This is a genomic window from Pseudoalteromonas sp. SG41-5 (assembly GCF_014164495.1).
Classification (GTDB): domain Bacteria; phylum Pseudomonadota; class Gammaproteobacteria; order Enterobacterales; family Alteromonadaceae; genus Pseudoalteromonas; species Pseudoalteromonas rhizosphaerae.
Genome location: NZ_JACJFH010000033.1, coordinates 1 through 47506 on the forward strand (window position 1 = coordinate 1; position 47506 = coordinate 47506).

At 39.5% G+C, this 47506-nt stretch carries 45 protein-coding genes and 1 pseudogene; 24 read left to right on the plus strand and 22 right to left on the minus strand.

The features are described 5' to 3' along the window. From H5232_RS10550 to H5232_RS10595, 10 genes and pseudogenes are all read left to right on the plus strand, one after another. Positions 1-217: pseudogene (locus tag H5232_RS10550) on the plus strand (hypothetical protein); the annotation flags it as partial. Next, complete coding sequence (locus H5232_RS10555) at positions 207-329, plus strand: hypothetical protein (protein WP_259398545.1); 123 nt, start codon at positions 207-209, stop codon at positions 327-329. The pseudogene H5232_RS10550 and the gene H5232_RS10555, both read left to right, overlap by 11 nt. Beyond that, positions 319-1794 carry a restriction endonuclease subunit S gene (locus H5232_RS10560; protein ID WP_182830843.1) on the plus strand — a complete coding sequence of 492 codons (1476 nt, stop codon included), beginning with the start codon at positions 319-321 and terminating at the stop codon, positions 1792-1794. The genes H5232_RS10555 and H5232_RS10560 overlap by 11 nt, the downstream gene beginning before the upstream one ends. Before the next feature lie 51 nt (positions 1795-1845). Continuing rightward, a complete protein-coding gene (locus H5232_RS10565) occupies positions 1846-5166 on the plus strand; it encodes a type I restriction endonuclease subunit R (RefSeq protein ID WP_182830844.1) in 3321 nt (1106 codons plus the stop codon). A gap of 99 nt (positions 5167-5265) precedes the next feature. Then, positions 5266-6525, plus strand: coding sequence for a hypothetical protein (locus H5232_RS10570; RefSeq protein ID WP_182784685.1), 1260 nt, complete (start codon positions 5266-5268; stop codon positions 6523-6525). After that, the gene (locus H5232_RS10575; protein WP_182830845.1) at positions 6518-8485 is read left to right on the plus strand and encodes a hypothetical protein; all 1968 of its coding nucleotides are present in this window, start codon (positions 6518-6520) and stop codon (positions 8483-8485) included. The genes H5232_RS10570 and H5232_RS10575 overlap by 8 nt, the downstream gene beginning before the upstream one ends. Beyond that, the gene (locus H5232_RS10580; protein ID WP_182830846.1) at positions 8478-11048 is read left to right on the plus strand and encodes a DEAD/DEAH box helicase family protein; all 2571 of its coding nucleotides are present in this window, start codon (positions 8478-8480) and stop codon (positions 11046-11048) included. Before H5232_RS10575 ends, H5232_RS10580 begins: the two co-directional genes overlap by 8 nt. A 15-nt stretch (positions 11049-11063) precedes the next feature. Continuing rightward, on the plus strand, positions 11064-12038 hold the full coding sequence (locus H5232_RS10585) for a YafY family protein (protein WP_182830847.1): 975 nt from the start codon (positions 11064-11066) through the stop codon (positions 12036-12038). Between the two features lie 78 nt (positions 12039-12116). Beyond that, complete coding sequence (locus H5232_RS10590) at positions 12117-13214, plus strand: cell division protein FtsZ (protein WP_182830848.1); 1098 nt, start codon at positions 12117-12119, stop codon at positions 13212-13214. Positions 13215-13294: 80 nt separating this feature from the next. Further along, positions 13295-13621 carry a cyclic-phosphate processing receiver domain-containing protein gene (locus H5232_RS10595; protein ID WP_182784692.1) on the plus strand — a complete coding sequence of 109 codons (327 nt, stop codon included), beginning with the start codon at positions 13295-13297 and terminating at the stop codon, positions 13619-13621. A 95-nt stretch (positions 13622-13716) separates the two neighbouring features. Here H5232_RS10595 and H5232_RS10600 read toward each other — a convergent pair whose 3' ends face one another. From H5232_RS10600 to H5232_RS10610, 3 genes are all read right to left on the minus strand, one after another. Further along, positions 13717-14493: an alpha-ketoglutarate-dependent dioxygenase AlkB gene (locus H5232_RS10600; protein WP_182830849.1), complete on the minus strand. Its 777-nt coding sequence runs from the start codon at positions 14491-14493 to the stop codon at positions 13717-13719. Then, on the minus strand, positions 14490-15719 hold the full coding sequence (locus tag H5232_RS10605) for a hypothetical protein (RefSeq protein ID WP_182768086.1): 1230 nt from the start codon (positions 15717-15719) through the stop codon (positions 14490-14492). The genes H5232_RS10600 and H5232_RS10605 overlap by 4 nt, the downstream gene beginning before the upstream one ends. Before the next feature lie 290 nt (positions 15720-16009). Beyond that, complete coding sequence (locus H5232_RS10610; RefSeq protein WP_182830850.1) at positions 16010-16897, minus strand: LysR family transcriptional regulator; 888 nt, start codon at positions 16895-16897, stop codon at positions 16010-16012. Between the two features lie 103 nt (positions 16898-17000). Here H5232_RS10610 and H5232_RS10615 point away from each other — a divergent pair, with 103 nt between their 5' ends. Together H5232_RS10615 and H5232_RS10620 are read left to right on the plus strand one after the other, a co-directional pair. Next, entirely contained in the window at positions 17001-18116 is a 1116-nt protein-coding gene (locus H5232_RS10615) for an FAD-dependent monooxygenase (RefSeq protein ID WP_182830851.1), read from the plus strand. A gap of 161 nt (positions 18117-18277) precedes the next feature. Then, a complete protein-coding gene (locus tag H5232_RS10620; RefSeq protein ID WP_182830852.1) occupies positions 18278-21199 on the plus strand; it encodes a TonB-dependent receptor in 2922 nt (973 codons plus the stop codon). Between the two features lie 38 nt (positions 21200-21237). Here the strand turns inward: H5232_RS10620 and dld are convergent, their stop codons facing one another. From dld to H5232_RS10640, 4 genes are all read right to left on the minus strand, one after another. After that, entirely contained in the window at positions 21238-22926 is a 1689-nt protein-coding gene (dld, locus tag H5232_RS10625) for a D-lactate dehydrogenase (RefSeq protein ID WP_182830853.1), read from the minus strand. A gap of 7 nt (positions 22927-22933) precedes the next feature. Then, positions 22934-23332 (minus strand): ribbon-helix-helix domain-containing protein, encoded by a 399-nt coding sequence (locus H5232_RS10630; RefSeq protein ID WP_149981898.1) that lies wholly within the window; start codon positions 23330-23332, stop codon positions 22934-22936. A 30-nt stretch (positions 23333-23362) separates the two neighbouring features. Beyond that, positions 23363-23920 (minus strand): DJ-1/PfpI family protein, encoded by a 558-nt coding sequence (locus H5232_RS10635; RefSeq protein WP_149981897.1) that lies wholly within the window; start codon positions 23918-23920, stop codon positions 23363-23365. 129 nt (positions 23921-24049) lie between these two features. Beyond that, positions 24050-24934, minus strand: a complete 885-nt coding sequence (locus tag H5232_RS10640; protein WP_149981896.1) for a LysR family transcriptional regulator — start codon at positions 24932-24934, stop codon at positions 24050-24052. A gap of 114 nt (positions 24935-25048) precedes the next feature. Here H5232_RS10640 and H5232_RS10645 point away from each other — a divergent pair, with 114 nt between their 5' ends. From H5232_RS10645 to H5232_RS10660, 4 genes are all read left to right on the plus strand, one after another. Next, a complete protein-coding gene (locus tag H5232_RS10645; protein WP_182784700.1) occupies positions 25049-25678 on the plus strand; it encodes an NAD(P)-dependent oxidoreductase in 630 nt (209 codons plus the stop codon). Positions 25679-26152: 474 nt separating this feature from the next. Beyond that, positions 26153-27079, plus strand: coding sequence for a GGDEF domain-containing protein (locus H5232_RS10650; protein ID WP_182798054.1), 927 nt, complete (start codon positions 26153-26155; stop codon positions 27077-27079). Between the two features lie 17 nt (positions 27080-27096). Next, positions 27097-27813, plus strand: coding sequence for a Sir2 family NAD-dependent protein deacetylase (locus H5232_RS10655; RefSeq protein WP_182830854.1), 717 nt, complete (start codon positions 27097-27099; stop codon positions 27811-27813). Between the two features lie 25 nt (positions 27814-27838). Then, positions 27839-28636 (plus strand): response regulator, encoded by a 798-nt coding sequence (locus H5232_RS10660; protein ID WP_182761786.1) that lies wholly within the window; start codon positions 27839-27841, stop codon positions 28634-28636. Between the two features lie 44 nt (positions 28637-28680). On the opposite strand, the gene H5232_RS10665 is transcribed toward H5232_RS10660, so the two are convergent. Further along, a complete protein-coding gene (locus tag H5232_RS10665; protein WP_310736875.1) occupies positions 28681-29934 on the minus strand; it encodes a carboxylesterase family protein in 1254 nt (417 codons plus the stop codon). A gap of 2 nt (positions 29935-29936) precedes the next feature. Further along, positions 29937-30272, minus strand: coding sequence for a carboxylesterase family protein (locus tag H5232_RS23930; protein ID WP_220496068.1), 336 nt, complete (start codon positions 30270-30272; stop codon positions 29937-29939). Positions 30273-30551: 279 nt separating this feature from the next. Here H5232_RS23930 and H5232_RS10670 point away from each other — a divergent pair, with 279 nt between their 5' ends. The 3 genes from H5232_RS10670 (at position 30552) to H5232_RS10680 (ending at position 31802) form a co-directional block, all read left to right on the plus strand. Further along, on the plus strand, positions 30552-30968 hold the full coding sequence (locus H5232_RS10670) for a hypothetical protein (protein ID WP_182740471.1): 417 nt from the start codon (positions 30552-30554) through the stop codon (positions 30966-30968). Positions 30969-31097: 129 nt separating this feature from the next. Further along, positions 31098-31634, plus strand: a complete 537-nt coding sequence (locus tag H5232_RS10675; protein WP_182740470.1) for a hypothetical protein — start codon at positions 31098-31100, stop codon at positions 31632-31634. Further along, complete coding sequence (locus H5232_RS10680) at positions 31635-31802, plus strand: hypothetical protein (RefSeq protein WP_182768094.1); 168 nt, start codon at positions 31635-31637, stop codon at positions 31800-31802. A 58-nt stretch (positions 31803-31860) separates the two neighbouring features. Here the strand turns inward: H5232_RS10680 and H5232_RS10685 are convergent, their stop codons facing one another. Next, complete coding sequence (locus tag H5232_RS10685; RefSeq protein WP_182761788.1) at positions 31861-32541, minus strand: SDR family oxidoreductase; 681 nt, start codon at positions 32539-32541, stop codon at positions 31861-31863. A 346-nt stretch (positions 32542-32887) separates the two neighbouring features. Between H5232_RS10685 and H5232_RS10690 the strand changes: the two genes are divergently transcribed. After that, positions 32888-33742, plus strand: coding sequence for a mechanosensitive ion channel family protein (locus H5232_RS10690; RefSeq protein WP_182830855.1), 855 nt, complete (start codon positions 32888-32890; stop codon positions 33740-33742). A gap of 253 nt (positions 33743-33995) precedes the next feature. Here the strand turns inward: H5232_RS10690 and H5232_RS10695 are convergent, their stop codons facing one another. From H5232_RS10695 to H5232_RS10715, 5 genes are all read right to left on the minus strand, one after another. After that, positions 33996-34529, minus strand: coding sequence for a GNAT family N-acetyltransferase (locus H5232_RS10695; RefSeq protein WP_182830856.1), 534 nt, complete (start codon positions 34527-34529; stop codon positions 33996-33998). Positions 34530-34532: 3 nt separating this feature from the next. Then, entirely contained in the window at positions 34533-35879 is a 1347-nt protein-coding gene (astB, locus tag H5232_RS10700) for an N-succinylarginine dihydrolase (RefSeq protein WP_149981885.1), read from the minus strand. 64 nt (positions 35880-35943) lie between these two features. Continuing rightward, positions 35944-36174, minus strand: a complete 231-nt coding sequence (locus H5232_RS10705) for a helix-turn-helix domain-containing protein (RefSeq protein WP_182830857.1) — start codon at positions 36172-36174, stop codon at positions 35944-35946. A 362-nt stretch (positions 36175-36536) separates the two neighbouring features. Further along, the gene (locus H5232_RS10710; protein WP_182830858.1) at positions 36537-37547 is read right to left on the minus strand and encodes a zinc-binding alcohol dehydrogenase family protein; all 1011 of its coding nucleotides are present in this window, start codon (positions 37545-37547) and stop codon (positions 36537-36539) included. 104 nt (positions 37548-37651) lie between these two features. Further along, the gene (locus H5232_RS10715) at positions 37652-38083 is read right to left on the minus strand and encodes a MarR family winged helix-turn-helix transcriptional regulator (protein ID WP_149981882.1); all 432 of its coding nucleotides are present in this window, start codon (positions 38081-38083) and stop codon (positions 37652-37654) included. Positions 38084-38208: 125 nt separating this feature from the next. Between H5232_RS10715 and H5232_RS10720 the strand changes: the two genes are divergently transcribed. Both H5232_RS10720 and H5232_RS10725 read left to right on the plus strand, forming a co-directional pair. Continuing rightward, positions 38209-38637 (plus strand): organic hydroperoxide resistance protein, encoded by a 429-nt coding sequence (locus tag H5232_RS10720; protein WP_145242020.1) that lies wholly within the window; start codon positions 38209-38211, stop codon positions 38635-38637. Positions 38638-39069: 432 nt separating this feature from the next. Further along, positions 39070-41190, plus strand: a complete 2121-nt coding sequence (locus tag H5232_RS10725) for a methyl-accepting chemotaxis protein (protein WP_182830859.1) — start codon at positions 39070-39072, stop codon at positions 41188-41190. Between the two features lie 269 nt (positions 41191-41459). Here H5232_RS10725 and H5232_RS10730 read toward each other — a convergent pair whose 3' ends face one another. Continuing rightward, positions 41460-41987, minus strand: a complete 528-nt coding sequence (locus H5232_RS10730) for a hypothetical protein (RefSeq protein ID WP_182719058.1) — start codon at positions 41985-41987, stop codon at positions 41460-41462. A gap of 52 nt (positions 41988-42039) precedes the next feature. Between H5232_RS10730 and H5232_RS10735 the strand changes: the two genes are divergently transcribed. Both H5232_RS10735 and H5232_RS10740 read left to right on the plus strand, forming a co-directional pair. Then, complete coding sequence (locus H5232_RS10735; RefSeq protein WP_182830860.1) at positions 42040-42399, plus strand: DUF1294 domain-containing protein; 360 nt, start codon at positions 42040-42042, stop codon at positions 42397-42399. Positions 42400-42445: 46 nt separating this feature from the next. Continuing rightward, on the plus strand, positions 42446-43642 hold the full coding sequence (locus H5232_RS10740) for an iron-containing alcohol dehydrogenase (protein ID WP_182830861.1): 1197 nt from the start codon (positions 42446-42448) through the stop codon (positions 43640-43642). 52 nt (positions 43643-43694) lie between these two features. Here the strand turns inward: H5232_RS10740 and H5232_RS10745 are convergent, their stop codons facing one another. The 6 genes from H5232_RS10745 to H5232_RS10770 all read right to left on the minus strand — a co-directional run bounded on the left by H5232_RS10745 (position 43695) and on the right by H5232_RS10770 (position 47335). Beyond that, the gene (locus H5232_RS10745) at positions 43695-44780 is read right to left on the minus strand and encodes a rhomboid family intramembrane serine protease (RefSeq protein WP_182830862.1); all 1086 of its coding nucleotides are present in this window, start codon (positions 44778-44780) and stop codon (positions 43695-43697) included. After that, positions 44770-45390, minus strand: coding sequence for a hypothetical protein (locus H5232_RS10750; protein WP_259399263.1), 621 nt, complete (start codon positions 45388-45390; stop codon positions 44770-44772). The genes H5232_RS10745 and H5232_RS10750 overlap by 11 nt, the downstream gene beginning before the upstream one ends. A gap of 156 nt (positions 45391-45546) precedes the next feature. After that, positions 45547-45891, minus strand: coding sequence for a PEGA domain-containing protein (locus tag H5232_RS10755; protein ID WP_182719054.1), 345 nt, complete (start codon positions 45889-45891; stop codon positions 45547-45549). A 264-nt stretch (positions 45892-46155) separates the two neighbouring features. After that, positions 46156-46398, minus strand: a complete 243-nt coding sequence (locus tag H5232_RS10760; protein WP_182740460.1) for a hypothetical protein — start codon at positions 46396-46398, stop codon at positions 46156-46158. Positions 46399-46446: 48 nt separating this feature from the next. Next, on the minus strand, positions 46447-46791 hold the full coding sequence (locus H5232_RS10765) for a DUF600 domain-containing protein (RefSeq protein WP_182794347.1): 345 nt from the start codon (positions 46789-46791) through the stop codon (positions 46447-46449). Between the two features lie 67 nt (positions 46792-46858). Further along, positions 46859-47335 carry an SMI1/KNR4 family protein gene (locus tag H5232_RS10770; protein ID WP_182830863.1) on the minus strand — a complete coding sequence of 159 codons (477 nt, stop codon included), beginning with the start codon at positions 47333-47335 and terminating at the stop codon, positions 46859-46861. Positions 47336-47506: the final 171 nt, after the last annotated feature.

Sequence of the window (47506 nt, forward strand, 5' to 3'; positions counted from 1 at the left end):
AATAAATCATCAAACTGCTATTCCAAAAAATATTCAACCATTGTTAACGTGTATTAAGCAAGCGCCTTCATTGTCTACAAAGGTATTCGCTAAAAAGCTTGATTTAGGTACGGCAACGGTTGAACGTCATATTAAATGGTTAAAAGATCATAAAGTAATAAAGCGGATCGGATCAAAAAAAGACGGATATTGGCAGGTGTTAAACAATGAAAAATAATAAATATAAACAACTCGCATTTAGCCAAACGCTTTATAGCCAAATGAAGCACAGCGATGAGCTTGATAAAGCCATTCGTAAAAATTTGGAGGCGCTGGGTTATGGGGAGTAAATATCTGATGAAGATAAGAGATATAGCTGAAGTTTTTGATGGCCCACATGCTACGCCAAAGAAAATTGATGTAGGTCCTTATTTTTTAAGTATATCAAGCCTCGTAAATGGTCAATTAGATCTTTCTAAATCTGCCCATCTTAGCGAGGAGCAATTCAAAAAGTGGACTAAAAGGGTAACGCCCCAAGTAGGAGATGTACTCTTTTCATACGAAACTAGGCTTGGTGAAGCCGCATTAATGCCTGCTGGTGTAACTGCTTGTTTAGGAAGGCGAATGGGGTTGCTAAGGCCGGATCAATCGAAAGTTCTCCCAGAGTATTTACTATATGCTTACCTGTCACCTGTTTTCCAACAAGAAATAAAAAAACGTACAATTCATGGGGCAACAGTTGAACGAATTTCATTAAGAGAGTTACCAGACTTCGATATCCACATTCCTGAAATAAAAACGCAACGAAAAGTTATTAATACTTTAAATGCTATTAATAACAAGATAAGCCTAAACAAAAAAGCTAACCAAACCCTTGAACAAATGGCGCAGGCGCTATTTAAAAGTTGGTTTGTTGATTTTGATCCGGTGTTCGACAATCTCCTTGCCAGCGTTGATTTTAACGTAGACAACCTCGACACTAGTTTGCCTGACGAGTTAATACAAAAAGCACAGCGCCGCTTAGCGGCACTGAACAGTTTAAAAAATGTGGCACAATACAAAGCGTCACTCAGTGCGATCCCTCACGAATTACAAGCACAGCTACCAACAAAAGAAGCAACACACGCAGCAGTGCAAGTATCAGAAAAAGCAGCTGAAACACCCATTAAACCAAACGTTAACGCTAACCCTAACATATTAACCCAACACGCCAACACCCACGCCCACTTCCCCAATGAGTTCGAACACAACGAACAACTAGGCTGGATACCAAAGGGTTGGAAGCAAAAATATCTAAGTGATTTACTTGAAGTTAAATATGGTAAAGATCACAAAAAATTAGATGATGGAAAGTATCCTGTTTACGGCTCGGGCGGACTTATGCGTTATGCAGAAAGTTTTTTGTATGAGGGGGAGTCTGTACTTATCCCTAGGAAAGGCACTTTGAGTAATATTATGCATATAAATGGCTCATTTTGGACTGTTGATACTATGTTTTACACGATCCCTAAAGTACCAAAGGTTGCAAAGTTTATGTTTTATCACTTGAAAGCTTTAGACTTTGCAGCAATGAATGTAGGGTCAGCTGTACCAAGCATGACAACTAAAGTACTTAATAGCTTAGAGCTACTTTTTCCTTCAGTAGAAGTTCTTTATAGGTTTGACAGAGTAATCGAGGATTATTTTAACAAGATAGATTTCAACAAATTAAATATCAACCAACTTGAAAGTTTACGAAATACTTTACTACCCAAACTCATCTCTGGCGAACTGCAAATACCCGATGTCGCCATTGATGAAGAAATAGTCAATTAATAACCTGAGCTGTGCGTTTAAAAGCCAAAATAATAACAATAAGGATGTTTGATGAAATTTACTGAAGCCAAATTAGAACACGCGGTGGTTGAGCTATTAGGCGAGCAAGGCTACCCGCATTTATTGGGTGGTGAGCTGAGCCGTAATAATAGTGAGGTATTAATTAAAGACGACTTACGGGCTTTTTTAACCAAACGTTATGCTAACAATAATATTACCACCGGTGAAGTTGACTCAATTATTGCACAGCTTGAAAAGCTGCCTGCCAGTGATTTATACGAGAGCAATAAAACCTTTTGTAAGTGGCTCAGTGATGGATTCTTACTTAAACGGGAAGTATTGACACGTGAGCGTGGCAGGGTAGCAGGCAGTGCAGCGCAAAAAGATTTGTATATTCAGCTGCTTGATTACGACAACGTTGCGCAAGGTATTAAAAGTAGCCTAGTAGCAGGCAGTGCTATGGCGGCTTTAGATAAAGTAAGTGAGGCAAGCGTTACCTACCAACAAGACGACAATATTTACCGCTTTGTTACCCAGTTAGAAATACAAAGCCCCACAACGTACGACAACATAGAACTGCGTATTCCCGATGGCATTTTATATGTAAATGGTTTACCGCTGGTGGTGTTTGAATTTAAAAGCGCAATACGCGAACAAGCCCCAATATTTGAAGCGTATGAGCAGTTAACGGTGCGCTACCGCCGCGCTATTCCGCAGTTATTTGTGTTTAATACTTTGTGCGTGATAAGCGATGGCGTAAACAATAAAATGGGTAACGTATTTGCGCCGTATCAGTTTTTTTACTCGTGGGGTAAGGTAACGGGGCAAGAGCTGACCGCGCAAGAGGGCATTAACTCGTTACATACCTTATTGCAGGGCTTGTTTGATAAAGCGCGATTGCGGGATGTAATGCGTAATTTTGTATTCTTCCCTGATTCTGATAATAAAAGCGCTGGCAAAAAAGAAATAAAAATTGTGCCGCGTTACCCGCAATATTATGCGGCTAATAAGCTGTTCGAAAACATAAAACAGCATTTAAAGCCACAAGGCGATGGTAAAGGCGGTACGTACTTTGGCGCAACGGGTTGCGGTAAAAGTTACACCATGCAATTTTTAACACGCTTGTTGATGAAAAGCGTTGAACTTAAAAGCCCCACCATTATTTTAATTACCGACCGAACCGATTTAGACGACCAGCTTTCGCAGCAGTTTGGTAATGCTAAAACCTACATTGGCGATGACACGGTAAAAACTGTTACCAGCCGTACTCACTTACGTGAGTTATTAGAGGGCCGTAACAGTGGCGGTGTATTTTTAACGACTATTCATAAGTTTACCGAAGACACCCAGCTTTTAACTGACCGCACTAACGTTATTTGTATTTCTGATGAGGCACATCGCAGCCAAGTTAATCTTGATCAAAAGGTTACCATTACTGAAAAGGGTGTAAAAAAGACCTTTGGTTTTGCAAAATACCTGCACGACTCACTGCCCAATGCTACTTATGTTGGTTTTACTGGCACCCCAGTGGACGCGACTTTAGATGTGTTTGGTGAAGTGGTTGACTCGTACACCATGACTGAGTCGGTTAAAGATGAAATTACTGTACGCATTGTGTACGAAGGCCGCGCTGCCAAGGTGTGCTTAAACAACAGCAAGCTGGCAGAAATTGAAGCCTATTACAAAGAATGCGCCGATGCAGGCAGTAACGAGCTGCAAATAGAAGACAGTAAAAAAGCTACCGCTAACATGAATAGCATTTTAGGCGATCCTGACCGCATACGTGTATTAGCAAGGGACTTTGTTGAACATTACGAAAAACGTATTGAAGAGTGCTCTACGGTCGCAGGAAAGGCGATGTTTGTGTGTAGCTCGCGTGGGATTGCCTATCAGCTTTATCAAGAATTAGAAGAACTCCGCCCACATTGGTTTGATGTAATTGATACTGAAGATGCGCAAACACTATCCGATACCGAGCGAAAGCGCGCTATTAGCGAAGGCCGTATTGCTGCTCCTTCTGAAAAAGTAAAAATGGTGATGACGCGTGGCAAAGACGACGTTGAACGCTTATATAATTTACTTGGCAGTAAAGATGCGCGTAAAGAGCTTGATAAGCAATTTAAAAACAAAAATTCAAACTTTAAAATTGCCATAGTGGTAGACATGTGGCTAACCGGTTTTGATGTGCCATTTTTAGATACCATGTACATAGATAAGCCGCTGCAAAAGCACAGCTTAATACAAACTATTTCGCGGGTTAACCGCCAGTTTGAAGGCAAAGACAAAGGCCTTGTGGTTGACTACATTGGTATTAAATCGCAAATGAATAAAGCGTTAGCGCAGTATTCAAAAACTGACGAAACCAACTTTGAAGACATTACTGCCTCGGTTATTGAAGTAAAAAACCACTTAGCGCTACTTGCCCAGTTATTTCATAACTTTGACAGCAGCCCATACTTTAGCGGTGAAGCCGTAGCCCAACTAAACTGTTTAAACCACGCCGCCGAGTTTGCACTAATTACCGAAAAGCGCCAAAAGCGTTTTATGGATTTAGTTAAGCGGTTAAAAGCCGCTTACGATGTATGTTGTGGTAGTGAAAAAATTAACGAAAACGAGCGTAACCACATTCACTTTTACCTCGCTATTCGCTCGATTATTTACAAGCTAACCAAAGGTGAAGCGCCAGATACCGCGCAAATGAACTCCAAAGTACGTGAAATGATAGCCGAGGCCCTGCAAAGCGACGGCGTTGAGGAAGTATTTAAACTCGGCAATGAAGACGGCGGCGAGATTGATATTTTTAATGATGACTACATCGCCAAAATAGAAAAAATAAAACTCCCCAATACCAAAATAAAAATACTGCAACAAATGCTAGCTAAAGCCATTGGCGAGCTTAAAAAAGTAAACCAAACCCAAGGTATCGACTTTACTAAACGCTTTGAATCGCTAGTACAGCGCTACAACGAGCGAAGAGAAGATGACGTACTGGTAAGTAGCGTACTTGATGACTTTTCAGAAAGCATGGTTGATATGATTTACAGCGTACGCGACGAAATGAACGCCGGCGACGAGCTAGGCATTGATATTGAAGAAAAAGGCTTTTACGACGCCCTAAAAATGTTAGCGGTTAAGTACGACTTTGACTACCCCGAAGATAAACTAATAGAGCTCGCCCAAGCAGTAAAAGTTATCGTAGACGACAAGGTAAAATTTGTAGATTGGAATAACCGTGACGACATTAAATCATCGCTCAAAGTAGAGCTAATTTTAATACTCGCTAAATTTAAATACCCACCAATCAGCCGCGATGAAGTGTACAAAGAAATATTTGAGCAAGCGCAAAATGTGAAAGCAAAGAAAGAGGCTTAAAACAGCCGATAACTCGTTTATTTTGCTGACTGAGTTTGCAATATTTCGGTTGAGTGCTTTTTATTTACTTTAATAAAATAACGGCCTAAGAAGGTTTACATGACAATAATAAACTGGGGTCTACTTGGCCCTGATAAACTTGAATCTGAACGACGCACTCGCACCTTGGGTCTTGCAGTTGCTGTACGTGCATTTAATGACTTGGCAGTACCTAATTTAGGTGGGGTAAAATTTAGTAAAAATGTTTTTTTAGCCTGTTTGGGCATTCATGTGGCTGAAAAAGTAAGATTAGAGGGTAAGCAGGTAAGTAACATACAAGTTGCAAATGCAATTGAAGCGCTCGGCTGTATTTTGTCGTTTGAAAAAAATAATTGGCAGTCTGATGAAAGGTTAAGGGGAAACTCCAAGTTAGCAGGTGCAAAAGATTTATCATATAAAGTAGTTGGCGCTAACAATTATTATGTAACACAGCCTATGCGTATGGCTACTGTGCAATTATTACCAGGGCTTGGGTTAGTTGAATCACAAGGAGAGCGATTTAATAGCTATAGTTTGAATGACAACGGATTGAAGTTAGTTATTGCCGGCTGCGCTAATCTTAAATGCCATAACAGTAGTATTGTTAATTTTTTAGTTAAGTGGGTGCTAGGCAATCATAGAAATCCTAGAGTGAGTGGTTTAATACAGGCGCTAGCGCCAATTTATAGTTTAGCGGCAGACGCTACAGCTATTTTAAAAGACCGTTTGGTTTCTGGTAATGATGAGTCTGCACTTCGAAGAAGAAATGCATTAACGTGGGTTAGTAATATAAATACAAACCCATGTATTAATTGGCGAAAACCATCAGAATTAACAGACTTACATTTTAAAGACATAAAAAGCGGAGCTTACTTTTTCATACTCAGAGATAGTGTGATGATGTTATTAGACGCTATTGAAACCGCAGTTGCTAATGAAAAGTCGGGGAGTTTAGATTTACGTAAAGGCACTCCTTTAGATTTACAAAACGCATTAACCAGAGTGAAGTCGGCAGCAACTAGTTTTGTTAATTTAAGCCATGATCCTACACCTGATAAATTAGCGCTGAGTTTTGCACGTGAATGCTTACAAAGTCAGGATGAATTAATTATTTTAAGTGTTGTTGAAAGAGATAATTTAGTACTTAAAGTAAGAGATAAAGCTGTTATTAAAGGATCTGCTTTTGGTGGAGTCCAGCAAGATGCTAGCGACGCTGGCGAAACAGAAAGCTTATTTCCAAAAGGCGTTTCATTTCGTTTTAGGAACTTGTATCTACTGAATATTGACTTTAATGTGCAGCCCAATATGTGGCTAAATAAAAAGGAGAAAGCTGATGAGTAATCCATTACCACTTTCTTTATCGGCTTATTTTGTGCCACCGACAGATTGTATTGGTGAGTTTGGCTTGTTGACTGGATATTCTGCAGATACTCACTTTTTTAATGATGCACTTGATAAGTTTACGCAAACAATTAAATCACAAAGAGCCTATGAAGGAAGTGGTTATTTAGCCATGATGTTAGACCCAAGCCATCACCAGATATCTGCGGTTGACTGCCCTGGGTTGGTTCATTTAGCAGCTAAATCTAATACAGAAAAAAAGTTTAGATTATTACATGCAAAAGTAGCGTTATTACTATTTAAAAATAAGCTAACAGAGCAAAAAATTATTAGGGTTATTGTGTCTACGGGGAATTGGACACGCCAAACAATAGAAGACAGTTTAGATATGGTTTGGTCGATTGATTATGAAGTAGCCTATAGTGATGATCATCAAGTGCAAACTGATATTGCCAAGGTAAATGATTTTATCAATCACACTTTAACTTTTTTTAATATCGATATATTAAATAGCGTAAGAATAGAAAATAAAGCAACAGCAACAGCGTTAAGGTTTAAACACTATCAACATGTTTTAGATGAAATTAAGCCAGTAAAAAATGTACAACCTCGCTTTTTTGATAATACAAAGCAAGCACTCATCACACAGTTACCACATTTAATAAAAACACATAGTAATAATACAAAGTGCAATTATTTAGCCCTTGGTTCTGGTTTTTATGAAGGTGGAGATAATAAGAGCAAAGTGCCAAAAGTGATTTCTGAGATTGAAAAAGTATTACAGCAGGCTGGTCTCTTAACTAAAACAGCTGAAAAAGATGTTTATGTCAACCCTGATAATTGTCAACTAGTCGCTCAAACTTTAGATATATTAAATACAAATGATTGGTCAGTTAGGCCTGCTTACGATGCTGTTTATCAAAGTAAAAATTATCAAAGATCATTGCATGCAAAGTTTATTTTTTCAGCCAAAAATGGAAATGACGATATCTGCAAAAGATCATGGTTGTATTTAGGGTCAGGAAATTTAACAACGCCTGGCTTTTTAAGTAAAGCAAGTTTGCATGGCGGTAACCTAGAAGCGGGAGTTGTGTTTTCTCCAAAAGAATTGAGTTGGTATGGCGAAGATGACTCAGCTAATTGCATTAGTGATAAATTGCCTATTAATTGGGATGAAGAAACGATTATTACAGATGCTACGCAGTTGTGCTCAGGGAAAGGGATGCCAGAACTCGAAGGTGAATTTGTAGCTGCACCGATAAGTTATTTTACTATTTGTAGCTTAACTAAGACAGGTTGCTTATTACGACCTAATACTGATGATATAAAAGGCTATCAAGTTTGGTACGCTGAAAATTACGCGTGTGAGTGTAAAGGTGAAAATATAATTTGGCCCGATAATACTCCGAGGCAAGTGAAAGTTACGTGGAATATCAAAGATGAGACGCACAGCATTTATATACCTGTATTCGATGAGTTTGGACGAATGGCAGCAACCGCTTTGCCTGAGTTAGAGATAGATGACGCATGGAACTTACTAGGCGCATTCCCTACTTTGCCCGCAGAGGACGGTTTCGATGGCGAGGTGCTAGATGAAAGTCATTCAGTGGCATTAAATTGTCAGCATGAGACATCAGGTTCTAATTATCATATAAATAAAATGATGTTATTGATTGAACATATAGCACAAAAACAAACAGAACTAGATCCATTCAACTGGGAACAGTGGTGTTATCGTTTAGAGCAAATATTTTGTCAAATGAGTAAATCAGCAGCAATTTCTTACTTTAAAGAAATTAATATTAATCCATTATCCCCTTTATGGGCAGCCCCTTTTAGACCTCATTTTGCAGAAGATTCAAGTACTGAACAAGGTCGTTTATATGAGTCATTATTAAGAAAAATTGAACATAGTTTGGAATTGAATCAGTTAATAACGTTTGGAGGCAAAGGTGAGTAGTTTTTTAGGTTGGAAAAAGGTTGCTGAAATAATAAAACATACTCTCGCATTTAATGAGCGTTTGAACTCAACCCAAAAAGAAAGTGTAAATGCGATATTAAATAGGATAGCTGACACGGGAGTAATTATTGCTGATGAAGTCGGCATGGGTAAAACACGAATAGCAGTTGAGCTTATCCATGCTGTTAAACAAGCAGGTGGTCGTACAGCCATTATTGTGCCCACAACATTAGGATATCAATGGCAAAAAGAGCTTAATGAACGCGAAGCAGATTTAGCGCCACAGTTCACAGTAAATAGTCTCTGGCGTTTTATGTCTGCTTGGGCTGATGGTGATAAGCAAGAGCATTGGGATAAACAGTCGGTTATTTTATTATCTCAAAATTTTGCGAATTGGCGCATTGGTGGTAATTCTCATTCAAGTCGTTGGGCACTGTTACCAGAAGTGTATGCACAGTGGCGAAAAGCTAAAAATAACAGGTTACCTAATGGTTACAATAGCCATGAAGACCTAAAATATATGGATGCTGAATATTGCGCACGTAGAATTGTTGAACAAACATATTACCTATCGAATAATGATCCTAGAAAGAAAATTTTAAATTGCATCATTGAAAACTTTGAATGGGGTGTAAATTCATTTGGTGGGGATAATTTTTCTGCTGGAAGTGAATATCGAGATTTGTTAGAAAAAACGGTAGGTTTAGGACTCGGTTCATTTGACTTAGTTGTTATAGATGAAGCACATAAAAGCCGAGGTGAAAGCAGCAGCTTAAGCCGAATTTTGAATGAAATTATTATTCAAAATGATAATGGTCGCCGGTTAGCTATGACGGCTACACCTGTTGAGTTAAATGTTGAGCAATGGCAACAAATGCTCAATAGAATTGAGTTATCCGAATCTGATCAGCAGCCTATTTTAAAGAGTGTTGATAACTATGCTAAAGCTGTCGCTAAACTCAAGTTATATTGGAAGGTTGATGAGCAATCTAGGTTGAGTTTTCAGCGGGCGGCTAGAGCGTTTGAAAATTCGTTAAAACCTTATTTATTAAGAAGAGATAAGCGACAAGACCCAACAATTCAACAATTTCACTCTGTTTCAAATTTACCAATTAATGCATATAGGAAGCATACCCAGGTTGAAATCAAAGTAGAAGAACTATCAGGGCAGTGGAAGCAAATAGTGTGCTCTGTTGAGGGACTATCTGCTGCTTCAATTATGCAAGATGCGACTTCAAAAAGAGCACGACTTACACTAGCTAATGGTCACGGGATTGCTGGAATTATTGAAAACTCAGCTTATTCATCCCCTGACGATGACGAGCTAGAAAATGATTTGAACAATGATGATAGTAAAAAGCTTCAACGAGCTCACTGGTGGAAAAAACAGATCACTGAAGTATATGCAAGTGGAGATGAATCGTTATATCAACATCCTGCATTATTAAAAGTTATTTCAGAAATTGAAAATAATTTAATGTTGGGTCAAAAAGCATTAGTGTTTGGTAAGTTGACCAAGCCTATGAGGATATTAGTTAATTTATTAAATGCAAGAGAAATGCTACGCAGGCTAGATAAAAACGAGTTTTGGCCTCAAACTAAAGTTCATATCAGTGATAAAGAAAATGATGACTCTGAAGTGCATGCGGCCAAATTTGCGTCAAAGCAACTTGGTTTAAATTGGGGTATTGATGAAATAAATGAGCGTTTAAAACGTCAATATGAAAAACATGCAAACCAAGTCGACCAAACTAAACAGCATCTAATTGAAAATATAGAGCGCTCTATCTCTTTATTGGATACACGTTGTGAACAGCTCTTCAAAGCATTTAAAAAATCTGTTGAACAAGCCTGCTCAGAGGAACATTCTGTTCTTACCTTTATGACTCGTGCTATTTATGAGCTATCAGATTCAAGCGATTTTAATTTAACATCTGAAGAAGTTGCTCAGGGTTTTAAAGATCTAATGGGGGCAGTCACAGCAGAAAATGAAGGTGATGCCGATGGTGATGGTCAATTAGATGAAAAAGAAGCAAGCAAGCTTTGGCCCTGTATAGAAGCAAGGGTAAAAGAAGAGTATGAACATGTTAGAGGTGGCATGGCGCGTTTAATGTATGGGAATACGTCAGCGGCAAGTCGTCGTATGTTACAGCTGGGTTTTAATCGTAAGAACAGTTTTCCTAATGTGTTAGTTGCACAGTCAGTAGTTGGAAGAGAAGGGTTAAATTTACATCAAGCTTGTCGGTTCGTATATTTATTACACCCAGAGTGGAATCCTGGCGTTGTTGAGCAACAAATAGGTCGTGTTGATAGGCTCGGATCTCGTTGGGAGAAAGAGTTTTATGAGCAACAAGACCAAGGGGGAGAGCTTCCATTTATTGAAATTAAGCAGGTTATATTTAAGGGAACTTATGACGAATATAATTGGCAGGTATTGCATGCACGCTGGGATCAACTTCGCTCACAATTACATGGAGTTGTCATCCCTATAAGTGAACGAGATGATGCGTTTTCACATTATTATGATGAATTATGCTCAGCTGCACCGGATTTTACTCCTTGATACAAAAGTTTATTAATGAATTCACATCGTCATTTATTTATTCTCGAGCTTGTGCCAATGGGGCCAAGCTTTATCTCGACACAACAATTACAACAGCAATTAATTGAACGTGGCTTTGACCTTTCAACCCGCATGCTCCAGCGAGACCTCCAATCACTTTACGAGCAAGGTTGCTTTGGGCTTGAAAAAGACACGCGGAGTAAACCGTATGGCTGGTCTATCAATGCGCAGTGGCGAGGTGGTAGCGCTAAAATAATGAGCAGTGAAGTCGCTGAACATTATTTGCTGCTAGAGCAGCTACTACCGCAATCTGTACCGAGCGATGTGAAACGCTCTGTGCATACTAAAGCAGAGCAGGCTCTTAAGCGTTTTAATGGCCATGTACCTGACTGGCTTGCAACCCTTCCAAAATCGTCGTTAAAGGTGAATATTGATACTCATTTAGTTGCGCAAATTGAGCATGCGATTGAGCATAAACGTGCAGTGAGTGCTGAGCTTTATAGAGTACTTTACAATGAGGCACATTGGCTTAAGTTTACTGAATTGAGTTTTTATAACTTAGTTGAGCAAGGCGGTGTTTTAATGGTGCAGTTTATGGTGGGGCAACTTCACGATAAATGCTACCAAATGCCGGTTTACCGTATTCGTAATGTACAGGTACTACAAAAAACACGACGTGGGCCAACTGCTGAGCAATTAAAATCGTTACGCAGTGCTATTAATAAAGGCATGAAGCAATCAGCTATTGAGTTAATTGTTAAAGTGCCCAGCCATTCGGCGGTTAATCAAGGTTTTATTGAACTTGGCGAGCTGATTGACAAGCAACATATTGACGATAAAAACGTATTACTCACCTACCAAACCATTGATACAGAGCAGTTAACTGATGAGTTGCTTAAATGTGCTCATTGGCTTGAGGTTATTAAACCTGAAAAGCTGCGGCAAAGAATTATTTCTAAGCTTAAAGCTGCTACTACAAACTACCTCTAATGACCTTAGCTAGTCTGGGTGCGTCAATTCTTGACGCACCTGTTTGCTATGCTTCTTTTAAAGATGAAAGGAGTGGTTATGTTTCAATTAATTGAGCAGCAAGATGGTTTATCTATTGGTGTATTTGGTATTGGTGGCTGCGGCTGTAATACGTTAAATAGTATTTATGAGCAGCGAGAGAGTAAGCAGGCTAAGTTATTTAGTGTTAATACCGATAAAGTGGTGCTCGAACATACACAAAGTGATGATGCCGTGCTTATCGGTGCTGAGTTAACTCATGGTTATGGCGCTGGGGCCGATCCTGAGGTTGGCCTACAGGCTGCTCAAGAGAGTAAAGAGCAACTGTTAGTATTAATAAATAGCTGCGATATTTTATTGTGTGCAACAGGGCTTGGTGGTGGCACCGGCACTGGCGCAAGCCCATTTATAGCGCAGCTTGCGCGTGAGCAAAATAAGCCAGTGATATTTGTAGCGACATTGCCTTTTAGCAGTGAAGGGCAGTTTAGAAGCAACATAGCGCAAGCAGGGCTGAATACCTTAAAAGAGTATGCTAATGCGGTGATCACGTTACCTAATGATCAACTTATTGAAGTGTTAGGTAATGATGTTGGCTTGTTTGATGCATTTAAACACAGCAACCAAATATTGCATTCATTAATAAAATCGTTAATCGATATGCTGTGTTATCAAGGTTTGATTAACGTTGATTTAAACGACTTTGCTAAAATTATGGATTGCCAAGGCGATGCCGTATTAGGTGTAGGCAAGTGCGATCTTGAAGATGAACTTTCAAACGCACTTGATAGTGCACTTAACAATCCGCTGGTTAATCAAGTTGATATGTCATCAAGTACCGGCGTTATTATACAAGTAAACTGTAAAGATGAGATTTCACTGGGTAGTTATAATCTCATCACCGACACGGTTCGCCAGCAAGTTAGCCCTAATGCGTTAGTGATCTGTGGTGTGTCTAAAATTGAGAGCTTAGCAACTAATTACGAACTGTTGATCATAGCAACGGGCGCAAGCGCGAAGATGCTTGTTGAACCTAATGATAAAGCGCCTAATAGTGAACTAAAAAAGCCAGATGCTGTAATCTATAAACCTCAAGCTTCAGATATTTTTGATATACCCGCATTTATTCGTAATCAAGCCCCGCCGCCCTCCGGGAAATAACGGTTATTCACTATTTGTACTTAAAGGGTTGTTAGCTGTTGTTTTCAGAGTCTGAATACTTTTTTAAGTGGTATAAATCTATGAACGTATATTTAGATGATGAGAGGGAAACTCCAGCCGGTTGGTTACGAGCCTATTGGCCCGATGAAGTGATTAAACTTTTGAAGACCGGTAAAGTAAAGCAGCTCAGCCTCGATCATGATTTAGGAAATGATAATAAAGGCACTGGCTATGATGTTTTACTTTGGATTGAGCGGGCAGTGTTTATTGATGGCTTTGTACCACCAGCAATAGCCGTTCACTCAGCTAATAGCTCAGCACGCATAAAAATGGAGCGCGCAATTACACAAATTAACTTACTGGCTAGAAATCAACAGGGTTCTAAACGCTGCAATAACGAGTCGTAAATCTTACAATTAAACAGGATTATTTATGACGATATTATATATCACTGGCGCAGGTGTAAGTGCAGCCAGTGGCATACCGACTTTCAATAATATATTTAAGGCTCAAGTAAATCGGCAGCACTTAATGTGTAATTGATTGGTGGATAGTTAAACTCAAGGCTTTTGTTTTCTTCTCCTCTGAGCTTATAGTATTGTTTTTGTTCAGATTCTGTTGCGAAAGTAAGCCGCTGGCCGTTGTTTAAATAGGGTTGGCCGTTTTTAAATTTGATAAAGGTTTTTGACTCTCTAAATGTTAGGCCAAACCATTTATTATCTATTTCACCCTTTTTAAAACTAGGTGTTTTTTGCAATATAATTTTATGATGATACTGCTCATTGGTATCGGTTGAAAATAACACCACACTGTTATGTGTGAGCGGTATATCAAATTGCTCGTCACTATTTTTATGTTTAACGCGCAGAGTTCTAATATGCTTATCAGTTAATAAATCGGGTTTTTCGTAACACGAAAATAGCGCAATACATGAAGGTTTTTTAATGTCTAAGCACTGATCACTGTGATATTTCATGGTGCTGTAGCTGGCATCATACACTTCGACCAACGCATTGTTAAAGTCAGTCTCTGGTAATGCATGTTGTTTAAGCGCTTTATTTATATGCTCAACAATTTGCTGGTGGCAGGTTAAAAACGCTTGAGCTGGATTTTGATATTGGCTGGTGGTTCTAACAAGGGGAATACCCGCACTGGTTTTTTTAATCAGCGTGTTACCTAGCCGACCTTTCGTTATATTTTCTAATTGGGTATGCGCTTGTAAATGAGCAAATAAGTGCTCATCACAAGGGAGGGTTATTTTATAAAACGGGAAGGTCATAATATCGGCTTTTTATAATCGCCAGAGTTCATACTAAAATGCACTGTGCCGTAATCAACGTGGCTTTGGTATTTGTTTTCTTTGTAGTAAGCATCTCTTAAATCAAGCATGTTTTCGTCATTGATATTTTTCATTTCAATGAGTTCATCATTTTCTTTTATGAAGGTTTTATCGTTTGTATAAACCGCTTCTAAATTAGAGCAGCGTATTACATAGCCCATTCTAATAGGAATTTTATCGATGTTTAATACCGAAGGGCGTATTTCATGGGTATATAAGCGATTAGTTGACAGCGGAATAATAAACACCGAGTTAGGGTATAAAGTCACGGTAAATTCTTTTACTAATGATTCATCAGTTACCGTGGGTTTAAGCTTAAAGATTAAACGAGTTAGGGCGCTTGATTTTTTATAACACCAATCGAATGTGTCGGTTTTTGATGGTGTTAGCTCAGCAAATTTACTGTTTTCGTAAAATGTACAAAAAGCAATTAGCCCCGCTTTTGGCATATCTTTGGTTTTATCTGAGTGGGCTTTTATTTTTGCTTTAACATCTTTTGGGTTATTTTCATCTTTAGCTTTATTTTCATAAATCTGCGCCAATACATGATTAAGGTCGGTAGGCTGTGTAAAGTCATATTTAGCTGCCTCATTTACCAAATTAACAACGTGATGGTCGGTTTCACGCAGGTTGTCGGTAGCCCCGGTTAAATTGCTAGAGCAGCGTAGTAAATGAAAATGCAGTTGCTCGTCTTTAGCGTTAGTTTGCGTTACTTTGCTGATGTATATGCCTTTACGCAGCGCGGTTGATGGTTTGTTAGACTCTGTTAATTGTTGAAAGTCATGCTCGGCTTTTATTTTTGAAAAATAGTCACATTCATCACTAAACAGTTTACGATAATAAACCCCCGCACCGTGAATATTTAATGGCACTTGCCCATGGCTAATGGTTGTTAGTGTCGCATTACTTATAGGCTCAATATTAAGAGAAAATTCTTTAATAACTAACAGCTCAACATGCTCATTAAAACAGCTATCAAGTTTTGCAAGATCGCCAATAACATATATTCTTTGCGGATCATTAACGCAGGTAATATCAGCTGCGCAGGTTATTGTTGTGCCACAAAAGTGTGTTAATAGGTAATTTAAATTAGCATCGCTACTATTTTGATCAGTAAGATTAATGAGTATATTTTTACTGTTAGAAAGTGAATTTTCGGCGTGCATATACATCCTTTGTTACTAGCGGCTGATGAATTATTAAATCATTATAGTATTGATATATGGTTACTTTTATAATATTTACAAGTAGATGAATAAAACTTTTATAGAATATATTTAACCATTATCACGAGCGGTTATTAATACCTCTAATCACAGGGGAAAGCATGACTTTAAGGTGTTTTTGGCTCATTACACCGGCGATTGTGTCATATCGAGGGATACCTTGTATATGAGGGCTTATACTTTCCTTCTTCTAGCTTACTTGTACATCTAATTCTAACTGCATTGATATCTTAGGTAAGCTCAATGCATTTAGACTTTAAGAATTCTAAAAATACTTTTACCTTTTCTAGCGGGTATTTTCTGCCTGCATAAAATGCGTATAACACCAGATCTTCTGGTTCATGGTCGAGTTTAATATTGATCAATGAGCCGTTGTCTATATCTTCTTGGCATGCATGAATGGGTAAAATGGCATAGCCGAGCCCTTTTAGTGCAGCGGCTTTGGCCATGTTGCCACTGTTTACTTTAAAATTAGATTTTACTTGCACTGCTTGTTGCTGTTTAAAACGCCAAGGCATACCTTGCAGTACTGATAAGCTAGTAATACAAGGAACTTTACTTAACTCATCTAGCGAGCGAGGCGGTGGCGCATTGTTGATCAGTTGTGGCGCGCCAACAATGCAACTGGGCCAGCGCAGCAGTTCTTTAGCAACCCAACCTGAATCGTCCAATGGACCACGGCCAAAGCGTAGCACCAAATCAAATCCCTCTAACAAGCCTTCGGTTGGATTTAGTTGCGTATCGCAACTTAGCTGTATTTGTGGGTGCACAGAGCAAAACTCTGCGCTTATTTCGGCTAAAAAAGGCAGATCAGGCATGATGATTTTAAGATGCCCGGCAAGAGAATCACCATACACAGACACCTCTTCTAGCGAGTCATTCATTGCTTGTATCAGTGGGGTGATAGATTGATAAAGTTGTTTACCTGCAGCCGTTGCAATCATTTTTCGGGTGGTACGTTGTAATAACCTTAAATTAAGTTGCTTCTCTAATAACGCGACATGGCGGCTAACATTAGATGTAGGCAATTGCAGTTGTTCGGCTGCGAGTTTAAAGCTCAGTTGTTCATATACGCACTGAAAGCTGAGTAACCACTGAAGTTCGATTTTATCAATCATTAATTAACTCAAAATATGGGATTAATAACGCAATTATTACTAATTTATCTTAAAAAATGACTTTGTGATAATGGTTATTCAGTTAATTATTGAGGTAAAGAATATGAACAGCAAGCGAATTGCCATTGTGGGTGCGGGCATGGGGGGGATAGCGCTGGCCATTCTTGCAGCACGAAAAGGTTATCAGGTGAACATATTTGAGCGCGATAGTGAGATTTCCTCTATTGGTGCCGGGGTAACGTTATGGCCGAATGCAATGTTTGTGTTACAGCAAATGGGCTTGGATAAACAGATCCAAGCGCTGGGCGGTATGCCTTTGTTTATGCGTCAGTGTGATCAGCATGGCACGGTGCAAAGTGAATTTGATATTGCAAAAGTAAATACACTCAGTGGTTTTTCTAGTATCAGTATATTGCGCCGTGATCTTATGAGTGTGTTGGGCCGCACATTAGCTGATTTAGGGGGAAACATACATTTTAACAGCGCAATAACCGTATCAGAGATTGCTCAACTAAAACAAGATTTTGATTTAGTTGTGGGCGCTGATGGGCGGATGAACTCGGTGGTAAGGCAATTCTTATATGCTGAAAAAATCACTCCTCAGTATCAGGGGTTTATTAATATTATTGCTATTAGCCAGTTAAAACCGGGCACTTTAGATAATGTGATCCATGATTTTCGCGGCCGTGGCGAGCGCTTTGGTATTGTGCCTGTTAAAGCAGACCTTTGTTATTGGGCTGCCGGGTGGAGTGCAAATATTGATAAAGCGCGGCCGCTATCTGCTTGGTATGAAGAAATGCACCAACGCTTTTTAACTTGGCCAGATGCGGTACAGCAGGTGCTTAAGTCTTATGATGAAAACTCACTGAAGCGAATATTTGTGCACGATATTGACCGTTTGCCATATTGGCATCAAGGTAACGTACTGATTATGGGAGATGCGGCTCATGCTCCTTTACCAACTTCGGGGCAGGGGGCATGTCAGGCGCTAGAAGATGCTTGGCATCTTGTACGGGTGTTAGAAAAGTATGATGATTTAGAGCACGCCTTAACGGCTTTTTATCAACAACGCATAGATAAAGCCTCAGCCTCTCAACTTGTTGGTCGGCAAGTCGCGCAGAAAATTTTCACTACAGCAGCTGATACCAATGAGACACCAGCGCTAGGTATCTCTGCTCAGCAGTTAGTAACCTTATGGATGCAAGGCTTGAGTAATTAACCTATCGAGCTCTGTTATTTAGGTGCGAGCAAGGCTTTTATGAGGTGGTTATTTGCTCGCTTATTCAGTTACTTGTAAGTTGTGGTTAACAATCCATTAAGTCTGGCTGTGTACAATTGCCGCCTTTACAATTGTTAACCAGTAATGGACTCGTACATTCAATGTCAACCTCAACGTGTTACTCGCCTTTAGCAGCATCGCTGCGTTTTTCAGTTATTAGTTTATCGGTTTTTAGTGCTATGAATGCGGCGGCTGCCGAGCAATTAACAGGCACTCAAACAGAAAAAGATATGGAAGTGATTGAGGTGCGAGGTATTCGCTCTAGCATGGCTGAAAACTTAGCGGTGAAGCGTTTATCGAGTTCTGTGGTTGATGCCATTACCGCTGAAGACATTGGTAAATTCCCGGATAAAAACGTGGCTGATTCATTAGCCCGTGTGCCGGGTGTAGTGATTGAACGTGAAGGCGGTGAAGGATCAACGGTGAGTATTCGTGGTTTATCGTCTGATCTTACTTACACGCAGTTAAATGGTAATTTTATTGCCTCCTCACCAGGAGAGCCATCTCGTTCATTTGATTATGCTTTACTCCCATCAGCGATGATCGCAAGCGTTGAAGTATTCAAATCACCTGAAGCGCGACTAGATGAAGGTGGCGTCGGTGGTACAGTGTTAATGCATAGCCGCAAACCACTGGATATGGATGCTAATTCGGGCGTTTTTAATGTTGAAAGTACTTATGCAGATGTAACAGAAGATTATGAACCTCAGTTTACTGGTTTGTATTCATGGAAAAACGATAGCGATAGCTTTGGTTTTTTACTTGGCTATACCCGTCAAGAGCGCACCAACCGTACGCTCTCTGGTTGCACAGATGCCAATGTTTGGCGTTACACAGGTCAGCAAGCTGTTGATATAAATGGTAACGAGGTTAATAACAGTAATGACTGGGGCGCAGTGACTGATGCCAACGGGCAACGTTATGAGAATATGTGGTTTCCGCAGGTGGTGCGCAGCTCTGTTGTGAATGAAAAACGTGAACGTGAAGGCGTGCAGTTTTCGACTCAGTGGCGACCAACTAATCGCATTGAACTAGGTTTTAATTACTTTGGCTTTAGTTTAAAGCAACAACGCAGCGACTCGGTTGTTGATATGCCGGAATGGGCGTTAAATCCTGACTTTTTAACCGGTATTACACTTGATGAAAGTGGCACAATTGTCAATGGCATGGACTATAGTGCCATGGCCAGTGGCGTTGAAAAAGATATGCAATTGCCGTGGTTGCGCGGCAGTTATGTGGATGAAGAGTCAACCTCTGATACTTTTGATTTTAACTTAAGCTACGAAGGCGACAACTTTACAGCACGCTTTGTCGTTGGTAAAACTAAAGCTAAAGGCGGGCCAAAAGAAAGTTGGCAAGCAGCGTATAAAAGCTCAAACGCGGGTGAGGGGCAAAGTAATATTGAGAACGCCTCGCAAAGTGCCGCTTGGTCAATCAGTGATGACCGTATTTCGATGCTGATAGACCCAAATACACTCAATAACTTACTCGCAGGTGTTGGCGGAGGTCGTGATGCAGGCTCATCGAACTCAAGTTTTGTACGTAGCACCTTAGCAGAAAAGTACTACCAAGGCGACGTTGATTTTTATGTTGATTGGGGCATATTGACCACCATTCGCACTGGTGCAAAATACCGTGATGCATCACTGCATCGCGAAACGGGCAACAACTTTTTCCTTGATCCAAGTTTTGATATTGCCGCAGGCGAGGCAAGCGCAGGGGGTATCACGCAATTTGATAGCTATCAATGGAATAATGGTATGCCACAGGCACAAGATGTGTTTAATGTGGAAGGTGAAAGCAATATTGCTGGTGGCTTTAATATCAATTTAATGCCAACTATTAATTGGCATAAATATCGCGATTATATTTACAGTAACTATGTGCCGTATACTCGAATTGAAGATAACTTTGTCTATGATATTGCCGAGCAGATCAGTGCGTTTTATTTACAAGGTGATTTTGAGTACAGAGATATACGCGGTAATTTTGGTGTGCGCGTTGTACAAACCAAGACTAGCAGTGCTTCAACCGATCTCTATACCTTTTTATTGGATGAAACCGATGACGAAACGGGCGAGCAAATCACCGGTGATGATCGTTTAGTTGAGCAATACCAGTTGATCACGCAGCAAACAGCAGACACCCACGTATTGCCGAGTTTAAATATTGCGTGGGATGCCAGTGATGATGTGGTGATCCGTGGTGCGCTTGCTAAAGTGATGTCGCGCCCCGATTACGGCGATTTGGGTAGTCAACAGCGTATTACTTATGTGTCGGACGAATGGGCAGATGATCGCGCCGCTTTTAATGAACAACCCGGTTTTAGTGGTAGTGGTGGTAATAAAAATTTAAAAGCGTTTGAGTCAGTACAAGCCGATTTATCTCTTGAGTATTACTACGCGCCAGGCTCTGCATTAGGTGTTGCGTTATTTCATAAACAGGTCGATAACTTTATCGTGCCACTGGTGATTGATTCACAGCGTGAATTTGCAGGGCAAGCAGGTCTTGTTGATGCTGGTACTATTAGTATTTCCCCGTATAGCACCGTAGGTAATGGTACTGATGCGGTATCAAAAGGGGTGGAAGTGTTTATTCAACACGCCTTTGATAGTGGCTTTGGTATTTACGCAAACTACACGTATAACAACACCAATCAGGCCGATGTAACAGTTGCAGGTGAAAAGTTAGCAGAGTCGCCATTAATAGGCAGTGCTGACTATCAATATAACACCTCCGTTTATTATGAAGGGGATAGTTTTAACATTCGCGCTTCGTACAATAAACGAGGTGAAACGGTGCTCGGTATTAACAGTGGTTTAAATGTCTACCAAGATCCATACCAGCAAGTAGATGTAAATGCAGCATATAACGTTACCGATAACTTAAGCTTTACCGCAGCGGTAATTAACTTAACGCAATCGGAGTCGGTAACACGTTTGGGTAAAGATACCGATGCGCGGCTACTTAATACTAGTTATTCAGGCCGCCGTTATTATGCTGGGATTAATTACAGCTTTTAAGTGTGCTAACAGCGCGATGTAAAATCGCGCTTATTAGCTTACTTAGCATAATCGCGCTTTTTAGACATGCCGCCAATGCCCGCATTAAAGCTATTGGTTGGATCTAAATTGCGATAGTTATCAGCAAGGGCTGGTTTTGCATCATAATGATGTCCTACATTATGCTCTGCGGGGTATTGCGCGCCGCGTTGCTCTAATAACTCAAGTAAGGCTGCTTTAATTGCTTTGCCGTCTTCACCTTTACGCACTAAGTAATCTTGGTGAAATACGTGACATAAAAAGTGCCCGTAATACAGTTTCCCTACTAATTTATTGCAGATGCTTGGCGGTAATTTTTCAAACCATTCGTTGTCGTTACGTTTTAAAGCGATATCCAGCGCGAGAATATCTTCGACTTCTTGATGATTTATTTTGGCATATTGCACAGCAGCACCTGCGGCAGCAAAACGTAGTAAGTATGCCGATTTAGCTTCTTGCTCACTACACTGAAAAAAATCAATTTGGTAGTCTTTTTGAACGTGTTCAAGCAATGCAAGAGTTTGTTGATGCGCCTCGCCTTTAACTGTCAAAATGAGCTGATGTTGATATTGACTATTCCATTGCTTGAGCTTATTGGGTGTTTGACTTGGGAACAGTTTTGCGAAGCAATAAACTAGTTTATCAATAGCATTTTTGGGTATAAAAGGCAGTTTTTGACAGACGGAATCGAGCTGGCGCTTAATATTAAAAAAAGTAGGCAACCAATTGGTGCCAAGATGTTTAATTAATAATACTGTATCTCGACCATAATTATCAGCAAGCTCAAAAATATCACGGTGTAAATATTCGGCGTAAACAGGCAAGCTGGTGGCTTGCTCTAATAACGTTTTTCGTACCGCTTGCAACGCAGTGGAGGAATTAGTACCGAGGTAAAACGTCAGTTCTTGTTGATTTTTTGCGAAGGTATCTACTCGTACGGCAAATACAGCTAGTTTTCCCGCACAGCCGCTGGCTTGATGTAAACGCCGAGGATCGGCATTAAATCGTGCCGGGGTATCATCATTTGTTTTACGAACCCAATCGGCATATTCGCGATCGGATGCTTTCTTAGCTGTCGTTTTAACATCTTGGGTGCGGTATTTTTTATTTTGTAAATTAGTGAGTATTTGCTCTGGTGTATCGCCAAGTTCAATATCTAAATTATTAATTAAACTGAGGCTACCATTGCTATTTACTTGGGCGTATAAGGCAAGTTCAGTATATGCTGGGCCTCGCTCAACTAAAGCGCCACCTGAGTTATTACATACCCCACCGACAATCGATGCGCCAATACATGATGAGCCAATAACTGAATGTGGTACTCGGCCGTATGGGGCGAGGGCTTTTTCTAATGAGAACAAACTCGCCCCAGGGAACGCGACAATTTGTTGTTGCTCAGCTAATACTTGAATGTCGTTAAGGCGCGAGGTGTTGATGATCACCGTATTGCGATCGCAACCTTGTGTCGGTGTTGAGCCGCCCGTTAAACCGGTATTTGCGGCTTGCATAATAACGATGACCTTTGCACTTACACAGGCTTGTAAAATATGCCATTGTTGTAATAGTGTTGCCGGTTTTACTACTGCTAGTGCCGGACCGTGACCTTCTCTAAAGCCTTTACGGTAAGGAGCAGTTGCACGATCGCTCGTTAATACATAACGTGCGCCAACAATCTTTTTAAAAGATCGAACTAAGGAGGATTGTGACATGAAAACTCTAGTTAAGTGAAGACTTTAACGATGTATCTATATACTGGCTTTTGCGCACACTGGTACGCAATTTTTCTTGTTCTAAAACTTGTGTCGCGTCGATATCATTTAAAGGTATCGCATCTTCGCGGGTTAAGTTGCCATCGGCCACCAGCGATAAATAACGCGAACAACAGACACGTAAAAATGAAGTGAAATTACCAATGTCGTGATCAGCATCAAGAGATTCAAGGTACAGCTTAGTGATCATTTGATTAACGGTCATTTGATCACGAAATGCCACTTCTTCTAAAATATCCCAAAAAAACTCTTCTAAACGAATCGACGTAACAACGCCGTCAATCCGCAGTGATTTGGTACGACAGGTCCATAACCGACTGTCGGCATTAATAAAAAGTTGGCACATGATTAACCTCTTGATGCTGCTGAACTGCGATTATAGCAAGGCTACAAACTGTTTTAACATGGCAGGGTGTGCAGGCCATGCTGGTGCTGTTACTAGTTTGCCATCGGTAATGGCGCCATCCATTGGTAATTCAACGTACTCGGCACCCGCCATTTTCACTTCAGGTTGGCAAGCAGGGTAAGCGGATACTTTTTTACCTTCAATAACTCCTGCTGCTGTGAGCAATTGCGGGCCGTGACAAATAGAGGCAATGGGTTTATCCGCTGTAGCAAAATGCTGAATTATTTCAATTACTTTCGCGTTTAAGCGTAAATACTCAGGGGCACGGCCACCGGGTAAATACAGGGCATCGTAATCAGCGGCATTAATATTGGCAAATGTCGCGTTTAGCGCAAAGTTATGACCGCGCTTTTCAGTATAGGTTTGGTCACCTTCAAAATCATGAATTGAGGTGGCGATAGTATCACCTGCTTTTTTATCAGGACATACAGCATCAACTTGGTGACCCATCGCCAATAATGCTTGAAAAGGCACCATGTTTTCATAGTCTTCTACAAAGTCACCGGTGATCATAAGTACTTTAGCCATGTTCTGCTCCAGATATTAATTGTGCGTAAACGTATCAGAGTGGAGATTAAGTGCACTCTAATACAATGAGCTCCTAGTAAAACATACACTAATCAGTAATGGGTAATATTCTAATACTACACAGTCATTTTATAGGATATCTTGTTGCCATCGCAGCGCTAAAAAATCAATAAACGCTCTGACCACATTTTGTTGATAATGACGAGATAAATACACAGCCCATAAATGCTGGCCAGGTGATGAAAAAGATGGATTCACTTTAACCAGTTTACCTTGCTCTAAATAGCGATTTGCCAAGTCACACGGCAAATTTGCGATCCCCATTCCTTTGATTGCTGCTTTTAGTAGCACAGACATATCATTAGCATTAATACTGCCTTTTACGGTGACTTTTTCATCCTCGTTATCACTAATAATATGCCATGTTGAACTACCGCTATGCACTAAACAATTGTGTTGCAATAAATCTTGCGGTTTAGTGATTGGACTGTTGTTCGCCAAATAAGTTGGGGAGGCGCAAATAGCCGTATTGATATACATAAGCTTACGCGCAATTAATTGCTCATCAGGCTCATGAGTATAGCGCAGTGCTATATCTACTCGCTCATCAACCAGTTGTGATAACCGATCTGAGAGTACTAGCTGAAAATGAGTATTTGGGTGTATAGCAACAAATTCTTCAATTGCATCAAACAACAGATTTTGGCCAAGTCCAATAGGGGCTGCGACTCTAATGGTACCAACCAGCTCGTTATTATGGTTATGTGCTCTACTTTGTAAATCCAATACGGTGCTGAGTATTTGCTTACAGTAGGCAAGCGCTTCTTCGCCCTGATTGGTTAAGCTGACTTTACGGGTGGTGCGGTGAAATAATCGCAAGCTCAGCCACTGCTCAATGTCTTGTACGTGGCGGGTGACTTGTAAGCGGCTGAGCTCTAAGTGAGCAGCTGCTTTTGTAAAGCTGCCACTGCGGGCGACTTCAACAAAGCTTTGGATTGCAGTTATCTTATCCATTAGCATCCTAAGGTGAACTAATGTGTATCTATAAGGTTTATTTATCATCAATTAATGAGCAAGTAAACTGATTACATCAACTCAGATGATTAATACTTTTTTAAGGATACAGACATGAATATTACTATTTTAGGCGCAACAGGTTGGATTGGTAGCCACATCATGGCGCAGGCAAAAGCTAATGGTCACAATGTGACGGCGGTTGTTCGTGATGCGGATAAGGTGACTGACGGTACAGCGGTAGAAGAGTTTGACTTACAATCTCAAAATGACATTGCAGAAGTATTAACGAACGCTGATGTGGTGATTGCCTCAATCGGTGGACGTGCAGCGGGTAACCATGAATTAGTTGCGCAAACGGCCAAGCGTTTATTAACTGCACTGTCAGGTAGCAGTACTCGTTTACTGTGGGTTGGTGGTGCAGGTAGTTTAGAAGTTGCGTCTGGTGTTACGTTAGTGTCATCGCCGGACTTTCCTGCTGAATATAAAGATGAAGCGTTGGCGCAAGGTGAGGCTCTCAGTGTATTTAAAGCAACAAACACAACCACACAATGGACGTTTGTAAGCCCTGCCGCGGTTATTTACCCTGGCGCAAGTGAAGGTCCGTATCGTATTGGTGGCGATGCGTTTTTTACTAATGAACAAGGTGAAAGCAAAATATCAGTGACTGATTACGCGATTGCTATGCTGGATGAAGTGCAAAATGCCGCGCATATTAATCAACGTATGAGCGTCGCTTATTAAGGGTTTTTCGCAGGGCTTACAAATAAAGTATGATTATTTAATGATACTTTTGAACCCACTTTTATCCTTTGCATTAACCAGCTTTAACCAGCTTTACCTGAGCCTTTTGCAACTTAGGTAAAGCTAAATCTAAAGGTTATTGCTAATGAGCAGCCGATTTTTTGAAGCAATGATATGGCAAAACCTATTTGCTCAGCTTAGTAATACCAGGATGTTATTCGCGTGTAAGCTTACTTTTAGCAACTATTTATTACTTTCACTTTTACAATGATCTCATGTCTAGACTATATTTGAACTGGTAACTGATTAATTATTTTAATTTTAGTGCAATCTTACAATCAGTTTTTGCATGCAAAGATTGCCTTTACTATTGATAAGTGATGCATTGTATTGATGATTAGCTATTCTGATATGGCCGAACGAAAACTTATTATTAGGTTCTTTTCCGTAATAGGTACGTTGACAACGCTTTGTATGGCAATAATCGCTTTGTTTAATAATCAATCTACTTTGGTTTACCCTCTATTAGGCTCATCAATTTTACTTGCTTCCCCTTTTTGCCTTGGTGATAGAGTCGAGATTTCCTCTTTAATTGTTTTGTATACTTTATATGCTTTAATGATTTATTTAGTACTTACAGGAGGGAGCCATGGTACTGGGCCTATTTGGATTTTTATTGTATCTCCGGTAACCTTTTTTGTGCGTGGTTTTAAACGGGGAATCATTGATTTAATTATTTTTGTAATTTGCGTAACTGGCGCCTTTTATTTATCGAGCTACTTTAAATTTTACAGCGGTTACTCGGTTTATTTTCCAATTCGTATTATTGCTTCTTTTATAATTGTTGCGTTATTGAGTGGCTTTTATGAATATTTTCGGCAAATGTATAGCCACCGTTTGATTGAACTTGTACATAAAAATGAGTATTTAGCGACTCGCGACCCTTTAACAAACTTGCCTAATCGACGTTATGCTATGGCGGAACTCGAGCAATTTGATGCCCAGCTGCAAACTGGGAGTATTATCATTGCGGATGTAGATAATTTTAAGGATATTAATGATCAATATGGTCACTCAGTTGGCGATGAAGTACTAAAGCACCTTGCTGATTTATTTGTTGCTCAGTTAAGTGAAAATGATATGGTGGCGCGCTGGGGCGGTGAAGAGTTTTTATTTTTTCTACGCCATAAAAATAAACAACAAGCGACACAATTTGCCAACGATATTCATTATGCTTTATCACAAAATCGTTTAGATATTGGTGTAAACCAGCTGGCTGTTACAGTGAGCATGGGGATCAGTAAACTAACTGCGGATGTGCCGATTGATAAAGCGATGCACAAAGCGGATGAATTGCTTTATCAAGCAAAGAAGCAAGGCAAAAATCAAACGTGTGTTTAGCGCTTATTGGGAACGCTATGAATACATTATATATAACCGGAGCCGGTGTGAGTGCCGCCAGCGGCATTCCTACCTTTCGAGGTGAAGATGGGTTTTGGACTATTGGCAGTAAAAACTATACGCCAATGGAAATGGCTACGCGTGCTATGTATGAAAACAACCCACGGGAGTTTTTAGCTTGGTATTATCATCGCTTTGCTACTTATCGCAACCACGGTCCTAACGAAGTTCATCAGTGGTTGAGCGATAAAAACCTGATCACACAAAATATTGACGGGCTAGATGGCAAAGCAGGCAATAAAAACTATATCGCCATTCATGGCCGGCTTGATCAAATGACTTTGTTTCATCATCAAGGCGATGATGTGAAAGCGCATACGACACCGTGGGATAATGTAGACGAAAGCTGCTTACATGAGTCACTGCTTGAGCTGTTTAACATTGAAAACCAGCAGCCAGTGGTGGATCAATCTTTAAAGCCTTTTGTGTTGTTATTTGATGAATACTACACTGAACTTTATCGTATTAGCGAAGCACAACAGCGGATGCTTGATGCCGATAAAATCGTTTTTATTGGCACTTCGTTTAGCGTTAATATTACCCAAATGGCGCTAGAAGTGGCACGCAATTACGATATCCCAATCGAAATCGTTGATCCAGAACCTGCGCATGTTATGTATAGTAATGTGAGTTATCATAAAATGACTGCATTAGACTATATTCAACGTAACTAAACATAGCAACACTGAAGAGATTTAAATGAAAGATTTAACAGCAATAGCCAATTTATCAATATTATTAGTAGAGCCTTCAGATGTTCAGCAAAAGCTTATTATAAAGTCACTTACTCAATGCGGTGTGTCACAAATTGAAACTGCCACTTCTCAAGCGAAAACGTTAACAATGCTGGAGAATTATCAGCCGGATTTGGTTATTAGCAGCATGTATTTTTCTGACGGTAGCGCTGACTCTTTATTGCAAAAAATCAGAGTAACCCCTGGTATTGAGCATCAAGCTTTTATGCTGGTATCAACAGAGCGCAATAAAACCTATCTTGAACAGTTAAGGCAGTCAGGGGTATTAGCTATTTTACCAAAGCCATTTAGCGCTGAGGCAATTACGCGTGCGTTAAAGGCAACCTTAGATATCATCACTGAAGAAGAAGTTGAGTTAGAGCATTTTGATGTAACGCTATTGCGTGTACTTGTGGTTGATGACAGTCGTTTTGCACGCAAGCATATTATTAGGGTATTGGCTGGAATGGGAATACCGACGCCTGTAGAAGCAGAAAATGGCAAACAAGCGATTGAACACCTTAACACCCAATCATTTGATTTAATTGTTACTGATTACAATATGCCAGAAATGGATGGCAAAGAGCTAACGGAGACCGTAAGAAGCTCGAATGCTTACTCGCATATTCCTATTTTGATGGTGAGTTCTGAGGCAAACGACACTCATTTAGCTAATATTGCTCAAGCTGGTGTAGATGCCATATGTGACAAGCCATTTGAACCTGCCACAGTAAGAGAGCTGCTATTTAAAATAATGTCTTAGATATTCACCTAAATGACTTAATAGCAAGCTGAGTTACTTCAACACTATTTTATTGAGGCTTTAGCTTGTGTTACATCAAGACGAGCTTCAAGAGGATCTGGTGAAAAAGTCGCAGTACCTTGTTTATTCAGTTGTAGGATATAGCGCTCATCTTCTTTAAATGCGCGCCAAGCAGATAACCCCGGCCCATTGGGTGTGCCGTATTTAATAAAATTAGTAACGTAACGATGCATTGTTTTAGCCGTTTGTTTGTCTTGCTCGGTGGTAATATGGCCATACTTAGTTGTTACTGTATTGAAAAAGTAAGGTATTTCAGTCGCGTGCGCTGCGCCTTGTGCAGTAACTGTTTGTGCTACATAGCCAAATCGGTAAATAAACGCGGGCTGTGAAAATTTACTCACTTGTTGAGCAACAAAACGAGCAGGTTCTTGCATTAAGAGGTCTTGACCAGTTTCATAATTAAGTATTGCGAGATCTGTGTTGCCTTTACTGTCATAAGCTTGTTGGGCTTGCTCAGCGCGTGAGCCAAAACTTTTAAATAATGCTTCCTTTGTGCTGTAAATTGCAAAGCCAATATCTTTATCTGTGGTGCCAACCATAGTGGGAACATGGCTAAAGTTACCTTCGTTGAATGCTTCTTCGGTCGATGAACTAACTAATATACCGTCTAAAATGGGCCCGCCTACATAGGTGGGCGCTTCTGGGGAAGGGGTCATATTTGCTAAGTTAAGGCCATCAACAAGCTGCTCGGCGCTTAGCGCACGCAGTGCGTTTAATGCTGCTTTATTATCGCCTGTTATACCGTGCTGAGCTGCAAAGTTAACTCCCACTTGCTCAGCTGATAGGATATTTTTATTATCACTGGTTAGTGGCAGTTGATTAAAAAGCTCTCTACCACCACCAGACATAATAATAGCTTTATTGAATAATCCTTGTGCAGCAGAGGTTTGCATCATTGCATGCACCGACTTACCGCCCGCAGATTCGCCCATCAGTGTGACTTGCTGAGGATCACCACCAAATTGGCTGATGTTACTTTTGATCCAGTTTAATGCTGCAATTTGATCCATGAAGGCATAATTGCCAAGAGCATCATTTTCAAAGCTACTCAGTGCTGGATGAGCAAAAAAACCAAACCGGCCAAGTCGATAATTAAAGCTGACAAACACCACACCTTGCTTTGCAAAACTTTCACCGGAATACACACCAGGAGATGAACCGCTATTGACAAAGCCACCCCCATAAATCCACACCACTACTGGGTAAGGCTGTTTACTCTGTTTTGCAGGCTTAAACACATTCAAATATAAACAATCTTCAGCTGGTGGGTTCCCAGTGGTGCAGCATCGCCAGCAAATGGTTTTTGCATGCAATCTGCTGCGAATTCGGTAGTACTTTTTACACCTTGCCAGTGAGTTACTGGTTGCGGTGCGCACCAGCGCTTATCATTTATCGGCGGAGCAGCAAAAGGGATCCCTTTAAAAGAAATCACTTTACCCGAATCAGTACCTTGAATTTTGCCGCCAGTTACATCAGCAATGGTATTTTGGGATGGCTCGGAGCAAGCTTGTACAATAAAAATAGTAGCGATCAGTGATGGAATAAAAAGCAGAGATTTAAGAGAACGCAATACCATTTTTAAGCCCTGTAATGGTTGTTTTAATGTCTATAGTTATCAGATAGTAGCATCTAGACTCGTATAATAAAAAGTGGCTATACAGAGAATAATCAAATGCTATACCGAGAGACTCGTTGTATTTATTAGATTATTAATTCATCAATGCTAGACTTATTGCTACATAAAAATACTTTCGTTACTCAAGCAAATAACTTACCCAAATGTGGGTTATAAAAATGCTAGCATTGCAGTGCTGCCAATAGCTAGATCCAAGTGTATGTAAAGGAATACGTTGATATGCAATACATTGAGTATATTACAATACTTGCTGTGATATCTATCAGTGGTTGCAGTGATATTAAAATAGAGAAGCAGTGCTTTGAGCCCATTCATTATCAAGCAAATAAATTATTTCAAAGTAGTGAAATTCGTGTCGAACCTATATGGGTTGGCCATCCTCGAAACGACTACTTAAAAGATCACAACGTAGAGGGTCATCTCAGCCCTTACGGCGGGTTTGAAAAGATATCAGCCTCTAGTCAGCTTACTCTTACCGGAAATATATATAAGATAACGCCAAATATAGGTGAGCGTTATATTGGCAGAAATTCAGAGTATCTTTTATTTGAAGTCACAGTTGATGCAAAAAAGTATGTGATCTCTGATCAGATCCCTGAGCATATCCAGCTACCTTTACGGTGTTTTTTTAATTAATGGCGTGTCTATATAGATAATGTTATTTCGTTGGCTGCTAGTGGTGCTTATCTTGTCACCTACTTGCATAGTTAAAAACATGGAAAGTCGTTGTTCAAAAATTTAATTTAAATAAGGAAATGTTTAACAATGAAGTATTTTAAAACCCCTGAATTTTTGCATGAAGTGTTTGGCGAAAAACAATCGATTTTAGAGATCACCGGTACTATTTTGTTTGCTTTAGTCGGCAGTTGGGTTATTTATTCGGTTGCGGAGATTAAACTCGATAATTGGCGAGCAATCTTAGCTTTTATATTAATTGCTGACGTATTAGCAGGATGTATTGCTAATTTCACTCTTGGTACCAATGAGTTTTACACAAAGCGTCCTAAAAATAGGCTGATTTTTATTGCCATTCACGTTCATATAATAGTGATTGCGTGGTTACTTTCACAGCCACTAGATACTGCACTGCTTATATGGGCATATACGATAGTGGCAGCATCTGTTGTTAATGCGTTACATGGTAAATTAATACAGGGTTTTATTGCTGCAAACTTAATGTGTTATGGCATCTTTTTGTTGATTTACTTATCGCTGCCAACGTGGTTTTTGATGGTGAGTCTATTTTTTATGATCAAAGTTTTATTTAGTTTTGCTGTTGATCACTATCGGCAATCAGCCTAGATGAATCCACTTAGGTATAAAAACCAGTACAGCTTAATTGTTGATGCTCTGCAAAATAAAGATGCGTTAAGTGAGTCGCAAGTTATCGAGATTAATCATGGTACGATTGCGCAAGTTATCGCATCAATTAACCGATTAAAACAGGCGCGTTTAAGTTGCAGTAATTAATTTACTGCTTGGATCAAATTAAATGCCCTGTTAAGGGCATTTATTACTGTCGAGTCCGTTAATTACTCGGCATCAAAAATAACTCTCGTACATTGCAACGTGGGTTTGCCTCTATAGCAAATAGTACCGCCTCAGCTACATCATTTGGGTCGAGTTTGTCGGGTTTTGCTTCATCAAAAAAAGGCGTATTGACCATGCCTGGGGCAATAGTGGTGCAGCGTCCTTGCCATGGCTTCATTTCTTCAGCTAAGTTTTGCCCAAAACCGTAAGCAAACCATTTTGTTGCGCCATAAACAGAGCCTTTAAGGGCAATCCGTCCTGCGGCTGAGCTGGTTAAAATAAAGTGTCCTGTGGTTTTTCTTAGGTGTGGCAGAGTGAGTTTTGCGGTGTAAAGCAGTGCATTGATATTAATATCAATCATTGTTTGCCATTGCTCAGGATCGCCCTCTTCAACACCTGGCGTTTGAACACCCATACCGGCATTGGCAAATGCAACATCAAGGCGGCCAAAGTGTTTTATACCTGCATTAACTACGTTTTCAAGCGATGAAAAATCAGTGGCATCTGCGCAAACTGCTAATGCGTTATCAGCCCCTAACTCTTCAACCAGCGCATTAAGTTTGTCTTCACTGCGAGCGGTCAAAATTACTTTATGACCGTTTGCGACTAAGGTTTTTGCTGTTGCTTCACCAATACCACTGGAAGCGCCTGTAATAAGTACAACTTTCTCTTTACTCATGACTTGCTCCTCGATTAAATCTGAGACTAGGTTTGATACTCTTAGTGGTGATGGTAACAGTGAAGGATTAACCTCCATTGAATGCTTATTACACCAACTTGCTGGCTTGATTTAACTATATGATTTTTAATTGTTTTTAAAGATTAAAATAAAAAGTTAGGTTTATATTTATTATGCTATATAATCGCGCGGTTTCGCTTTAAGGCCAGCTTATTTTTTAGCAGGCTACAAATCGCAAATGGTTATAGCAGCTTACACTTATTGGCTTATAACAATGTGGTTTTAACCTTGTGTAAGCTATGTTAAACCTTGCTCAATTGCAGCAATTACTTAGTGGAAATAAACAGTGAAAGATAAGTTATTAGTGTTTTGGCAAAATCATTCAGAAACCATAATGACTCTAGGTTATAAACTGATTCTAGCGTTGGCTATTGTTATAGCTGGTGCTCTAATTGCGCGCTCTGTTAAAAGAGCGATCCAAAACTCTAAGTCGCCTCTTAAGAAAATGGATAAAACCTTACTACCAATTTTATCGAGTGTGCTGGGCTACTTGGTGTATATCATTGCAGGGTTGTTTATTTTAGATATTTTTGGTGTTAATACAGCCAGTTTAATAGCACTTATGGGGGCGGCTGGCCTTGCGATTGGCCTTGCGTTAAAGAATACCCTCAGTAATATTGCCGCAGGTATTATGTTATTAATACTTAGGCCATTTAAAGTTGGTGACTTTGTTGATGCCAGTGGCACAACGGGTACTGTGAGTGAAATTAACCTCTTTACAACTATTTTTAAAACCAATGATGGCCTATATATCGCTTCGCCAAATGGCAAAGTGTGGGGTGGTAATATTAAAAATTTCACTCGCAATGGTAAAAGACGCATGGATATTGTAGTAGGTATTTCGTTTGCTGACTCAATAGATGATGGCTTAAATGTACTTAAAGAAATAGCCGCATCAGAAAGCCGATTATTAGCGGATCCAGCACCTAAGGTGATGGTGACATCGATAGCTGAAAGCTCAGTGAATATTCAATTACGTGCGTGGACAGTTAACGGTGATTATTGGCAAACAGTCTGGGATCTTAATAAACGTGTAAAAGAGTCTATTGAGCAAGCAGGGCTGATAATTCCATTTCCGCAGCGTACGTTACATATATCGGAGTCGATGGCATCGGCAATAACCGTTAACAAGGATGTGTAAATAACAGATAGTGATTTAATATATTAAATAGCAATCTGTCAGCTTAACGCCAGTTAATTAATATTGACTGGCGTTTTCTTTTTGTGCTCATTGAAAACATGCTCATAAGTTCGTCTACTTGATCCCATTTTATCTGTTCTGTCAACGTATTAGCAGCGATTTAAACGTTATAGTAAATGCCTTTATGGTAGGTTACAAAAGCGAAGTGACTGCTGATAACATTATAAGGTTGTAAGCGATTGACGAATTTAACTCACTTAAGTAATTTATAAAACAGCACAGTACTTTGTAATTCGCCCGATGAACTAAGGGCAAACTGTGGTATTTCACCGGCTTCTATATAGCCTAATTTTTCATATAAAAGTGAGGCAATATCGCCTAAGCGGGTATCCAGTACCAGTAGCTTTAATTGTTGCTGCAGCGCACTTTTTTCAAGGGTATGCATAAGTTGTTTTGCAAATCCTTGGCCTTGGTATTGGCTATGTACCATTAGCTTTTCAACCTCACCGCGGTGAACGCCATTAGCTTTTTGACACAGCGATAATTGCACTGCACCAATTACCTCAGATCCTTCGGTGATAACAAATAATTCGCGGCTATCATTTAATAAATCGCATTCAATACTGTGCCAGTAGTGATCTGCTTGTGCGCGCGTCAATGGCGCGATAAAACCAATCGATGCACCATTGTTAACGCTATCAACCAGTAAATGATTTAGCGATTGCTGATATCCCGCTAGTGAACTGATTTTATGTATTTGCGTATCTACAACGCTTGTATCTTGCATGGTTTATCCTTCTAATTGAAATGGATACACAGAGCCTAGGTGCAGATGTTGAGTTAATTCATCCAGCGCTTGCCAGCTTTCACGTAACAAGTTTGGATCTGCAAAATCATCATTACTAAGTTTGTCACGATAGTGCTTATTTGCCCAATCACATAGTTGTTGGTACTTACTATCGTTTAAAATAACCGCAGGATTGACTGCCGCGAGTTCTTGCTGATTTAGCGCTACACGTAAACGTAAGCAAGCAGGGCCACCACCATTTTGCATGCTTTGTTTTAAATCAAAAAATTGCACTTGATCAATTGGATTGTCTGCAAGGATCATTTCTTCAATATAACTGTTAACTGCCTGATTGTTTTTACATTCTTGTGGAGCAACTAGTAACATTTTGCCATTGTTTAAACTAACCAGTTGGCTATTAAATAAATAGCTAGTTACAGCATCTTGCACGCTTACTTTGGCTGTTGGCACCTCAATAATATGCAGTGTTTTGTCGCCAATATATGCATCTTTTATTTGTTGTAGGGCGAGAGGCTGATTTAAGAAAGCTTGCTCGTGACAGAGTAATACATTGGCGTTACCCACCGCGATTACGTCATTATGGAACACCCCTTGATCAATCACCTCAGGGTTTTGTTGAATCATTAATTGGCTAGATGGTTTTAGCTGATGTAGTCGGCATATTGCTTGGGATGCTTCAAGTGTCTGCCTTGCAGGAAATTTAACTGGCTTAGGCAGTGCGCTGTTAAATGCGCTGGCACCATATACAAACAGCTCCAAACCTTGAACACCATGCTCGTCGCCTAAGCGAGTATGGTTAGCCGCGCCCTCATCACCAAAAAAACCTTGATCTGGCAAATGGGTATGATGACTAAAGTAGCCTTCGTTATTAAACATGGCTTTAAGTAATCGTGTTGTTGTTTGAGGCTCAAGGGAGCGATGAAATTTGTTATTCAAATTAGCAGCAGTAAAGTGAACTTTGCCATCAAGTGTGTCGGCTGATGGTGATACAGTGCCGGCATTGGCAGTCCACATTGATGATGCTGAATAACATGCGCGAACTAAAACAGGATCAGCTTTAAACGCTTTACTGATCACTTGTTCAGCAGTGCCTGTAAATCCTAAACGACGCAATACATTTATATCAGGGCGAGCATGTGGGGCAAATACTCCTTGAGTTAGCCCCAAGTCATGCATAGCTTTCATTTTCGCTAAGCCTTGCAGTACCGCCTCTTTTGGATTGGAGTAACTGGCCGCATTATTTAATGATGCTACGTTACCGTATGATAATCCCGCGTAGTTATGAGTCGGGCCTACAAGGCCATCAAAATTAACTTCTACAGCTGTCATAGTTATCCTGCAATTTTACTAATTTTAGTGTATTTAAACTATACAGAAAATAATCTGTAGTAGGTTAATTAAAATTAGCTAATTCTAGTTCTACGCTCTGTAAGTTTTGTTGCAAACGTTTTTGTGCTGCGAGTAGATAGCTTTTTTGCTGTGCTATTTTTGCTTGTTGTTGACGCAGTGCTTTATAGATCACTCGTTTGGGTAAATCATAGTGCTCAGAGGCTTGGCTAATTGTTAAATGATGCACCGACAACTTTTTAAGCGCTTCATCTAAGTGCGGGTAGTTACTTAACATATTCACGCTCCTTTTCTGCGGTGGTGTGTGGATCATTGGCATGGTGAATATGCCAAATGCTTATATCTAAGCGCCATAATAAATACAACATATGATAAATGTTAGTCATAGCTCGCTCCCTGTAGACGAGGTAAATGAAGGTAAAACTCAGATTAGTGAGTTACTCTTTTGTAAGGAAGATCTATGCCAGTCTGAATAATTATTTTTAGTTAAAATAAATCAATAGCTTAAGGTTTTTTCGTTGTTGTATGATTGAGTATAAGCACTAATGTAGTGAAAAATAATGATGGCTTTGCACTTTGCTGGAGCAGAAGGGGAATTATTTGCGCGTTCAGATGAGCGCGCAATAATATTAAGTAAGTTTAAAACCCTTCAAGTACCAGCTTACCGCGAGATTGATGAGATTCTAATATTGCGTGCACTTTGAGCAGGTTTTCTATATTAATTTTTCCTAAATGTTGGCCTAAGGTAGTTTTAATGATGCCGTTATCAACTAGCTCTGCTAATTCAGTAAGTAACTGATGTTGCGCTATCATATCGTCAGTTTGGAACATTGAACGAGTATACATAAACTCCCAATGTAGCGAGATACTTTTGCGCTTGAGTTTTAAAATATCAAAACTTGCTGGGTCGTCTATTAAAGCTAATTTACCTTGTGGTTTGATCACTTTAATAATTTCATCAAGATGTTGATCGGTATGAGTGAGGCTAACGACATAATCAAATTCGGCAAGATTATGCTCTGTTCGTTGTGTATCTAAGCTTTGTGAGTGATCAAGCACTTGATCAACACCTAGCGCATTTAACCAGCTAACACTATCTACGCGTGATGCTGTGCCTATCACCGTTAAGTTGGTTAGCTGTTTAGCCAACTGCACTAAAATTGAGCCAACACCGCCTGCGGCACCAATAACTAATAATGAAGCTGGTTTTGCATTGTTGGAACGTGATATTTGCAAACGATCAAACAGTAATTCCCAGGCTGTAATACTGGTTAGCGGTAACGCAGCAGCTTGGGCATCGTTCAAGGTAATAGGCGCACGGCCAACAATACGTTCATCAACTAGTTGAAATTCAGCATTACTGCCTGAGCGCGTTAAATCACCGGCGTAATAAACCCGATCGCCCAGATTAAATAAACTTACTTTATCACCAACAGCTTTTACGATCCCAACAGCGTCCCAACCAATGACTTTATGACCTTGTTCAGGGCTAACATTTGCGCGGATTTTCGCATCGACAGGATTAACTGAAATTGCTTTTACTTCGACCAATAAATCGTGACCGGATGCTGTTGGAATAGGTAACTCGATGGCTTCGAAAGAATGATTACTAAGTGTTTTGGTTGCTGTTTGGTATCCAATGGCTTTCATGAGTTGCTCCGTTAAATTGTTTTGCTGCACCCACTATAACGCAGTTTTATAATAGAAAAAGAGTGGGGTATGTATACACGAATCTCTCTCAAAATTTTTGATAATTAACTTAAGTCAGTATTGAGTTTATCAAGTAAAGTAATTAGTTGTGTGGCTTCTTGCTGTGTAATAGATGGAAAACGGCAACGAATTTGCTCAGGGATGTTCGCTGCTTGTTGTTGCAGCTGTATGCCATGTTTGTGTAACTTTACGACTCGCTTACGTTTGTCTGTTTCATTTTTAACCACGGCTAATAAGCTTTTATCGGTCATTTTTTTCAAAATTTGTGTCATGGCGCCGCCATCTATTGCGGTTTTTTCCAGCAGCTGTGCAATACTGATCTCATCTTCTTCCCAGAGCGCCATCATCACCACATACTGTGGATAGGTCAGCTCAAGTTCGTTTAGTGCATCTCGATAGGCACGTACCACTGAATTGGAGGCCATATACAGACGATGACAAATTTGATTATCTAATTTCAATTGTGGATATTTCATAGTAGCTCTCGAATGATGACACTGCATTTTAATTTGCATGCAAAATATTTGCAACGCTCAATAAACTACTTTATTATTTTGCATGCAAAATAAATTTAGTCCCAACCTTAAATAAGGAAAACATTATGAAAGAATTACTACAAGTCGCTTACACAGCTAAAGCAACTGCAACGGGTGGCCGCGAGGGCACTGCAAAATCAGACGATGGCCGTTTAGATGTGGCACTTTCAACTCCAAAAGGGTTAGGTGGCGATGATGGTCAAGGTACTAACCCTGAGCAGTTGTTTGCAGCGGGTTATGCAGCGTGTTTTATTGGTGCATTAAAATTAGTCGCAGGCCAAGCTAAAGTTAAGTTACCTGCTGATACCCGCATTGATTCAGAAGTATCGATTGGTCCAATCGAAGGTGGTTTCGGTATCGCTGTAAAATTAGCTGTTTTTGTCGGTGATGTAGATAAAGACACCGCAGAAGCGTTAGTGGCTAAAGCACACGAAGTTTGCCCATATTCAAATGCTACTCGTGGTAATATCGCAATTGAATTGTCGGTTATCTAACTTATTGTAAATTTGAATAATTTATATTTTTAAAGGCGCATTTTTATTTTAAATGCGCCTTTTTTGTGGCTCATAGTTTATAACTATGAGCTTTTTAGAACACCATTTATAACCAAGACACGTTATTGTGATAATTCGTACTTAATATTCAATCCTCAGTTTGTGCTACCCGACAACCAACATCCCCCATTTTTATTTTGCCATATTAAGACTATTTATAGAGTGCAAAGTCATTGCCAAGCGTTTACACCAATAGTTCAGCAATGATCAACTCGATGTCTAAATTGGTTTTGTTATCGCGAAAACTTTTTAGCTACTGGTAAAATTAAATAGTATTAGCGCAGCGTTAGTATGTTTTTTTCAACAAAATAGATTAACTTATGAATAATTGAACTAGAATGTAAACGTAGTTTTAATTAAAGGATAAGTGGAATGCGGCAATTAGCGTTGGCGAAAAAGTTACTATGGCTTACTTTAGGTAGTATTTTTATCACCGTTGTAGTGCTATCGAGTGTGCTTTGGTGGCAATTATCAAGCAGCAATAAAGTGTTATCAGCACAAGCTGAAAAATTGATAGTTACTGAGGTAGAAGAAAAGCTCACCAGCAATGCTGCTGTGTACGGTGAAAAAATCGCAGGATTTATCAACGAAGCGTATCGAGTGCCTTTTTCACTCGCAGCAATACTTGGTAATGAATCAGCTAAAGATGCTTTAACGCGTGATTCAGTGGTACAGCTTAATAGCTCTATTATAGAAGGTAATTCAATACTTTCTTCAATCTACTCGCAATTTGAAGCTAATGGTTTTGATGGTAACGATCAACAGTATAAAAATGGCTATGATCATTCAGTCGCAGGCCAAGGCACCTTAGAGATTTACTTCACTCGCAGCCGTGAAGGTGTGATTGAACAGCAAGTTGTTGAAGATGCAGCAGAAAAATACGTTACGACCTTAAACGAATTTGGCCAACGTGAAGCTGAGTGGTACTTATGTGCTAAAGACACTAAAAAGCCGTGCATAATGGAACCCTATCTGTACGAAATATCTCCCGGCAATTCTGAAATGATGACTTCTTTGACTGTGCCAATACTTCGCGACGGTAAGTTTATTGGCCTCAGTGGTGTTGATATTACACTGCCAGTTTTTCAAACCATGACCGAGCAGTTATCAAAAGAATTATATAATGGTCAGGCGCGAGTTACCCTATTAAGTTCGATGGATTTAATTGTGGGTAGTAGTCATAACAAAGACAAACTTGGCCGTCCGCTAAAAGAAGCCGTCTCAGCCTCGGTGTTAAAAAATTATACTAGTTTGAAAGAACGCTCTGGAGTACAAAAGGGTGAAAATGAATACTTAGTCAATTACCCAATAGATATTAAACTTGCTGGTCGCCAGTGGACTTTATTAGTTGAAGTACCAGCAGAGCTTGCACTGCAAGGGCCACAGCAGCTCAGCGCGAGTATGCAAGAAAATGCCAATACACTAGGTGGGCTAATTTTAATATCAGGCTTAGTGATTGCTGGCGCTGCCTTTATTATTATGACTTTAGTTGTCAAAAGCATCGTTGCACCGCTGCAACAAATTCAGCTACGGGTTGATAATTTAGCCAGCGCGGATGGGGATTTAACACAAACGTTAACGGTTGACACTCATGCTGAGTTAATAGCGCTCGCTGTTGGGTTTAATGCATTTTTGGAAAAATTACGTGATTTAATTGCGCAACTTAAAGATGTATCAGGGCAGACTAAAGAGCAGGCGCAAATTGCCGCACATGTAGCCGTTGATACTAAGCAAAATGTGCAAGCTCAGTTTCAAGAAATTGAAAGTGTAGTAACGGCAATGAATGAAATGAGTGCCACCGCCCTTGAAGTTGCCCGTGCTTCAGAGCAATCAGCGCAACAGGCAGATGAAATCAATTCATTAGTGGTCAGTAGCGAAGCGAGTTTATCGTCTGCGGTATCACAAGTGAAAACGATGTCTGAAGAAATAAAGCAAGCCAATCAAGCCGTAGCCAAGGTGGCGGCGCGTAGTAACGATATTACACAAATTTTAGATGTGATCCGCACTATTTCAGAGCAAACTAATTTACTCGCACTTAATGCTGCGATTGAGGCAGCTCGCGCTGGTGAACAGGGGCGAGGCTTTGCTGTCGTAGCCGATGAAGTACGTGCTCTGGCATCTAAAACTCGTGCGTCAACAGATGACATTAGTGGCTTAATTGATAACCTACAGCTTGAAGTGGGTAATGCCTCAACAGTGATTGAAAAAGGAGTTGTGCGAGCACAAACCGCGGTTGATGAAACCACCGTTGCCTTTGATGCTTTACACAGTGTGGTAACTAAAGTGGAAGAGATCACTAATCAGATCACCCAAATAGCGACGGCTGCAGAGGAGCAAAGTTCTGTAACTGAAGAAATTAATCGTAATTTAACGCGGATATCCGATGCCGCATCACAACTTGCTGATTTATCAACTCAAGCCGGCGATGGTAGTCAAATGCTCAATCAGCTCGTTGCACAGCAAGACGATGAACTGAATAAATTGAAAACATAATACCTTCAATACGATTAAATTGGTTTTGTATAAAATCGGTATAACTTAACCGTTCGCTCAAACTAGCAACGCCACTTCGGCGTGGTTAGTTTGAGTTACATTATCAATTCTAAACTAGATCAACTCTAATCTAGCTGTAGAAAATAATACAAAACCAAACAGCGGCAAAAGCATTTCAACGCGCTACCTCTTTTAAATTAGTTATGTCTTTTTATATGGTAAGTCATCAGTCCAGCCAATTGATTCACTCGATTACTGTTATGCCTTTACTATTTAAAAATAACCTGTTTGTTACTGCGAATGTAAATACGTTTTTCAGGTTTTGTCCATTCGCCTTTTTTTAAATAAGAGGTAGAGACAACAAACTGCTCATCTTTAAAATTACTGGTTGATTTTACTTTTGTGATGCCTTCTTTTGAACCTGTTACGGTTTCGTATGCTACAAATTGCGTAGGGCTCAATACTTTCATGGTGCCTTGTGTGTAAAACCCTGCGGTGGTGAAATAATAAAAAACTAATGACTGCTTTTTGCTATCCCAAAATATCATTGATTCGCCGCCATATTCACCTTCATTAATGGAATGAAGGGTACGAATTGCTTTCCCATTGAGGGCTCGCTCCCAGCGACCTACATCCTGAATCTTTGGCTTATTATCGGCAACATTGAAATCAGCTTGCCATGTGCCGAGGTAAGGTTTAAATACTTCAAGCTCTGGTGCTAAGTCAATCGTTTGTGCACTAATAGCACCAGCGTAGATAAAGCAAAAAGATAGTAAAAGTGTTTTTAGGTATGACATAATTGTGCCTATCATTATTAGTTTTTCAAATTGTAGTATAGGCGAGAGTCCGTTGATTAAAAAAACATTATTGCTTTTTTCTGTTAGTTTTCTAGTTGTATTAGTGATTGGTGGGCTGCTTGATTATTGGCCATATTTGGTTGCCAGTGTTTACTGTACAATGAGCAGTATTACGTTTTTAGTTTATAAATGGGATAAGCGTTTGGCGATAGAGTCAATAGATCAGCCTATTAGAGTGCCGGAACGTAGTTTACATATTTTAGCATTAATTTGTGGTTGGCCGGGAGCACTGATCGCTCAGCAATGGTTAAGACATAAATCACAAAAACGTGCATTTATTGCGGTACTTTGGCTCACTATCATTATAAATACTTCTGTATTAGGGGCTGCCTATTATTGGCAATTGCTTTAAATTGATGCACTATCAGGTAACCTAAAAATAACAAAAGTCTGATTTTATGTATTTTTTATATCGCTGCTATCATTTTATTTTTAAATGTATTGTTATTTTTATTGGTATTCCTGATCCGCGTTTGTATCAAGGTTATAGCGGGTTTAAGCAATGGCTTGCATTACTTAATCCTAATAAACCTGTGTTAGTTGTAACTGACAATACGTTAAAAAATTTAGGCGTTGTTGCTCCCATTTTAGCTTTGCTGGATGAGCAGGCAATCTCTTGGCAGCTGTTTAGTGACGTTGATGCTAATCCAACGATTAGCAATGTTGAAAGCGGTTTAGCACTTTATCAGCAATACACATGTTATAGTATTATCGCCGTTGGTGGCGGCTCAGTAATTGACTGTGCCAAATTAATTGGCGCACGTGCAGTAAGACCTAATAAATCAGTTAAGCAGTTAAGAGGCTTGTTTAAAGTACTGAAAAAACTGCCCCCGTTATGTGCCATTCCAACAACCGCAGGTACTGGCTCAGAAACGACCGTTGCTGCGGTGGTAAACGATCCGCAAATGCAAACAAAATATGCCGCCACTGACTTTGCTCTTGTACCAAGTGATGCAGTTTTAATTGCTGAGCTAACACAAACTGTGCCTGATTTTATTACCGCAGCTACAGGTATCGATGCACTCACGCATGCACTTGAGGCATACATAGGCACTAATGGCCTTGCTTTTAGTGATGACAAGTCATTGCGAGCAATCGAACTTATTTTACAAAATTTATTAACAGCGTATAAAAATGGTAATGACTTAGTTGCGCGGGAAAATATGTTACTCGCTTCATTTTATGCAGGACAAGCGTTTACCCGAACATCTGTAGGTTATGTGCATGCTATAGCGCATCAATTTGGCGCGCAATACGGCACAGCTCACGGTTTAGCAAATAGTGTGGTATTGATGCATGTGCTGAAATTTTATGGTTCCAGTATAGATAAAAAGCTGGCGGCTATTGCTGATCATTGCCAATTAACACAATCACACCAAAAACCAGCAGAAAAAGCGGCAATACTATTAAACACCTTAGAGCAGTTACTTATTGATCTAGCGATCCCTCATCATTTAAAAGAGCTAAAAGTAGCTGATATACCAAAGCTTGCTGATGCTGCAATTGTAGAGGCTAACTGGGACTATCCAGTACCAAAATTTATGAACGTAGCTCAATGCCAAGCCATTATTCATAAAGTAGTGAGTGATATGTAATAAATGAAAACCTTCCCATCAGTACCGATAGGAAAGGTTTAAGCGCGTTAAATTAGCGTTTTAGCTGTGCTTCAGGTTGATTTAATAATTCAATCATAGGATTTTGTGCAGTGATTTTTGCTTTAAGAGCAAAGCCGATCAATAACCCTGCGATAAAGCCACCGATATGAGCGCCATAATCGATACCATCAGGTGCTGCAATCATGCCATAAATATTGATCCCTAACCAAATTACAAAAAACCACACTGCAGATAATTTCTTTTGATAAATGATAAACATAAAAGTAAGGCTGGCGTGCCTAAACCACATTAAGTACATACCAAATAGCCCTGCAATTGCGCCGCTAGCCCCGACACTTGGAATAATCGAGCTGGGATCAACGATAAAGCTAGCAAAAGACGCTGCCAAACCGCATACCATATACCATATTAAAAACTTTTTCTGACCTAATACGTCTTCGAGGTTATCGCCAATAATGTATAAAAAGTACATATTACCAATAAGGTGCATTACTGAGCCGTGTAAAAATACACAGGTAATCACACTCCATAAATGTTCGCCTTGAGAGATCTTACTTGGATTCATTGCAAACAATTCGAGGGTTGCACTGAATGCCCCTGCATTGAAAAAATACAAGGCAAAAACAATGGCATTGAGTGCAATTAAACTGCGAGTAACCCACGGCGTTTGTTTTGGCTTTAGGTTATATTCAACGGGCATTTGCGTTAAAAATTGAAACAGATAAGTTTTCCAACTAACTTTTTGGTTTAGCTTGTCTAGGCTTGCTTTGAGCTCAGGACTGTTTTCAACGCTTTCTAATTGATTTTTTTCAATCCAACTACCATCACAATGACGGCAAACATCAATTTCGGTATGAAAATCTTCGAGTAAATGAAAGCGCTCAAGGTTCTTATTGCAATCAGGGCAGTCTAGTCTTGAAATACCTAATGATTTACCAAAATGAGTCTCGTATTTTTCACCAATAGGACCTTCGTTGATTTCGGCAATCATCCGGTTAACTTCGTTTTTTTCAAACCATAAGCCACCGCATTCGCGACAGATATCTATCTCTTCACCTTGATAATGAGTAACATCCAAAGGGTGATCTTTGCAGTGAGGGCAGCGTTTAGTTGGCATTATCAGCGTCCTTTAATGAGCCGATAATAATATCGTTTTGTTGTAATTCTTGTTGTAAATTTAATGCACTAGTTTTTAGTTGAGGTAATGTTTGTTGCTCAATACTATCGGCAATTTGGTCTAGTTCAATAGACGCTTGTCGCGCAGACATTTTACGCCTTAACGCCGCTTCAATTACACACTCAGCACAACTATAAAAACGACGAATTTGTGTTAAAAATATACTCGGCGTTTCAAGTGTTGTGAACAAGTACTGCATGGTATGCCAAATATATTTTTCAAACGTGGGCTTATTATACTCAAGCTCACTCGTATGTGGGCTTTGTACTAAAAGTAACGAATAGCGTTTTATATTCTCTAAATTATCATATAATGAAGTATGCAAATAATAGTTATCTTCCATTTTACTATAGGAATCAAATTTAAGCACTTGCTCTAAACCGCTTTTCGCAGCTAGGTAAACACCAAAGATAGTTGAAACTACTAAAAGCACTTGATTCAACCAAAAAATAGTGCTTTTTAGCTCTTTATTATCAACTATTTTAAGTGCGTTAGGTATTCGTGTGGAGATTTTATTTAAGCTGTCAGAATAGTTTTGTGATGACTCCAAAATTAATATCCTTATTCTTTACTGTCCATTTAATGAGCGCAATAGAATACGGGTATTTCTTTAATGCGACAATAACTTTGTATGTAAACTATACTTAATTTTTAATAAAGATAACACAAAGTGATGATGGCAAGAATACACTTGCCACCAGGGGTACTATAACGCAGATTGGCTTGCTTCAATTTGATCTAATTCGATAGTCAGGATCGTTTTCTTGTCAACAGTAACCCACTTTCTATAGGTTAAGTAACCATCTTTAGTAACTTCGATGTCGTATTTACCTTCATCGAGTTCAATACCAGCTTCGTATTTCGGCTTTATATTCATAATGCGAATACGGGCGTCATCAGGAGAAGTAATAACAGTCAATGATATTGCACTGTTAACTTCTTCTGCGACAACAACTGGTTGTTCAACTGGGGCTGCCTGTTGTTCAACTTTTGGGCTGCTTGAACAACCTGATAGCATCACTATAGCAACCAGCGCACTTAATTTTTTCATAATTACTCCATTAAATTGTTCATTATAAACATCTTTGTTTATATCACTTTTAGCAACGAAAAATCATGGAGTAACAATAGGAAGGATTATATTTCTACTAGAGTCTTCCATGACTTTTATATTTACTTTAACTATAAATCAAATGGCATTTTAGTATGTATAAGGATGAGGTTCAAATCATAGTTGCAAAAAATACCAGTTTTTCCTTGTTTTGTTATATTTATAACAATAAAAGAAACCATTTCATTATGATTATGATAAATATTAGCTTAGAGCTTTACTCTTTTTAAGCTTAGCAAATCGTTGCCATGTACCCCAGATTGAAATAGTCACAAGCAGAAATACCGTGATGTAAAAGGCCATAATAGCCACTTTGATCATTAGTAAACATGCGATAATAATGGCGAAGATGATCGCGATACGAATAACCGGGCTTTTGATAAATTTACTTGAAAAAAGTAAGGCGGTTAGGCTTAGCTTGCTACGGGTGTTTTTCTTAACATCCATGTTTTTTGTCCTTAGTGTTTTTGTATTAGAGTAATTTACTTATTTAAGTTAGTGCGTATTTTGTGCAGTAATAACGTCATCATCGTGATTGTTACGCTCAAAGTTGAGATTAAATTGGCCTTGGCGATTAATGGTAAAAATAGCGCGTGTCCAGTTTTCGGGTTGCTGCTTTGTGGCTTTATCAAATACTTGTTTGAATAAATTGACTATCTCGTCTGTCACGGTAATTGGCTGTTCACTTGAGTCATCTGCTGTTTGATAATGGGCTTTGCATTCAAGTACGTTTTCATCTTCGCAATTTAAAATAAGTTGTGCTTTAAGCCACGGCTCATTGATTTGCTGATAAAGGTACTGACCGAGTTGTTGTGGGATGTTTGTAATGTCAGGTTTCATGTGCTGTCCTTAGTATTATAAATGAGCTTTAAATTAAATGATCAAACATAAAGTTTGTAAATATATGTCAGCTGAAAGACATCGCATTAAGGAATTTTTGGAAATTATCAAAAGCTTTGTAAAAAACAGGCGATAATTCTTCAGATTCATTATGATCCCATATTACTACTTTAGGATTTATTGCATCTTCTTTGAAGTCTAGGCATAAAAAATCACCACCAAAAAGATAAGCAAAAGGTAAGGTCTCGGCTCCAACCAAGTCTTCGTTAGCTGTAAGTCTTTCCTCAATTTGAGCCATTACTACTTTAATTTCGTATTGCATCAGTCCACTATCGAGTTTTTCATCTTCCGAAACTATTAAAAATCTTTCCAATACCCGCTCTTCAGAGTTAATTCTTATAATAGCTTCCTCTGGGGATGCACCATTGAATTCTAAAATAAACTCTCTGTAGCTAATTGGTAAGTTAATATTAAAAAACATTTCTAATGAATATAGCTCATCATGTGTTACTGAAACTTTTTTCTTTAAGTCTAAGTTTTTCATTAAGTTATGTGTGCCAAATAAAGCTCGTTTAAGTCCTCAACTAATCACATTTGCATACAGCGTTATTCGTACTGCTTAATAGCGCCACGTACCATAGAAGCCATATCAATAATTTCCATATCACCCATGTCGGCAATTAAATTCAAATGGGCAAAAATATCGCACTTTTCA

Bases quoted from the DNA above. Each gene is read 5' to 3' on its own strand.
- H5232_RS10555 (WP_259398545.1), top strand. From the start codon at position 207: ATGAAAAATAATAAATATAAACAACTCGCATTTAGCCAAACGCTTTAT.
- H5232_RS10560 (WP_182830843.1), top strand. From the start codon at position 319: ATGGGGAGTAAATATCTGATGAAGATAAGAGATATAGCTGAAGTTTTT.
- H5232_RS10565 (WP_182830844.1), top strand. From the start codon at position 1,846: ATGAAATTTACTGAAGCCAAATTAGAACACGCGGTGGTTGAGCTATTA.
- H5232_RS10570 (WP_182784685.1), top strand. From the start codon at position 5,266: ATGACAATAATAAACTGGGGTCTACTTGGCCCTGATAAACTTGAATCT.
- H5232_RS10575 (WP_182830845.1), top strand. From the start codon at position 6,518: ATGAGTAATCCATTACCACTTTCTTTATCGGCTTATTTTGTGCCACCG.
- H5232_RS10585 (WP_182830847.1), top strand. From the start codon at position 11,064: ATGAATTCACATCGTCATTTATTTATTCTCGAGCTTGTGCCAATGGGG.
- H5232_RS10590 (WP_182830848.1), top strand. From the start codon at position 12,117: ATGTTTCAATTAATTGAGCAGCAAGATGGTTTATCTATTGGTGTATTT.
- H5232_RS10595 (WP_182784692.1), top strand. From the start codon at position 13,295: ATGAACGTATATTTAGATGATGAGAGGGAAACTCCAGCCGGTTGGTTA.
- H5232_RS10600 (WP_182830849.1), bottom strand. From the start codon at position 14,493: ATGACCTTCCCGTTTTATAAAATAACCCTCCCTTGTGATGAGCACTTA.
- H5232_RS10605 (WP_182768086.1), bottom strand. From the start codon at position 15,719: ATGCACGCCGAAAATTCACTTTCTAACAGTAAAAATATACTCATTAAT.
- H5232_RS10610 (WP_182830850.1), bottom strand. From the start codon at position 16,897: ATGATTGATAAAATCGAACTTCAGTGGTTACTCAGCTTTCAGTGCGTA.
- H5232_RS10615 (WP_182830851.1), top strand. From the start codon at position 17,001: ATGAACAGCAAGCGAATTGCCATTGTGGGTGCGGGCATGGGGGGGATA.
- H5232_RS10620 (WP_182830852.1), top strand. From the start codon at position 18,278: ATGTCAACCTCAACGTGTTACTCGCCTTTAGCAGCATCGCTGCGTTTT.
- dld (WP_182830853.1), bottom strand. From the start codon at position 22,926: ATGTCACAATCCTCCTTAGTTCGATCTTTTAAAAAGATTGTTGGCGCA.
- H5232_RS10630 (WP_149981898.1), bottom strand. From the start codon at position 23,332: ATGTGCCAACTTTTTATTAATGCCGACAGTCGGTTATGGACCTGTCGT.
- H5232_RS10635 (WP_149981897.1), bottom strand. From the start codon at position 23,920: ATGGCTAAAGTACTTATGATCACCGGTGACTTTGTAGAAGACTATGAA.
- H5232_RS10640 (WP_149981896.1), bottom strand. From the start codon at position 24,934: ATGGATAAGATAACTGCAATCCAAAGCTTTGTTGAAGTCGCCCGCAGT.
- H5232_RS10645 (WP_182784700.1), top strand. From the start codon at position 25,049: ATGAATATTACTATTTTAGGCGCAACAGGTTGGATTGGTAGCCACATC.
- H5232_RS10650 (WP_182798054.1), top strand. From the start codon at position 26,153: ATGGCAATAATCGCTTTGTTTAATAATCAATCTACTTTGGTTTACCCT.
- H5232_RS10655 (WP_182830854.1), top strand. From the start codon at position 27,097: ATGAATACATTATATATAACCGGAGCCGGTGTGAGTGCCGCCAGCGGC.
- H5232_RS10660 (WP_182761786.1), top strand. From the start codon at position 27,839: ATGAAAGATTTAACAGCAATAGCCAATTTATCAATATTATTAGTAGAG.
- H5232_RS23930 (WP_220496068.1), bottom strand. From the start codon at position 30,272: ATGGTATTGCGTTCTCTTAAATCTCTGCTTTTTATTCCATCACTGATC.
- H5232_RS10670 (WP_182740471.1), top strand. From the start codon at position 30,552: ATGCAATACATTGAGTATATTACAATACTTGCTGTGATATCTATCAGT.
- H5232_RS10675 (WP_182740470.1), top strand. From the start codon at position 31,098: ATGAAGTATTTTAAAACCCCTGAATTTTTGCATGAAGTGTTTGGCGAA.
- H5232_RS10680 (WP_182768094.1), top strand. From the start codon at position 31,635: ATGAATCCACTTAGGTATAAAAACCAGTACAGCTTAATTGTTGATGCT.
- H5232_RS10685 (WP_182761788.1), bottom strand. From the start codon at position 32,541: ATGAGTAAAGAGAAAGTTGTACTTATTACAGGCGCTTCCAGTGGTATT.
- H5232_RS10695 (WP_182830856.1), bottom strand. From the start codon at position 34,529: ATGCAAGATACAAGCGTTGTAGATACGCAAATACATAAAATCAGTTCA.
- astB (WP_149981885.1), bottom strand. From the start codon at position 35,879: ATGACAGCTGTAGAAGTTAATTTTGATGGCCTTGTAGGCCCGACTCAT.
- H5232_RS10705 (WP_182830857.1), bottom strand. From the start codon at position 36,174: ATGTTAAGTAACTACCCGCACTTAGATGAAGCGCTTAAAAAGTTGTCG.
- H5232_RS10710 (WP_182830858.1), bottom strand. From the start codon at position 37,547: ATGAAAGCCATTGGATACCAAACAGCAACCAAAACACTTAGTAATCAT.
- H5232_RS10715 (WP_149981882.1), bottom strand. From the start codon at position 38,083: ATGAAATATCCACAATTGAAATTAGATAATCAAATTTGTCATCGTCTG.
- H5232_RS10720 (WP_145242020.1), top strand. From the start codon at position 38,209: ATGAAAGAATTACTACAAGTCGCTTACACAGCTAAAGCAACTGCAACG.
- H5232_RS10725 (WP_182830859.1), top strand. From the start codon at position 39,070: ATGCGGCAATTAGCGTTGGCGAAAAAGTTACTATGGCTTACTTTAGGT.
- H5232_RS10730 (WP_182719058.1), bottom strand. From the start codon at position 41,987: ATGTCATACCTAAAAACACTTTTACTATCTTTTTGCTTTATCTACGCT.
- H5232_RS10740 (WP_182830861.1), top strand. From the start codon at position 42,446: ATGTATTTTTTATATCGCTGCTATCATTTTATTTTTAAATGTATTGTT.
- H5232_RS10745 (WP_182830862.1), bottom strand. From the start codon at position 44,780: ATGCCAACTAAACGCTGCCCTCACTGCAAAGATCACCCTTTGGATGTT.
- H5232_RS10755 (WP_182719054.1), bottom strand. From the start codon at position 45,891: ATGAAAAAATTAAGTGCGCTGGTTGCTATAGTGATGCTATCAGGTTGT.
- H5232_RS10760 (WP_182740460.1), bottom strand. From the start codon at position 46,398: ATGGATGTTAAGAAAAACACCCGTAGCAAGCTAAGCCTAACCGCCTTA.
- H5232_RS10765 (WP_182794347.1), bottom strand. From the start codon at position 46,791: ATGAAACCTGACATTACAAACATCCCACAACAACTCGGTCAGTACCTT.
- H5232_RS10770 (WP_182830863.1), bottom strand. From the start codon at position 47,335: ATGAAAAACTTAGACTTAAAGAAAAAAGTTTCAGTAACACATGATGAG.